At 64.2% G+C, this 57,093-nt stretch carries 45 protein-coding genes and 1 pseudogene (1 of these 46 running past the window's edge); 29 read left to right on the plus strand and 17 right to left on the minus strand.

Annotated elements, in window-relative coordinates; all coding sequences use genetic code 11:
- On the minus strand, nucleotides 1-114 hold the 5' portion of the coding sequence (coaD, locus tag MSG32_RS15485) for a pantetheine-phosphate adenylyltransferase (protein ID WP_043334599.1). 396 nt of this gene lie to the left of the window's left edge; the window shows 114 of its 510 coding nt (coding positions 1-114); the start codon lies at nucleotides 112-114; its stop codon lies beyond the left edge, outside the window.
- Between the two features lie 227 nt (nucleotides 115-341).
- Entirely contained in the window at nucleotides 342-2,216 is a 1,875-nt protein-coding gene (locus MSG32_RS15490; RefSeq protein ID WP_248380605.1) for a beta-ketoacyl synthase, read from the minus strand.
- Between the two features lie 478 nt (nucleotides 2,217-2,694).
- On the opposite strand from MSG32_RS15490, the gene MSG32_RS15495 reads away from it, so the two are divergent.
- Nucleotides 2,695-3,384, plus strand: coding sequence for an SAM-dependent methyltransferase (locus MSG32_RS15495; RefSeq protein WP_107335950.1), 690 nt, complete (start codon nucleotides 2,695-2,697; stop codon nucleotides 3,382-3,384).
- A 6-nt stretch (nucleotides 3,385-3,390) separates the two neighbouring features.
- Here the strand turns inward: MSG32_RS15495 and MSG32_RS15500 are convergent, their stop codons facing one another.
- Nucleotides 3,391-4,317 carry a LysR family transcriptional regulator gene (locus MSG32_RS15500; RefSeq protein ID WP_153636574.1) on the minus strand — a complete coding sequence of 309 codons (927 nt, stop codon included), beginning with the start codon at nucleotides 4,315-4,317 and terminating at the stop codon, nucleotides 3,391-3,393.
- 140 nt (nucleotides 4,318-4,457) lie between these two features.
- Between MSG32_RS15500 and MSG32_RS15505 the strand changes: the two genes are divergently transcribed.
- From MSG32_RS15505 to dacB, 3 genes are all read left to right on the plus strand, one after another.
- Nucleotides 4,458-4,907 carry a PACE efflux transporter gene (locus tag MSG32_RS15505; RefSeq protein ID WP_248380571.1) on the plus strand — a complete coding sequence of 150 codons (450 nt, stop codon included), beginning with the start codon at nucleotides 4,458-4,460 and terminating at the stop codon, nucleotides 4,905-4,907.
- A 4-nt stretch (nucleotides 4,908-4,911) separates the two neighbouring features.
- Nucleotides 4,912-5,241, plus strand: coding sequence for a multidrug efflux SMR transporter (locus tag MSG32_RS15510; protein WP_043334608.1), 330 nt, complete (start codon nucleotides 4,912-4,914; stop codon nucleotides 5,239-5,241).
- Between the two features lie 67 nt (nucleotides 5,242-5,308).
- The gene (gene dacB, locus MSG32_RS15515) at nucleotides 5,309-6,859 is read left to right on the plus strand and encodes a D-alanyl-D-alanine carboxypeptidase/D-alanyl-D-alanine-endopeptidase (RefSeq protein WP_248380572.1); all 1,551 of its coding nucleotides are present in this window, start codon (nucleotides 5,309-5,311) and stop codon (nucleotides 6,857-6,859) included.
- 304 nt (nucleotides 6,860-7,163) lie between these two features.
- On the opposite strand, the gene MSG32_RS15520 is transcribed toward dacB, so the two are convergent.
- Both MSG32_RS15520 and nhaB read right to left on the minus strand, forming a co-directional pair.
- Nucleotides 7,164-8,141, minus strand: a complete 978-nt coding sequence (locus MSG32_RS15520) for an MDR family oxidoreductase (RefSeq protein WP_248380573.1) — start codon at nucleotides 8,139-8,141, stop codon at nucleotides 7,164-7,166.
- Between the two features lie 197 nt (nucleotides 8,142-8,338).
- Complete coding sequence (nhaB, locus tag MSG32_RS15525) at nucleotides 8,339-9,871, minus strand: sodium/proton antiporter NhaB (protein WP_043334613.1); 1,533 nt, start codon at nucleotides 9,869-9,871, stop codon at nucleotides 8,339-8,341.
- A 284-nt stretch (nucleotides 9,872-10,155) separates the two neighbouring features.
- On the opposite strand from nhaB, the gene MSG32_RS15530 reads away from it, so the two are divergent.
- The 4 genes from MSG32_RS15530 (at nucleotide 10,156) to MSG32_RS18030 (ending at nucleotide 15,592) form a co-directional block, all read left to right on the plus strand.
- The gene (locus MSG32_RS15530; protein ID WP_043334615.1) at nucleotides 10,156-10,527 is read left to right on the plus strand and encodes a diacylglycerol kinase; all 372 of its coding nucleotides are present in this window, start codon (nucleotides 10,156-10,158) and stop codon (nucleotides 10,525-10,527) included.
- 102 nt (nucleotides 10,528-10,629) lie between these two features.
- Entirely contained in the window at nucleotides 10,630-13,719 is a 3,090-nt protein-coding gene (gene glnE / locus MSG32_RS15535; protein ID WP_248380574.1) for a bifunctional [glutamate--ammonia ligase]-adenylyl-L-tyrosine phosphorylase/[glutamate--ammonia-ligase] adenylyltransferase, read from the plus strand.
- A 79-nt stretch (nucleotides 13,720-13,798) separates the two neighbouring features.
- Complete coding sequence (locus MSG32_RS15540) at nucleotides 13,799-14,566, plus strand: hypothetical protein (RefSeq protein WP_054557234.1); 768 nt, start codon at nucleotides 13,799-13,801, stop codon at nucleotides 14,564-14,566.
- A 141-nt stretch (nucleotides 14,567-14,707) separates the two neighbouring features.
- Nucleotides 14,708-15,592 (plus strand): ion transporter, encoded by an 885-nt coding sequence (locus tag MSG32_RS18030; protein ID WP_215823493.1) that lies wholly within the window; start codon nucleotides 14,708-14,710, stop codon nucleotides 15,590-15,592.
- Between the two features lie 121 nt (nucleotides 15,593-15,713).
- Here MSG32_RS18030 and speD read toward each other — a convergent pair whose 3' ends face one another.
- The 4 genes from speD to MSG32_RS15565 form a co-directional block, all read right to left on the minus strand.
- Complete coding sequence (speD, locus tag MSG32_RS15550) at nucleotides 15,714-16,508, minus strand: adenosylmethionine decarboxylase (RefSeq protein ID WP_043334620.1); 795 nt, start codon at nucleotides 16,506-16,508, stop codon at nucleotides 15,714-15,716.
- Nucleotides 16,509-16,821: 313 nt separating this feature from the next.
- The gene (locus MSG32_RS15555) at nucleotides 16,822-17,247 is read right to left on the minus strand and encodes an OsmC family protein (RefSeq protein ID WP_054557233.1); all 426 of its coding nucleotides are present in this window, start codon (nucleotides 17,245-17,247) and stop codon (nucleotides 16,822-16,824) included.
- Nucleotides 17,248-17,425: 178 nt separating this feature from the next.
- Nucleotides 17,426-18,286 (minus strand): nucleotidyltransferase family protein, encoded by an 861-nt coding sequence (locus tag MSG32_RS15560; RefSeq protein WP_248380575.1) that lies wholly within the window; start codon nucleotides 18,284-18,286, stop codon nucleotides 17,426-17,428.
- Nucleotides 18,286-19,536 carry a phosphotransferase gene (locus tag MSG32_RS15565; RefSeq protein ID WP_248380576.1) on the minus strand — a complete coding sequence of 417 codons (1,251 nt, stop codon included), beginning with the start codon at nucleotides 19,534-19,536 and terminating at the stop codon, nucleotides 18,286-18,288. Before MSG32_RS15565 ends, MSG32_RS15560 begins: the two co-directional genes overlap by 1 nt.
- A 171-nt stretch (nucleotides 19,537-19,707) precedes the next feature.
- Between MSG32_RS15565 and MSG32_RS15570 the strand changes: the two genes are divergently transcribed.
- The 8 genes and pseudogenes from MSG32_RS15570 (at nucleotide 19,708) to MSG32_RS15605 (ending at nucleotide 28,913) form a co-directional block, all read left to right on the plus strand.
- Nucleotides 19,708-22,302 carry an LPS-assembly protein LptD gene (locus MSG32_RS15570; protein ID WP_225996626.1) on the plus strand — a complete coding sequence of 865 codons (2,595 nt, stop codon included), beginning with the start codon at nucleotides 19,708-19,710 and terminating at the stop codon, nucleotides 22,300-22,302.
- A gap of 82 nt (nucleotides 22,303-22,384) precedes the next feature.
- A complete protein-coding gene (locus tag MSG32_RS15575) occupies nucleotides 22,385-23,668 on the plus strand; it encodes a peptidylprolyl isomerase (protein ID WP_043334629.1) in 1,284 nt (427 codons plus the stop codon).
- 27 nt (nucleotides 23,669-23,695) lie between these two features.
- Entirely contained in the window at nucleotides 23,696-24,712 is a 1,017-nt protein-coding gene (gene pdxA, locus MSG32_RS15580) for a 4-hydroxythreonine-4-phosphate dehydrogenase PdxA (protein ID WP_043334631.1), read from the plus strand.
- A 194-nt stretch (nucleotides 24,713-24,906) separates the two neighbouring features.
- A pseudogene (gene rsmA / locus MSG32_RS15585) lies at nucleotides 24,907-25,695 on the plus strand (16S rRNA (adenine(1518)-N(6)/adenine(1519)-N(6))-dimethyltransferase RsmA); the annotation flags it as partial.
- A gap of 185 nt (nucleotides 25,696-25,880) precedes the next feature.
- A complete protein-coding gene (gene apaG / locus MSG32_RS15590) occupies nucleotides 25,881-26,261 on the plus strand; it encodes a Co2+/Mg2+ efflux protein ApaG (RefSeq protein WP_248380577.1) in 381 nt (126 codons plus the stop codon).
- Between the two features lie 71 nt (nucleotides 26,262-26,332).
- Nucleotides 26,333-27,172, plus strand: coding sequence for a symmetrical bis(5'-nucleosyl)-tetraphosphatase (locus MSG32_RS15595; protein WP_043334635.1), 840 nt, complete (start codon nucleotides 26,333-26,335; stop codon nucleotides 27,170-27,172).
- Nucleotides 27,173-27,250: 78 nt separating this feature from the next.
- Entirely contained in the window at nucleotides 27,251-27,577 is a 327-nt protein-coding gene (gene glpE / locus MSG32_RS15600) for a thiosulfate sulfurtransferase GlpE (protein ID WP_054557228.1), read from the plus strand.
- 91 nt (nucleotides 27,578-27,668) lie between these two features.
- A complete protein-coding gene (locus tag MSG32_RS15605; protein WP_248380578.1) occupies nucleotides 27,669-28,913 on the plus strand; it encodes a polynucleotide adenylyltransferase in 1,245 nt (414 codons plus the stop codon).
- A 196-nt stretch (nucleotides 28,914-29,109) separates the two neighbouring features.
- On the opposite strand, the gene MSG32_RS15610 is transcribed toward MSG32_RS15605, so the two are convergent.
- The gene (locus MSG32_RS15610; RefSeq protein ID WP_248380579.1) at nucleotides 29,110-29,730 is read right to left on the minus strand and encodes a glycerol-3-phosphate acyltransferase; all 621 of its coding nucleotides are present in this window, start codon (nucleotides 29,728-29,730) and stop codon (nucleotides 29,110-29,112) included.
- Between the two features lie 161 nt (nucleotides 29,731-29,891).
- On the opposite strand from MSG32_RS15610, the gene folB reads away from it, so the two are divergent.
- Both folB and folK read left to right on the plus strand, forming a co-directional pair.
- Nucleotides 29,892-30,269, plus strand: coding sequence for a dihydroneopterin aldolase (gene folB, locus MSG32_RS15615; RefSeq protein ID WP_248380581.1), 378 nt, complete (start codon nucleotides 29,892-29,894; stop codon nucleotides 30,267-30,269).
- A complete protein-coding gene (gene folK, locus MSG32_RS15620) occupies nucleotides 30,266-30,805 on the plus strand; it encodes a 2-amino-4-hydroxy-6-hydroxymethyldihydropteridine diphosphokinase (protein ID WP_054557226.1) in 540 nt (179 codons plus the stop codon). Before folB ends, folK begins: the two co-directional genes overlap by 4 nt.
- A 137-nt stretch (nucleotides 30,806-30,942) precedes the next feature.
- Here the strand turns inward: folK and tsaD are convergent, their stop codons facing one another.
- Nucleotides 30,943-31,983, minus strand: coding sequence for a tRNA (adenosine(37)-N6)-threonylcarbamoyltransferase complex transferase subunit TsaD (gene tsaD / locus MSG32_RS15625; protein ID WP_043334645.1), 1,041 nt, complete (start codon nucleotides 31,981-31,983; stop codon nucleotides 30,943-30,945).
- A gap of 424 nt (nucleotides 31,984-32,407) precedes the next feature.
- On the opposite strand from tsaD, the gene rpsU reads away from it, so the two are divergent.
- From rpsU to rpoD, 3 genes are all read left to right on the plus strand, one after another.
- Complete coding sequence (rpsU, locus tag MSG32_RS15630) at nucleotides 32,408-32,623, plus strand: 30S ribosomal protein S21 (RefSeq protein WP_024951433.1); 216 nt, start codon at nucleotides 32,408-32,410, stop codon at nucleotides 32,621-32,623.
- Between the two features lie 228 nt (nucleotides 32,624-32,851).
- Nucleotides 32,852-34,948 (plus strand): DNA primase, encoded by a 2,097-nt coding sequence (gene dnaG, locus MSG32_RS15635; protein ID WP_248380583.1) that lies wholly within the window; start codon nucleotides 32,852-32,854, stop codon nucleotides 34,946-34,948.
- A gap of 326 nt (nucleotides 34,949-35,274) precedes the next feature.
- Nucleotides 35,275-37,113 carry an RNA polymerase sigma factor RpoD gene (gene rpoD / locus MSG32_RS15640; RefSeq protein WP_043334650.1) on the plus strand — a complete coding sequence of 613 codons (1,839 nt, stop codon included), beginning with the start codon at nucleotides 35,275-35,277 and terminating at the stop codon, nucleotides 37,111-37,113.
- Between the two features lie 141 nt (nucleotides 37,114-37,254).
- On the opposite strand, the gene MSG32_RS15645 is transcribed toward rpoD, so the two are convergent.
- From MSG32_RS15645 to MSG32_RS15655, 3 genes are all read right to left on the minus strand, one after another.
- On the minus strand, nucleotides 37,255-37,581 hold the full coding sequence (locus MSG32_RS15645) for a hypothetical protein (RefSeq protein ID WP_248380584.1): 327 nt from the start codon (nucleotides 37,579-37,581) through the stop codon (nucleotides 37,255-37,257).
- Between the two features lie 428 nt (nucleotides 37,582-38,009).
- On the minus strand, nucleotides 38,010-38,744 hold the full coding sequence (locus MSG32_RS15650) for a hypothetical protein (protein WP_107335965.1): 735 nt from the start codon (nucleotides 38,742-38,744) through the stop codon (nucleotides 38,010-38,012).
- Nucleotides 38,745-38,897: 153 nt separating this feature from the next.
- Nucleotides 38,898-39,908, minus strand: coding sequence for a LysR substrate-binding domain-containing protein (locus tag MSG32_RS15655; RefSeq protein WP_248380586.1), 1,011 nt, complete (start codon nucleotides 39,906-39,908; stop codon nucleotides 38,898-38,900).
- Nucleotides 39,909-40,172: 264 nt separating this feature from the next.
- Here MSG32_RS15655 and MSG32_RS15660 point away from each other — a divergent pair, with 264 nt between their 5' ends.
- The 6 genes from MSG32_RS15660 to MSG32_RS15685 all read left to right on the plus strand — a co-directional run bounded on the left by MSG32_RS15660 (nucleotide 40,173) and on the right by MSG32_RS15685 (nucleotide 47,277).
- Complete coding sequence (locus MSG32_RS15660) at nucleotides 40,173-41,555, plus strand: L-serine ammonia-lyase (RefSeq protein ID WP_043334655.1); 1,383 nt, start codon at nucleotides 40,173-40,175, stop codon at nucleotides 41,553-41,555.
- A 632-nt stretch (nucleotides 41,556-42,187) separates the two neighbouring features.
- The gene (locus tag MSG32_RS15665; RefSeq protein WP_052384708.1) at nucleotides 42,188-43,021 is read left to right on the plus strand and encodes an ABC transporter ATP-binding protein; all 834 of its coding nucleotides are present in this window, start codon (nucleotides 42,188-42,190) and stop codon (nucleotides 43,019-43,021) included.
- Nucleotides 43,018-43,833, plus strand: a complete 816-nt coding sequence (locus tag MSG32_RS15670) for an ABC transporter ATP-binding protein (RefSeq protein ID WP_248380588.1) — start codon at nucleotides 43,018-43,020, stop codon at nucleotides 43,831-43,833. Before MSG32_RS15665 ends, MSG32_RS15670 begins: the two co-directional genes overlap by 4 nt.
- A 264-nt stretch (nucleotides 43,834-44,097) precedes the next feature.
- Nucleotides 44,098-45,279, plus strand: a complete 1,182-nt coding sequence (locus MSG32_RS15675; protein WP_052384712.1) for an ABC transporter substrate-binding protein — start codon at nucleotides 44,098-44,100, stop codon at nucleotides 45,277-45,279.
- Nucleotides 45,280-45,386: 107 nt separating this feature from the next.
- A complete protein-coding gene (locus MSG32_RS15680) occupies nucleotides 45,387-46,274 on the plus strand; it encodes a branched-chain amino acid ABC transporter permease (protein WP_043334657.1) in 888 nt (295 codons plus the stop codon).
- Nucleotide 46,275: 1 nt separating this feature from the next.
- A complete protein-coding gene (locus tag MSG32_RS15685) occupies nucleotides 46,276-47,277 on the plus strand; it encodes a branched-chain amino acid ABC transporter permease (RefSeq protein ID WP_225347306.1) in 1,002 nt (333 codons plus the stop codon).
- Between the two features lie 497 nt (nucleotides 47,278-47,774).
- On the opposite strand, the gene nirD is transcribed toward MSG32_RS15685, so the two are convergent.
- From nirD to MSG32_RS15700, 3 genes are read right to left on the minus strand one after another with little or no spacing between them, the layout of a single operon-like run.
- Nucleotides 47,775-48,239 (minus strand): nitrite reductase small subunit NirD, encoded by a 465-nt coding sequence (gene nirD / locus MSG32_RS15690; protein ID WP_248380590.1) that lies wholly within the window; start codon nucleotides 48,237-48,239, stop codon nucleotides 47,775-47,777.
- Entirely contained in the window at nucleotides 48,236-50,893 is a 2,658-nt protein-coding gene (gene nirB / locus MSG32_RS15695) for a nitrite reductase large subunit NirB (protein WP_282460389.1), read from the minus strand. Before nirB ends, nirD begins: the two co-directional genes overlap by 4 nt.
- A complete protein-coding gene (locus MSG32_RS15700; RefSeq protein WP_248380592.1) occupies nucleotides 50,890-52,332 on the minus strand; it encodes an FAD-dependent oxidoreductase in 1,443 nt (480 codons plus the stop codon). The genes nirB and MSG32_RS15700 overlap by 4 nt, the downstream gene beginning before the upstream one ends.
- Nucleotides 52,333-53,173: 841 nt before the next feature.
- Here MSG32_RS15700 and MSG32_RS15705 point away from each other — a divergent pair.
- Together MSG32_RS15705 and cobA are read left to right on the plus strand one after the other, a co-directional pair.
- Complete coding sequence (locus tag MSG32_RS15705) at nucleotides 53,174-56,038, plus strand: nitrate reductase (protein ID WP_248380594.1); 2,865 nt, start codon at nucleotides 53,174-53,176, stop codon at nucleotides 56,036-56,038.
- Entirely contained in the window at nucleotides 56,007-56,981 is a 975-nt protein-coding gene (cobA, locus tag MSG32_RS15710) for a uroporphyrinogen-III C-methyltransferase (protein WP_248380596.1), read from the plus strand. Before MSG32_RS15705 ends, cobA begins: the two co-directional genes overlap by 32 nt.
- Nucleotides 56,982-57,093 lie beyond the last annotated feature (112 nt).

Consider the following 57,093-nt stretch of genomic DNA (forward strand, 5'->3'; position numbering starts at 1 on the left):
AGCCACCGCGACCACCACCTTGTCGAACAGGCGGGCGCCGCGCTCGATCAGGTCGGTATGGCCATTGGTGATCGGGTCGAAGGTGCCGGGATAGACGGCAATGTTCTTGGGCATGACGAACTCGAGCTCTGTCGGCAGCGGGTCAGCCTGGTGACCGGCTGCAGTGGACGACGAAGGATGAGGAGCCGCAGAAGGCCGGGGCGCAGTGGCTGTCGCGCCGCCGGCTCCCCCGGTACGCCGAGTGTAGAACCCCTCGCGCGGCTTGCCAGTCGCGGGAGGGGATTCGTCAGCGAGTGCGCAACCCGGGAGGGGTAGCCAGCCGGTCTTGCAGCGAGCCTGGCTTACAGCGAACCGAAGGGGTTGTCGACCTTGAGCGAGACGGGCTTCGCATAGCCGGGGATACGGATCTCGCGATCCGTGATCTCCAGCTCCGGACCTTCGAGCACGCCTTCACCGAAGCGATAGGTCGGCGTGAATTCGCCGCGCTGTGCCTTGTCCAGATAGTCGGCGCGACGCTGCTCGCAGAGACCGCTGCGTTCACGCCAGGCGGCCAGTGCCTCCTCACCATGTCGCGCCGCCAGCAACTTCAGCGTGACGTCTGCCGACAGCACCACGCCACTGGCGTTGTTGCCACCGAAGCCCTTGGCATTGATGAAGGCGACGTCTGCGGTGAACTCGCGCGCCTCGCGGCGGATGTCGAGGTGGCTGTGATGCACGTCATCGGCGATGGCATCCAGCGTCGGGATACCCGGCAGGATGCCGGTCGCCATGCTGCCGAGCGCCGACACCGCCTGGTCGCCCGCGGCGCTGCCCTGGCTGTGGCCGACGAAGGATTTTACCGCCACCACAGGCCAGGCCTGAATGTCGTTGGCGCGAGCCACTTCATTGAGCACGTGGGACTCGGTGGTGCGGTTCTTCGGCGTGGAGGTGGCATGGGCGTGCACGAAGCTGCGCTGGCGCACGCCTTCATCGCCGACGATATCGCGCGCCAGCGCCACCGCCTTGCTCAGGGTGATGTAGTTGCCGACGCCGGGCGCCGAGATGGAACGCTTCCAGCCGTCGGCATTGACGAACACGTCCGGCACGCTGCCGATGATGCGAGCGCCGGTGTCCAGCGCCAGATCATCCGCCATCAGGATCACGAACTGGGTCGCTTCCGCGATGGTGAAGCCACAGTTGCGCGCGAACGGGCGACAGGCCTTCTGGTAATCGCTGTCGGTAAGCACTTCCAGCGCGTCGAGGGCCTTGAGGCTCTCGTCATCGGCCAGGGCGCCCATGCTGCGGAAGCCCTCGATGACCTCCGGCGTGATCGGCGCATCGGCGGTGCCGACCATCACCACACGGCGACGGCCGCTGCGGATGTCGTTCAGGCCCAGCTTCAGGTTGTAGAGGAAGCTTGCGCAGGCGCCCATCGCGGCACCGGCGCCACCGACATTGCCCAGCACATAGGCATTGAGGAAGTCGGCGGGCATCTGGGCATAGCCCAGCGGCATCTGTTTGGAGGTGGCGCGCTCACCGGCCACGAAGGACTTCATCAGTCCGCCCCAGCCTTCGGCGTCCATCTGGCCGATGGAATTGCCGGCGTAGACGGCAATATCGTCCGGATCGAGGCTATCGCGCAGCGCATCCCAGTCCAGGCCGCTGTCGCCGAGGCAATCGCTGGCACCGAAGATGGTCATCGACAGGCCGCGCGGGTGATGCACGCTGCGATAGAGCTGCTCCGGCGCGAAGCCGCTGGGCAGCTGACCCGCGGCACGCACCAGCGCCTGACGATGATCGGGCAGCAGGACATCGAATTCGCCGGCCGGTACCGTGACCTCGACATGACGGTTGTCCAGCTCGCGGATCTGCCAGTCAGCGGGCGGCTGTTCCGGCAGCTGGCGGCTGCGCAGCGTGAAGGTCAAGTCCTGGCCCAGCGTCAGCTTTGACTGACGATTGGCAGGAATGCCTGTCGCGTTGAAGCGCTCGTCTTCAATGCGACGAATCAGGGTGTGGGTCAGCACCTGGTCTGCCAGACGCTCCGCAAGCGCCTGAGCCTCGGCGGGCTGGCCTTCGGCATCGAACCACTGGCCCTGATCATCGCAGCGGGCGAGGTTCATGAGCGACGCGAGCCCCAGCAGGGTCTCTTGACGGTCTGTCTCCGGCAGGGAGTCGAGCACCGTGCGTCGGAACGCCTGATGGCCCGAAGTTCTGCCGGCGGCATTGACGCCGCCCATGCCGACGATCACCGGTAAGTGTGACAAGCCGCTTTCCTCGTAAAAATACTGTGAGTCGTTGGTCTGGGCGATACCTCTGCGGATATTCGTCCAAATGATGGGCGGATGATAACACCCCCTCAATACAGGCGTCATGCACCCCCGCCTCTACGCGGGCGCGCCAGCGAGCGCTTGCTGCGAACACTGTGCGATATCTCTGCGTTCAGTGCGAGTCCCACTGGCCTGTTTTTGTACTCGTCATGGCACGGGATGATCGTGATTAAACGTTTGTTTGATTTTCGAATCGCAAGCTGCCATTCTGTCGTGGCTGTTTGAGTTGGTGTAGGCGCGTGCCGCGAGGCAGGCGTCTTTTTTTGTGCCCAGGCCTTCCTGCGCCGCCGGCCCCGGATGGGCTGTACGCCATATGGCGCAGCCCGATGCAGGCGCATCTGCTAGACTCCGCGCGTGATTTTCCTGCCCGTTGCTATCGGAACTGCTGATGTACGCCAACTCCCGCCAGATCGATTCTCCCCAGACCGGCCCCCACGAGGATATCGAGCGTCGCGTGCGCCGTGCGATGGCGCATCCGCTGCGCAAACCCGTGGCGGAGCATACCCGCGAAGCGTTCCTGCAAGCGCAACAGTGGTTGTCGGCTCAGGCGAAGCCCCTGTGGCTGGACAGCGGCTGCGGCGTCGGGCGATCGACTCGCCAGCTGGCACTGGCGCATCCGGACCATGCCGTCATCGGCGTGGACCGCAGCGAAGACCGTCTCAGCCGCAAGCATGGCGAGCTGCCGGACAACGCCTTGCTGGTGCGCGCAGACCTCGTCGACTTCTGGCGCCTGGCGCTCGCCGCGGGCTGGGCACCTGCGCATCACACCCTGCTGTACCCCAATCCTTATCCCAAGGCGCGCCATCTCAAGATGCGCTGGCAGGGCCACCCGGTATTTCCGATCATCATGGCGCTGGGCGGTCAGCTGGAGCTGCGCACCAACTGGGAGATCTACGCTCGGGAGTTCGCCCAGGCCATCGGGTATGCCACCGGTGTCGAGGTGACAGCGCACGCCTTCGAGCCGCAGGGCGATTATCTGACGCACTTCGAGCGCAAGTATCACGAGTCTGGCCAGGCGCTGTGGCGACTCGAATGCCAGCTTGAACACACGCCCGAGCGCTACCCGCTGCAGGTCTGACGCGACTCACGTCGGTGGCAGGTTCTGGTTGGCGATAGCGGCGTGGCTGTTGTGGAAGGTGTCGCGCAGTGACTGGCGCAGCCAGCTGGCCGCGGGGCCACGAGGGCTGTCGCGGCGCGAGATCAGTTCGATATCGATGTCGGCGGTGGCGCCCAGCGCGCTCAAGTCCAGAATCTTCAGGCGCTGCTGAAAGGGGGGGTAGTGGGCGATATGGCGCGGAACCTGTGCCCAACCCAGCCCGCGCGTCGTAAGCTCTGCCATCGCATAGAAGCTGTTGAGCTGCCAGAAGCGCTGTGAGCGTGGCCCCTCGTGGCCGGGTTCCAGTTGCTGACGTTGGCCGATCATCAGCTGGCGGTGATCGGCCAGATCACTGTGGGTCGGGCTCTCGAGCTGCGCCAGCGGGTGATCGCGTGCCACGATCAGCACCTGCTCCAGTCGCCCCAGCGCCTCGCGCTCCAGCGCCATGACACCCAGCGGCTGATAGAACAGGATGCCGAGATTGGCCTGGTGCTGCTCCACCCAGCGGGCCACCTCATCCTGCGCGCCATTGAGCAGATTCAGCGTCAGCGTCGGGTATTGCACCGCCATCTTTTCCAGTACCGCCATCACCGGCGGCATCTCTACCAGCGCCTCATCGATCGCCAGCGTCAGGCTGGCTTCCAGCCCCTGGCTGAGGGTGCGGGCGCGTGCTTCCAGGCGCTGGCATTGCATCAGCACGCTGTTGGCTTCATGCAGCATGGCCTCGCCCGCGGGCGTCAGCACCGGCGTACGAGGGCCGCGATCGAACAGCTCGCAGCCCAGGTCCAGCTCCAGATTGGCGATGGCGGTGCTGACCGCGGATTGCGCGCGACCCAGACGCCGCGCCGCCGCCGAGAACGAGCCCGTCTCCGCCACGCAGCGCAATGTCTGCAGTTGCTCCAGTGTCCAGTTCATTGCCTCGCCTCGTGCCTTGATCTATCTGAATAGTAGATGGATACCAACTTTAAACCATCTTGTATCTCTCTAGAATGCCTCCTCCATCGCGTCGTTCAGCCCATCCGGTATCACGCGCGGTGATCGAGAGGAGGTATGACATGCGTTCCAAGAAAGAACGTCTGGCCCAGGCAGGATTGCTGGAATTGGGCGGTATCCTGATCGTGGCGCCGCTGTCGGCGCTGGTCACGGGGCATGACCTGACGAGCATGGGCAGCCTGGCGGTGGTGATGTCCACACTGGCGGTGATCTGGAGCACGGTCTGGAACTGGATGTTCGATCGCTGGGTGCCGACCCGCCAGCGCAGCGCGACCCAGCGTATCGCTCAGGCACTCGGCTTCGAGCTCGGCCTGGTACTGGTGACCGTCTTCATCGTGGCCGCCTGGCTCGACCTGGGGCTGTGGCAGGCATTGCTGCTGGATCTGGGCTTCGTTGCCTTCTTCCTGGTCTGGGCCATGATCTTCAATCCGCTGTTCGATGCCGTGATGAGTCGTCTGCTGGCGCGCAAGGCCGCGCGTGAGCAGCAGCTGGCCCCCCACAATACGAGGTGATTCGATGAGTTATGTCTTCCTGGCAGTGGCAATACTGGCGGAGGTCATCGCGACCAGCGCGCTCAAGGCCTCCGAGTCCTTTTCGCGACTCGGTCCCAGCGTGATCGTGGTGGTGGGCTACGGCATCGCCTTCTATTTCCTGACGCTGGTACTGCGTGATCTGCCGCTGGGCGTGACCTATGCGGTGTGGTCCGGGCTCGGCATCGTGCTGGTCACCGTGTTCGGTGCGGTGGTCTATCGCGAGATGCCGGACTTGCCGGCCATCCTGGGGTTGGCGATGATCGTGGGCGGTGTCGCCGTCCTGCATCTGTTTTCCAGCGCCAGTCCTCATTAAGCTAGGGGCATCACGGCGCCTCCCGGCTGTGACATGGATGCTCACCGACGACGTCACTGGATGCCTCATGCCCCAATTTCGCACTGCACCGACCTCTGCGCGACCCTCCCGGCTGTCTCCCCTGTTGCCCTTGCTGAAGGCAGCGCGCCCCGCAGCAGCGGGCAAGTCGCTGCGTTTCACGCGCTCGCTGCGCCGACTGGCCATGGCGGCTGGTGCGACGCTTGTCGTGGCGGGCCCGGCGCAGGCGGCGGGCTTTGACAACCTGACGCGACTGACTGACAAGGGCTTCATCGTCAGTGCCCAGGCGCGCATGCTCGATACCGGCGAGACGCTGGCCTCGGTCAATCCCGACCAGCAACTGACGCCGGCCTCGCTGTCCAAGCTCTATATCGCCGGTGCGGCGCTGGACCGTTTCGGCCCGCAGTACCGTTTCTCCACGCGTCTGCGCAGCACTGGCACGATCAGCGGCGGCGTCTTGACCGGTGACCTGGTGCTCGAGGGCAGCGGCGACCCGGCGCTGACCAGTGAAGAGCTGTGGCGGCTGACCGAGGAGCTGCGCTTTCGGGGCATCCGCCGCGTCGAAGGGCGCCTGCTGATCAGCCAGTGGCGTTTCGGGCCGGTGCCCTGCATCAGTACCGATCGCTGCAATGCCTCGCGGCGTTCCAGCAATGCCTATGATGCGCTGCTGTCGTCCGCGGCCAGCAACTATGCCAGCTGGTGCGTGAAGGTGATGCCGGGTGCGGGCAGTCAGGCGCCGGCGCGACTGGCCAGCTGCGACACCACCCAGCCCACCGAGATCTTCGACAACCAGGTCACCACGGTCGGCGCGGGGGGCAAGAGCGCCATCAATGCCCGGCGCACCACCAGCAACGGTCGCGATACGCTGGTCGTCACCGGCACCATCGCCGCCGACAGCCAGCCGCGCAGCATCTACCGCGCCGTCTCCAATCCTGCGCTGTACACCGGTGAGTTGATGCGCGACATCCTGGCGCGCGCCGGGATCACGGTGACCGGCGGGGTGGACATCACCTCGACGGCGCCGCCCTCCAGCGCCGCGCAGCTCGGTAGCGTCGAAGGCAAGCCGATGCAGGAGTTGCTGACGCGCATGCTCAACTACTCCAACAACTTCATGGCGGACCAGCTGACGCTGGCGCTGGTCGGCGGCAGTCAGGCCACCTTGCGCCAGGGCGGCGCCAAGCTCGAGACCTTCGCCAGCGCGATTCCCGGGCATGGCCCGCTGACGATGTATTCCGGCAGCGGCCTGACCTCCCAGAACCGCACCAGCGTCAGTGGGCTGGTGGCGTTGCTCGACAGCATGTATCACCGCCCGGCGCTGTTCCCCACCTTCGTGGCGGGCCTGCAGGCACCGGTCAATGGCCCGATGCGCTTCATCCGCCGTGGCAGCGAGACCTTCCGCAATCACGTGATGGTCAAGACGGGCACGCTCAACAACCCGGTGCCGGTGCGCGCCATCTCGGGATACTTCCGCACGCAAAGTGGCCGCTGGGGCGCCTTCGCGGTGATGGTCAACGGCCGAGCGGCGGTGCCTTATCTGTCCTGGCCGCAGGTGCTGGATCCGGTCGCCGAGGACCTGACCGCGATGATCGAGCGCAACTGAGCTCCTGATTGCGAGCGCATGACACGAAAGCCCCGCCAATCGGCGGGGCTTTCGTGTTCATGGCCTGAGTGACAGACACAAAAAACCCCGCCCGAAGGCGGGGTGGTCCTCCACACGCCCGGCATGGCTGAGAGGAGGGCACTCGGGACGCTCGACAGGGCGCAACGAGATAACAAGAGCATAGCGTTGTGTGACGGCGTTGGCTAACGCCAAAATCGCTATTGCACCGCAACAATCAAGGACTTGAAGCGTTTTTGGCGCTGCGAGGGCAAATTTTCCGTCGCGGGTCGTGCGTCGAGTGTCTTCAGCGCGTCGGGTCGAGCAGCACACGACCGCTGACGCGTCCGTCGATCATCGCCTCGGCGCGTTCGGCGAGGCCATCCAGGCCGACCGTCTCGAGCTGCATTTGGGTGTGCATCTCGTCCGGCAGGTCGGCCAGACGCTGCCAGACCTTTTGACGGCGTTCGGCATTGATCATGACGCTATCGACGCCCAGCAACGAGACACCGCGCAGGATGAACGGCATCACGCTGGTGGGCAGGTCGGCGCCCGCCGCGAGGCCCACGGCCGCTACCTTGCCATCGTAATTCATCTGCGCCAGCAGATTGGCCAGCACCTGGCCACCGGCGGTATCCACGGCGCCCGCCCAGCGGCTCTTCTCCAGCGGACGGCCCTTGTCCTCGAAATCACTGCGCAGGTGGACTTCGCTCGCGCCCAGTGATTCGAGCCATTCGCGCTGCTCGGCCTTGCCGCTGACCGCGTGAACCTCGAAGCCTTGCCCAGCCAGCATCTGCACGGCCCAGCTGCCGACCCCACCGGTGGCGCCGGTGACGATCACCGGGCCCTGCTCGGGCGTCAGGCCGGCTTCCTCGAGGCGCATCACGCACAGCATGGCGGTCAGGCCGGCGGTGCCGAAGGCCATGGCCTGTTCGGCGCTCAGATTGGCGGGGCGTTTGACCAGCCACTCGGGCTTGACGCGCATGCGCTCGGCCAGGCCGCCCCAATGGCGCTCGCCCACGCCCCAGCCGGTCAGGAGGACCTCGTCGCCCGGCTGATAATCCGGCGAGTCGGAGGCCTCGACGCGTCCCGCGAAATCGATGCCCGGCACGAAGGGCAGCTCGCGAACGATCTTGCCACGGCCAGTGATGGCCAGCGCGTCCTTGTAGTTGAGTCCGGAACGCTCGATGGCCACCGTGACAGGCAGGTCAGGTAGCTGATCATCGGAGAGGTCGACGACTCGAGCGCGAGGTGTCTCTTCGTGCAGCATCAGTGCGCGGGACATGGCTGTCTCCTTGTGGATGGCGTGGGTGTTGGCGGTCTTCCTGCTTGAAGGTGTCACGGCGTCTGATCGAGACGCGTCATCTCACAGTGCCTGCAAGCGACGCTGTGGGGAAGTCTCGCGATATCGACATTGGGATGAGACTGACGCAACCAGGGCCAGCCGGAGGTGCGGCTGGCCCCGGTAACAGGAGGTGCTGACTAGATGAAGCTGCGCACGGTGGCCAGCCCGACCAGCGTCATCAGCACCGTGTAGGGCAGCGCCATCCACACCATGCGCCCGTAGGAAAGCCTGACCAGCGGCGCGATGGCGGAGGTGAGCAGAAACAGGAACGCCGCCTGGCCATTGGGAGTCGCAACGCTGGGCAGGTTGGTGCCGGTGTTCACCGCGACCGCCAGCGCATGGAAGTGCTCGCGGCTGATATTGCCGGCCACGAACTCGTTCTTGACCTGGGTGATGTACACCGTGGCCACGAAGACATTGTCCGAGATGGCCGAGAGCAGCCCGTTGGCCAGAAACAGCGCGCCGGCCTGTTCCTCGATGGGCAGACTCAGTACCCACTGGATGAACGGCTGGAACAGATGCTGCTCGTGGATGACCGCGACGATGGTGAAGAACACCACCAGCAGCGAGGTGAAGGGCAGCGATTCCTGGAAGGCGCGGCCGATCTGGTGCTCATCGGTGATGCCGTTGCCGGCGGTCAGCAGGATGATCACCGCCAGCCCGATCAGCCCGACCTCTGCCATATGCAGTGCCAGCGCCAGTACCAGAAGTACGGCCACCACGGCCTGCACGATCAGCGCGGCGCGTTCCCGCGGCGTGCGCCGTGAATCCTGATGATGATCATAATCCTCGAGAATGCGTCGCACGCTGGCGGGCAGGCGCTGGCCGTAGCCGAACCAGCGGCCACGCTCCAGCAGCACGCACAGGGCGAGGCCGGCGAAGAAGGTCGGCACGGTGACCGGCGCCATGGCGAGGAAGAAGTCGATGAAGTCCCATTCGGCGGCCTTGGCGATCACCAGATTCTGCGGCTCGCCGATCATGGTGCTGACGCCTCCCAGCGCGGTTCCCACCGCGCCATGCATCAACAGCGAGCGCAGAAAGCCGCGGAAATCCTCGAGGTCTTCACTGTGCACGGCCTCGACGCTGACATCGTTGGCATGGTCATGCTGGGTGTCGAAATGCTTGCCCGAGGCCACCTTGTGATAGACGGAGTAGAAGCCCACCGCGATGCCGATGATCACCGCCGTCACCGTCAAGGCATCGAGAAAGGCGGACAGCAGGGCGCTGGAGAGACAGAACATCAGCGACAGCCAGGTCTTGGAGCGCACGCCGAGGATGATCTTGGTGAAGGCATACAGCAGCAGCGGCTTCATGAAGTAGATGCCGGCCACCATGAACATCAGCAGCAGGATCACCGGCAGGTTGCGCTCCATCTCCTGCATGATGGCCTCCGGCGAGGCCATGCCGATGACGACGGCCTCCAGCGCCAGCAGACCGCCCGGCTGGAGGGGATAGCACTTGAGTGCCATCGCCAGCGTGAAGATGAATTCCCCCAGCAGCAGCCAGCCGACGATCACGCCACCTTGCGGACCGCTGAACCACAGCAGCAGCGGATTGGTGATCAGAAACAGGCACATCAGCTGCTTGTACCAGCGTGGCGACTGGCCGAGGAAGTTGCGCGCCAGTCCGCGGCTGAGCGTCTGGCGTGTGTCGTGTGATAGCGAAGGCATGGGCAGTTCCCGGCGTTGATTTGTTGTTGGAGGACGGGATCGGCAATGCCGCTTCAGCGCGTGCTTTGCTATCATCGCCGCCGTCATCGAGCGCCTGGCGGTATTAGAGCACGCCCGTCGATGAGGTCTCGGGTAGCCTTTGGTCGTGAAAATCGCGCAGGCAGCGCTGCGCTGTCGCTGGCCGGTGTGCTGCGAGCTCTCCCGAGGCGTGTTGCTGGCAGACGTCGTCCGATTGAAAGATCGGCCTTTGCAGCCTCCGTGCTGCTTCTGTACGAGACCCGAAGATGAAATCACGGCATACCGGCTTGACCCACCTCAAGCATTCCGCGCGTTACTCGCTCAAGGGCCTCAAGGCCGCCTGGAGCAACGAAGAGGCCTTCCGCCAGGAGATCGTGCTGTGCGCCTTGCTGCTGCCGTTTGCCTGGTGGATCGGCGACTCGCATGTCGAGTGGCTGCTGCTGGTCGGCTCCACGCTGATCGTGCTGATGGTCGAACTGCTCAACTCGGCGGTGGAATCCGCGATTGACCGCATCGGCCCGGAATTCCATGAACTGTCCGGGCGCGCCAAGGACATGGGCTCGGCGGCGGTGATGATCAGCCTGATCTTCGCTGGCCTGACCTGGGGCACCTTGCTCTACGACAAGCTGTTCGGCTGAGCGACTTCGCTCCGGTCTCATCGATGGAAGGGTCGGCGGGCAGGGCCGTGTCATGTGCCTGCGGCCTCCGTTATGCTGAGGGCTGGATCGAAGGAGACGACCATGCCCCAGCCATCCCCCGCGCAGTCCCGCCCACTGTTGCCCGCTGATTACCTTGCGCCGTCATCGCTGCTGGCCGAGCAGTCGGCTGACAGCCGTGCCACGCTCGAGAGCGCCTTGTGCGCCGCCCAGGAGCGCCTCGAAGAGAGCCTGACTCAGGCTGAGAATCTCAGCGAGATGCGTGGCGATGACAGCTCTCCGCTGGCGACCTTTCTGGCCCTCGATGAGCGTCAGCGCAGCCAGCTTGGGCGTCTGATCACGCTGTCCGACTTCGCGCTGGAGACGCTGTGCCGTCGCCCTGAATTGCTGTCCGAGCTGCTCGAGAGCGGCGAGCTGGAGCGCGCCTTGCCGGTCGCCCAGCTCACTGAGCGCCTCGCCACCGGCCTCGCCAGTGCCGATGATGAGAAGGCGATGCAGCAGGTGCTGCGGCGTTTCCGCCAGCTGCGCATGCTGGGCATCGTGTGGCGCGACCTCAACGGCGCCGACATGTGGCAGACCGCAGCGGCGGTCTCGCACCTCGCCGAAGTCACCCTCGAGGGCGCGCTTGGCTGGTTGGAAGCCTCGCTTGAGCCGCGTTATGGCCGCCCCGCGCCGGACCGCTTCGGTGAGCCGCAGCGGCTGGTGGTGCTCGGCATGGGCAAGCTGGGCGCCGGCGAGCTTAACCTCTCCTCCGATATCGATCTGATCTTCGCCTTCCCCGACAAGGGCGAGACATCGGGCGGTCGCAAGTCATTGGATCATCAGGAATATTTCACGCGCCTCGGCCAGAAGCTGATTGCCGCGCTGGACGCGATGACCGCCGATGGCTTCGTGTTCCGTGTCGACATGCGGCTGCGTCCGCTGGGGGACGGCGGGCCACTGGTCGGCAGTTTCTCGATGCTGGCCAGCTACTATCAGGATCAGGGTCGCGAATGGGAGCGTTACGCGATGCTCAAGGCGCGCCCGGTGGCGGGCAGCGTCGCTGCCGGCGAGCGCCTGATCGCGCACCTGCGGCCCTTCGTCTATCGCAAGTATCTGGATTTCGGCGCCATCGAGTCGCTGCGCGAGATGAAGGCGATGATCAATCGCGAGGTCAAGCGGCGCGGGCTGTCCGACAACATCAAGCTCGGCTCCGGCGGCATTCGCGAGGTGGAGTTCGTCGCCCAGGCCTTCCAGCTGATTCGGGGCGGACGTGAGTCGGAATTGCAGGTCACCTCGCTCAAGCAGGCCTTTGCGCGCCTGCCAGCCCTGGGCTTGCTGCCGCAGGCGGTCGTGGATGAGCTGGTGCCGGACTACGTCTTCCTGCGCGATCTCGAACACGCCCTGCAGGCGCAGGCCGACCGCCAGACCCAGACACTGCCGCTGGACCCGCTGGGCCGCGAGCGTCTCGCGCTGGCCATGAAACTGCCCGACTGGGAGGCGCTCACCGCGCGTCTGGAAGAGGTGCGCACACGCATCCGCCATCATTTCGACAACGTGATCGCCGCGCCGGAAGACGACGAGGCCGAGCAGGGTGAAGGCCAGCAGGCGCTGGATGAGTGGCGAGCACTGTGGCGTGGCGAGCTGACGGCCGAGGAGGGCGAGGCACTGCTCGCCGAGAGCGGCTTCGAGAGTGCGGCCGAGAGCTTCCGGCGTCTCGACAGCTTGCGGCGGTCACGTGCGGTGCAGGGCATGCAGCGCATCGGCTTTGATCGTCTCGATGCGCTGATGCCGCCATTGCTGCAGGCGCTGGGCTCGGCGGCGGGCGACCCCGAGAAGCCCGGCGAGCACGATGCCAGCCGAGTGCTGGAGCGCGTCTTGCCGCTGATCGAGGCGGTATTGCGGCGGACGGCCTATCTGGCGCTGCTGCGCGAGAACCCGGATGCGCTGGCGCAGTTGATGCGCCTGTGTGCGGCCAGCCCGTGGATCGCCGAGCAGCTGGCGCGCTATCCGGTGCTGCTCGATGAATTGCTGCACCCGCATAACCTGTACTCACCCGCCGACAAGACGCGCCTTGCCGATGAGCTGCGCACTGCGCTGTCGCGCATTCCCGAAGATGATGAAGAGGCGCTGCTCGAGGCCTTGCGGGTGTTCCGCCACGCCCAGGTGTTGCACGTGGCGGCCTCCGATATCGCCGGTGCCCGCCCGCTGATGAAGGTCAGTGACTATCTGACCTTCATCGCCGAGGTGGTGCTGGAACAGGTGCTGGCGATGGCGTGGAAGACCCTGACCCGCAAGCATGGCTTCCCCATCGGGCGCGATGGCCAGCCGATCACCGGCGACAGCCTGAGTGGCAGCTTCGTGATCGTCGGCTACGGCAAGCTGGGTGGCATCGAGCTGGGCTATGGCTCGGATCTGGATCTCGTCTTCCTGCATGATGCGGCCAGCAAGGGCCAGACGGATGGCCCGCGGCCGCTGGACAATCCACTGTTCTTCACGCGACTGGGGCAGCGCATCATCCACCTGCTGACGGCGGTGACGCCGGCCGGTGCGCTCTACGAGGTCGACATGCGCCTGCGTCCGTCGGGCAATTCGGGGCTGCTGGTCTCGAGTCTGGCGGCCTTCCGGGACTATCAGCTCACGCAAGCCTGGACCTGGGAGCATCAGGCGCTGGTACGCGCGCGGGCCGTGGCGGGAGACCCGGCGCTGGCGCTGGCCTTCGAGGAGGTACGCCGTGAGGTGCTCGGTCAGCAGCGGGACGAGAAGACGCTGCGCCAGGAGGTGATCGCCATGCGCCACAAGATGCGTGATCACCTGGGCAGCAGCGCCAAGGACCGCGAGGCCGGCCAGTTCCACCTCAAGCAGGATGCCGGCGGCATCGTCGACATCGAGTTTCTCGCCCAGTACTGCGTGCTGGCGCTGAGTCATCAGGTGCCTGCTCTGCTCGAGTGGAGCGACAACATGCGACTGCTGGAAACCCTCGAGTCCTGCGGACGGCTGCCGGGCGAGCAGGCCGGTGAGCTGCGCGAGGCCTATCTGGCCTATCGCGATGTCAGCCATCGCCTGGCACTGGAGAAGCACGGCAGCCTGATGCGGCTGGAGCAGCACCCGGTGATTGCCGCCCATCGTGAGCGGGTCATCACCCTCTGGCAGGCACTGCTGGGCGAGGATCAGGTCAGCCGCGAGGGAGTTTAACGCCAAATCAATGCTCGCAATCCCCTGTCGCTGTCCCCAAGAAAGGGTGCACCAGACAACGTTGACAGGGGAGGTCAGCATGATGGAGTGGATTGCGAATCACTCGAAAACCATCTCGGCGATAGCCAGTATCGGCTCGTTCTTCATCTGGCTGGTCTATGCGCAGCTGCTGTATCACAACTTCCGTCGCCAGCGTCGCCCGCGCGTGCTGATCAATCGCGGCAAGTCCAAGGGTATCGACAGTCTGTGCATCGTCAGCAACATGAGTGCCGAATCGATCTTCATCGAGCACATCATTGCCAGGCTGGATACCAGTCATGGCAGCCTGCTGATGGATGTCACCGAGTTCGAACGCAGCTATCAGGAAGGTGACGAGCAGGGTAACAATCAGCAGGACGGCGACAGCGAGCAGTCCGCGCAGGAGGCTTCCAGCAGCAGTGAATGGCGTATCTCCGATACCACGCGTCAGGGGCCGCTGGGCTCGGGCGACTTTCTGCATATCGGGACTTTCTCTGAAGTCATCGAGCGCATGGCGCGCCGCAATGGCATCTCGCTCGATGGTCACTGGCCCAGCAATGAGCAACTGGAATTCCAGCGCCTGACGCTGAGCATCATCGGCATCTATGGCAGTGAGGACCACCCGATCGGCGTCGAGCGTGCCTTCCGCCTGCACGATGCTAATGGAGAATGTGCGCTGGTACCGGAGCGCTGGGATTCCAATCGCCTGTCATCACGCAGGCAGCGTCACAAGTTGCGCAAGCTTTTGAATCGCATCAGTGGGGAGGACATCAGCGAGCAGTCCACCTTCCAGCCCCCGAGTGACGAGGAGTCGCGCAACAAGGCTTGATGAGCGCGGGCGCCTGAGCCCAGGGATGCATGAACCATCGGACAGATGAGTGCCCGGGCGCTCGCCAGCGGTGGCTGCACACTGTCAGGGCGACGAGGATGGGGTAGGCTTTCCAGAGCCCCATTCACGGAGAGTCTTCGGATGCAGGAACGCGTCACGCCCTTTCAGCTGTTCATCCTGGTGCTGTCGATCTATGTGATCGGCGCCATGGTGGTGGACCTTGTCTTTGTGCTGTCACCCCAGGTCCAGCGGCTGCTGGAATACATGGACTATGTGGTCTGTCTGTTCTTCTTCATCGATTTCTGCAAGCGCTTCGCCAGTGCCAAGAGCAAGCGTGAGTACATGAAGTGGGGCTGGATCGACCTGCTGGCCTGTATCCCGGCGGGACTCTTCCAGGGCGCGAGGCTGTTTCGCGTGGTGCAGGTGCTGCGGGTGCTGCGCGCCATCAAGTCGATGGAAATGATCTGGAAGCTGCTGTTCCGCAACCGGGCCGAGGGGGTCTTCGCCTCGGCGGCCACCGCCACGGTGCTGCTGGTGGTGTTCGGCGCCCTGACCATGCTGATGGTGGAGACACCCAATCCCGACAGCCCCATCAATACCGCCGAGGAGGCGCTGTGGTGGGCGGTGGTGACGGTGACCACCGTCGGTTATGGCGACTATTATCCCATCACGACGCTCGGTCGAGTGGTGGCGGTGCTGTTGATGGTTGGGGGCGTGGGACTGTTCGGGAGTTTCGCCGCCTATATCAGCTCGATCTTCATCGAGGATGACAGCGAGCAGGAGGCCCGGGCGGCGCGTGCCCAGCGCGACATGACGCGGGCGCTCTATCATCAGATCAGCGAGCTGACGACGGAAGTGCGCGAGCTGCGTGAGCGGCTGGATCAGGTAGCGCAGGAGCGGGGCGAGTCGCTGGCTGAGCGCGAACGCCACCGCGAGGCGCTGCATCGCCAGGTGAATGAGGAGATGGAACAGCGCCTGGGGGATGCCGCTCCGCCAGACAGGGAGGACCCCGCCGGCGATCGTTGAGCTGGCAGGCAACAAAAAGCCCCTGACACCGTGAGGTGTCAGGGGCTTTTTTCGAACTGTCATCAGGCCTCAGGCAAGCAGACACATGCGCTGCGACTGCCGTGCATGACGCAGGCGATGATCAGTCGAAGTTGCGCGAGTAGAAGATCTCGAGCATTTCACGACGCAGACGGCCTTCGATGTTGGTGGCTTCCTCGAAGGTCAGCTCGCGACGCGAGGTGCCGAAGAGGTAGTTGTCCAGTTCGAAGTCCTTGAGCAGCATCTTGGTGTGGAACATGTTCTCTTGATACACGTTCACATCGACCATCTGGTAGGCACGCTTGGTGTCTTCCGCCAGGTAATCCTGGATGGAGGTGATGTCGTGATCGATGAACAGCTTCTTGCCATCCACGTCGCGCGTGAAGCCACGCACGCGGTAGTCCATGGTCACGATATCGGAATCGAAGCTGTGGATCAGATAGTTCAGCGCCTTCAGCGGGCTGATCATGCCACAGGTCGAGACATCGATATCGAGACGGAAGGTGCTGATGCCGTTGTCCGGGTGGGACTCGGGGTAGGTGTGCACCGTGACGTGAGACTTGTCCAGATGGCCGACGACCGTTTCCGGCAGCGGGCCCGGGCCCGGCGCGGTCTGGGACACGTCCTGCTCTTCCAGCTCGTGCTCGGCGATCAGGATGGTCACGCTGGCGCCGTGCGGCTCATAGTCCTGGCGTGCGATGTTCAGCACGTGGGCACCGATGATGTTGGTGACATCCTTGAGGATCTGGGTAAGACGCTCGGCATTGTAGAGCTCATCGATATAATCGATATACGCCGTGCGCTGCTCTTCGGTCTGCGCGTAGCAGATGTCGTAGATATTGAAGCTCAACGAACTGGTGAGGTTGTTGAACCCGTGAAGGCGGAGTTGATCGCTCACGTCCAGGCCTCCTTGAAATGGGAGGGTGGTATGACATCCGATGCGCCATTGCAATGGGGCAGAGGCAGGCATCGGGCCGAAGAGGACATCTCGAAAGGCCCGTCCCGAGCGCTGGCAGCATGACTCACAGGGAGCATTGCGTACCATCTTTGCCACGAGACGACCGGTGAGACGACCGGTTTGAGGGGCGTATTATGCACAGGCAGGCCTGACACGCCAGCGACAATTCCCGCCGATCCTGGCGAGACGTCGTCAGTGGTGCGCTCCCTCCCGCCGTCGGCGGGGCCTTGAGCGGCGGGAGGGCGAGGCGTGGTCAGGCCGCGATGTCGATGACTTCGTAGGAGTGAGTGATCTCGACACCCCCGGCGCTCAGCATCAGGGAGGCGCTGCAGTACTTCTCGGCGGACAGCTCGACGGCACGCTTGACCTGGGATTCCTTGAGATTGCGACCGGTGACCACGAACTTGACGTGAATCTTCGTGAACACGCTCGGCACGCTATCGGCGCGCTCGGCGCTCAGTTCGGCGTGACAGTCGGTGACCTGCTGGCGGGCCTTTTCCAGAATCTGGATGACATCGAAGCTGGTGCAGCCGCCCAGACCCATCAACAGCATTTCCATCGGACGCGGACCGGTGTTGCGACCGCCGTTGTCCGGATTGCCGTCCATGACCACGCTGTGGCCGCTGCCGGATTCGGCGAGGAACTGGCGACCATCGGTCCATTTGATGCTGGCGTTCATTGCCATGTCGGAACTTCTCCTTCTGATAAGTCGTTGATGCGCCACCGGCCCGGAGCTAGTGGCTATAAAGGCCAGGGGCTACAGGAATAAGGGCGCGGTGAGCACGATGGCGCACAGGGTAGCATTGTCATCGGCGTGCCCGGAGGAACGTCCAGCGCTGAGCTTATATCGCGCTGGCTCAGGCCCTGGCGTGGCTCAGCAGCTCATCCAGCTCGGCCAGACGCTGTGGGGTGCCGACATCGATCCAGGCGCCGCGATGATGCAGGCCGCGCACCTCGCCATGCTGCATGGCGTCACGTAGCAGCGGCGCCAGCTTGAAGACGCTGTCGGGGTCCTGGTAGGCAGGCGTCTCGGCAATGGCGCGGCGGATCAGGCGTGGTGACAGCCACGACACGCCGGAGAAGGTCAGCCGGCTGCCGGCCTGCTCGTCTTTCTCTTCCTTCTCGTCCTTCTCGTCCTGTTCGTCGCTCTCGGCGCCGGCTTCATCCTTCACTATCCCCGTCGGGGTGAGCAGGAAGTCTCCCTCGGGATGATGTGGCGGGTTATCCACCAGCACCAGCCCCGCCAGCGCCTGCGGCTGGTCGGCGAGCGGGGCCAGTGAATGGCTCGCCAGCGCCTGGATAGTCAGCAGCGTGAGGTCGACGTCACACCAGACATCGCCATTGATCAGCAGGAAGGGTGTGTCATCGCCTGCGTCCTGCGTCAGCGCATCGGAGAGTGACAGGGCGCGAGCGATGCCGCCGCCGGTTTCCAGCGGCGTCTCCTCGCGCGAGAAGATCAGCGTCAGGGAGCGCTTGCGGCCCTGCCAGCAAGCCTCGAGCTGGCCCTTGGCATTCGGCTTCGCGGCGAAGTGGCTCAGAATCCTGTCGGCCAGGTGGCCGACATTGATGACGACCTTGTCCACATCGATCGCTTCCAGACGCAGCAGATGGTGCTCCAGCAACGGCAGCCCGGCGACTTCCAGCAACGGCTTGGGGGTGTGGTCGGTCAGCGGGCGCATGCGCGTGCCGAAACCGGCCGCCAGAATCATCGCGCGCATCAGTGGCTCCCTGACTCGTTGTCGGCATTTGCTGCGCTTTCCTTGCTTTCCCCACTTGCCGCAGCGCTCTTCGCGATGTCAGCGGCGGCTGCATTGCGCTGCAGGCGGGCTGCGCGATCGGCGAGTGCCGCCAGCTCATCGTAATCATCGAGGTTGATCTCGGGGCGCTCGCCATTGGCGAGACGCAGATCGCGCGCCTCGCATTCCTCGGCCAGCCGCAGCGACAGCGCCGGCGTCAGCACCTCATCCAGCCAGTGGGTGAAGGAGATCAGTTCCGGACAGAAGGCCAGACCTTCGCGCAGATGACCGAGGAAGCGCGGCATCAGCGTCAGGTAACGGGGCTTGGCGTCCCGCAGCGTCAGGCGCGCGAAGATGCCGAGAATCTTGAGATTGCGCTGCACGCCCATGCGCTCGACGCTCTGGCGGTATTCCAGCGGGCTCGGTGCCGGCAGGCCGGCCGCGGCGTAGCGTGGCAAGGCGGCCAGACGCGCCTGCTCGATCCAGCGCGCCATGGCGGGTTCCGGCCAGCGCCAGTGACGGTCGCGCAGCAGCGAGATCAGGTCGTAGTTCTCGGGGCCGCTGACGGCGTCCTGAAAATCGATGATCCACAGCCGGGGCTGGTGCTGGGATGCCGACTGATGCAGGAACAGGTTCTGGGCATGGAAGTCGCGATGCACGCTCACCACCGGTTGCGCGCTGGCGGCCGCGAGCAATTGCCCCGTCAGCTTGTTCCAGGCGGCGTAGCGGCGGTCATGCGGCATGTCGAGCAGCTGGCCGAGACACCACTCCGGAAACAGCTCCAGTTCGGCGGACAGGCGGGCGTCGTCATAGGCAGGCAGGTTGCCGGGCGGCAGCTGATGCAGCTGCTCGAGCAGCCCGATGGCTTCGCCATAGTAGTGGTCGGCATGCTCGGTGCTGGTCAGGGCGGTCATCAGCGGGGTGTCGCCGAGGTCTTCCAGCTCCAGAAAGCCGAGTGTCTCGTCGAAGGCGAAGACCTCGGGCAGCGGCAGGCCGGCGTCGCGCCATTGGCGGGCAATGGCGACGAAGCCATGGCTGTCTTCCTTCTCGGGCGGGGCGTCCATCAGGATGCGCGCCGGCGTGGTCGGGTCGAGTTCCTCGAGATGCAGGCGGAAATAGCGGCGGAAGCTGGCGTCGTCAGCCACGGCGCTCATGCGCACGGCCTCTGGCGTGAGGTCGTGGCGGGCGGCGGCCCAGGCGTGCAGCGCCTGGCGGCGGGCGTCGGATGTCATGGGGCTTGGGCTCCTGTCGGCGTGTGCGGGGCCGGCTGTCAGTTGACGCCTGTGCCGCGGCCCCGCATGCTGTCGTGTGGTGACGAGAAGGCAGGCGGAACCGGCAAGCAGGAAGGCCGGTTGCTGGGCCTGTATAATACCGATTCCCCCAGCCAAGGACACAGAGCAGCCATGGCCCAGCGCAGCCATTCATCCCATCCGGGCAAGCCGACGACCGCTCCCGGGCGACGTCAGCGTCGCTTCGCGACTCCCTCTCTGTCTGCTCATTCCCGGCAGGCACCGATAGCCCGATTGGGCGATGACCGCCCGGTCTGGCAGCTCAAGCCACTGGTTTTCCGTCTGTTGTGGACCCTGGCGCCTCTGGCCGCCGGCGCCCCTCTGATGGCACAGGCCGCTCCGCCCGAGCCTCTGTCAGCCAGTCAGCTCGACTGGCAGCCCTATGATGAGGTGCCGCAGGGCAAGCTGTGCTCCGGGCGCTATGTCACGCCGGCCTACCGTATCGAGGCGGGCGACACGCCGGAGCAGGTCACGACCTCGGCCGACAAGGCCAACTACGGCAACGATGGCGTCGCCACCCTGATGGGGGAGGTGGTGCTGCGCCGCGGCGATTCCCAGCTGGAATCGCCCGAGGTCAGCGTCAACGAGGCGCGTGACACCGCCACCGCCAAGGGGCCTGTCACCTATCGCCAGCCCGGGGTCCTGCTGCGCGGCGACGACGCGCGGGTCTCGCTCAACAGCGATGCGGCCAGCGTCGACAACGGCCACTACGTCTTTCACGAGCAGCATGTGCGCGGCGACGCGGTGCAGCTGGCGCGTCTCGAGGATGGTCGCTACCGCCTGAAGGATGCCAGCTTCACCTCCTGTGAGCCGGGCAACAGCCTGTGGCGCCTGGTCGGCAGCGACATCACCATCGATCAGGATTCCGGCTGGGGAACGGCCAAGCATGCGCGCATGGAAATGGGCGGCGTGCCGGTCTTCTACTGGCCCTACGTGCGTTTCCCGGTCGATGACCGTCGCCACACGGGCCTGCTGTGGCCGCAGTTCAGCTACACCAGCTCCAGCGGCTTCGATTACGCCCAGCCGATCTACCTGAACCTGGCCCCCAATTACGATGCCACCCTCACGCCGCGTTACATCTCCGAGCGTGGCGAGATGCTGGAAGGCGAATTCCGCTATCTATTGCCGCGTGGCGATGAAGGCAGCATCGAGGGCGCCTGGCTCGCCGATGACGATGGCGGCAGTGACCCCGACGATGACGAGGAAGACCTGATCGGCGAGGATCGCTGGTACATCAACTACCAGCATGCTGGTCGCTATGATGCCCGTACCGACTACCAGTTGAAGTACGGCGCCGCCTCCGATGGCAATTATTTCGACGACTTCGGGCGCAACTTCGGGGAAACGGAAACCGATAGCCTCGAGCGTCTGGCTCAGCTCGATTATCACGGCGATGTCTGGGACCTGCAGTTCAAGGCGCAGGGCTACCAGCGCATGGACTACCCGCTGGATAACGATGACAAGCCGTTCTACCGTCTGCCGAGTCTGACCGCGGATGGTCGCTGGAGTCAGTCCAACGGCTTCTACGAAGAGTGGAATTCCAACGCGACCTACTTCTGGCGTGATGTCGATGAGACGGATACCGACATCGACGAAGACCAGGCCGCCAATGGTTCGCGCCTGCGTCTGGCGCCGGCGCTGGGCTGGCGCAGCGATCAGAGCTGGAGCTTCATCGAGCCGCGCGCGCAGCTGGTCAGCCTGTCATACAGCCTGGACTACGGTGATCGCGAGACCGATCGCAGCACCAGTCCATCCGCCACCATCCCGGTGCTGTCACTGGACAGCGGCCTGATCTTCGATCGCGAGACCGAATGGTTCGGCGACGGCTATACCCAGACGCTGGAACCGCGCCTCTATTACGCCTACGTGCCGGAGGTCGACCAGTCCGATCTGCCCGACTTCGACACCTCGGAAGATGCCTTCAGCTGGAATCAGCTGTGGTCGCCGTACCGCTTCAGCGGCGGTGACCGCGTCGGTGATACCAACAAGGTCTCCTACGGCGTGTCGTCACGCTTCATCAGCGATGAAAGCGGCCGTGAGCGCCTCAAGCTGGGCGTCGGCCAGTCGAGCTACCTGTCGGACCGCAACATCGACATGGACGGTGATCCGGACAAGACCTCACGCTCCGACTTCGACAGCTACTCCGACTACTATCGTGCGACGCGTGACCGCTCGCCGGTGGTCTTCCAGGCCGATGTGGTGCTCAACGACCAGTGGACCGCCTCCCAGGCCGTATTCCAGGATTTCGATCGTGGCGTGACCGAAAGTGCCCAGACCTCGCTGCGTTATCGTGCGGAACAGGGCACGGTACTGAACTTTGGCTTCAATCGTGAGATCGAAGGCTTCGTGCCTTACGACGATGAGGACGAGGATGACGTGCTGGGCTATACCCGCAACGAGTGGGATTTCTCCTTCGCGACGCCGATGAGCGAGAGCTGGTCGCTGCTGGGCCGCTACATGTATGACAGCACCAATTCCCGTTCACTGGAGAAGGTGTTGGGCGTGCAGTACAACGATTGCTGCTACGGCGTGCAGGTCACCTGGCGTGAATGGCAGGATGACAACGACACCGCCAACACCATCTCGGATGACGAAGAGAAGAATGGCATCTTCCTGACCTTTGAATTCAAGGGCTTGGGAGGCGTTGGCCAGAGTGCTGACAGCTACCTGGAACAGGCCGTACCGGGCTATCGCAACGCGGGCTTCTGAGTCGCCGCGCCAGGCCGTGAATGACGCCAGGGCGCCGCCGCAGGGCGGCGCCATCAACATTTTTACGCCGAGAGAACATGTGATGCGCAAGACCCTGATTGCCCCGCTGGGGCTGGCATTTGTGCTGGCGAGTCTGCCGGCCGGTGCCGCCGAGTTGCTCGACCGCGTGGTTGCCGTGGTCAACAAGGACGCCATCATGCAAAGCGACATGGAGCAGCGCGTCACCCAGGCGAGTCAGCAGTTGCAGAGCCGTGGCATCAACCTGCCGCCGCGCGACGTGCTGGAGCGTCAGGTTCTTGATCGTATGGTCAACGAGCAGATTCAGCTGCAGCTGGCGGAACAGGCCAACCTCAGCATCGACGATACCCAGCTCAACGCCACCCTGCGCGGCATCGCCAAGGACAACGGCATGAGCCTGGAAGCCTTCGCGGACAAGCTCGAGCAGGACGGCATGTCACTGGCCCAGGTGCGCGATCAGGTGCGTCGTGAGCTGCTGGTGCAGCAGATCCAGCAGCGCAGCGTCGCCAGCCGGGTGCGGATCTCCGATCGTGAGATAGACCGCTATCTCAATCAGCAGAATGTCGGCAGCGACGTCCAGTACCATCTGGCGCACCTGCTGGTGGCGCTGCCCCAGGAGCCGACGCCGGACCAGGTCAAGGCCGCGCGCGCCAAGGCCGACAGCCTGCGCCAGCAGATCGAGCAGGGCACCGATTTCGCCCAGCTGGCTGCCGCCGAATCCGCCGGCAGTCAGGCACTGAGCGGCGGCGATCTCGGCTGGCGTTCCGGCGGTGAGCTGCCGACGGTGTTCGCCGATGTCATCCCGAACATGCAGGCCGGTCAGGTCTCCGAGCCGCTGCGCAGTGCCAGCGGCTATCACCTCGTCAAGCTGATCGAGAAGCGTGGCGCGGGCAAGGCGTTGATTTCCCAGACGCGCGCACGCCACATCCTGATTCAGCCCAACCCGAACCTCAGCGATCAGCAGGCGCTTGAGCGTGCCGAGTCCATTCGCCGCCGTCTGCTGGGAGGCGAGGACTTCGCCGCGCTGGCTCAGGAATTCAGCGACGACAAGGGCAGCTCTCTCAAGGGCGGCGAGCTGGGTTGGGTCAGCCCGGGCCAGACGGTCTCCTCCTTCGAGACGGCCATGAATGGCCTGGACGTGGGCGAGATCAGCCAGCCGGTCAAGAGCCGCTTCGGCTATCACATCATCGAAGTCGAGGAGCGTCGCCAGCAGGATGTGACCAACTCCAGCCAGCGTGACAAGGTGCGCAAGACCCTGTTCCAGCGCAAGCTCAATGATGAGCTCGAAGCCTGGCAGCAGCAGGTGCGTGCCGAGGCCTATGTCGACAACCGTCTCGATGAGCAGTAAGTCCGAGTGGAGCAGCGAGACACCGTCATGAATCGTCGCGAAGAGACTGCGCCCGACATCATCGCCCTGACCGCCGGTGAGCCGGCGGGTATCGGCCCGGAACTTCTGGTCATGCTGGCCGGTCAGGCGGAAGCGTTCCCCGCACAGCTGGTCGCCGTGGCAGACCCCGCCTTGCTGGTCAGTCGTGCCCGCCTGCTGGGTCTGCCGCTGGTGGTGCATGAGCTGGCGCCGGGTGACCCGCTGCCGCCGGCCCGCAATGGTGAGCTGGCCGTGTGGCCGGTGCCTCTGGCAGTGCCCAGCGAGCCGGGCGTGATCGATGCGCGCAATGGCGATCATGTGCTGGCGATGCTGGATGTCGCCATCGCCGCCTGCCAGGCGGGTCATGCCAGTGCGATGGTGACGGCGCCGTTGTCCAAGGCCGCCGTGATCGAGGCCGGGCATGCGGGCTTCACCGGCCACACCGAATACCTGCGCGATGTCTGCGGGGTCGAGGAAGTGGTCATGATGCTGGCGTGCCCCGGGCTGCGGGTGGCGCTGGCCACCACGCACCTGCCGCTGCGCGAGGTGGCCGATGCCATCACGCCCGAGGGCCTGACGCGGGTGATGAAGATCCTCGCGAAGGATCTGACGCGCTACTTCGGCTGTGCCGCACCGCGCATCGCGGTATGCGGGCTCAACCCGCATGCCGGCGAGGGCGGGCACCTGGGGCATGAGGAGATCGAGGTGATCTCCCCGACGCTCGACGCCCTGCGCGCGACCGGCATGCAGCTGGATGGCCCGCTGCCGGCCGATACCCTGTTCACGCCGCGGCATCTGGAGGGCGTGGATGCGGTACTGGCGATGTACCACGACCAGGGCCTGCCGGTGCTCAAGTATGCCGGCTTCGGTGAAGCCGCCAACATCACGCTGGGCCTGCCGATCGTGCGTACCTCCGTGGATCACGGCACGGCGCTGGACCTTGCCGGCAGCGGACGTGCCGACGTCGGCAGCCTGTTGCAGGCCGTGCGTGTCGCCATCGAGATGGCAGCCGCCGCGCGAGCCTGAGATAATCCCCGCATCACTCGGGCGTGACCGCATGGCGGCACGTCAGGCGTGCGCCACAGCGTGGCGTCTCGCTACCCCAGTCATTCGACCATCGAGGATGGTCTCGCCGCCCCGGTCTGCCTGTGTCCCTGCAGGCCATGGCGGCGTCTTGTTGTCGGGAATCCCGACGGATTCCCAGGAGGAAGGTCAGTCCCATGTCCCAACATTTCCCCGCGCATCGCGCTCGCAAGCGTTTCGGTCAGAACTTTCTGCAGGACCTTGGCGTCATCTCTCGCATCGTGAATGCCATTCGTCCCGCGGAAGGCGAGCGCCTGGTCGAGATCGGCCCGGGGCAGGGTGCCTTGACCGGCCCGCTGCTGGAAGCGGCAGGCAAGCTGGAAGTCATCGAGCTGGACCGTGACCTCATCCCGGGTCTGCGCGTGCAGTTCTTCAACTACCCGGACTTCGTGATCCACGAAGGCGATGCCCTGCGCTTCGATTTCCCGGAGCTGGTCGGTGACGGCCCGGCACTGCGCGTGGTCGGCAACCTGCCGTACAACATCTCCACTCCGCTGATCTTCCACCTGCTGGAAGCACGCGGTGCGATCTCCGACATGCACTTCATGCTGCAGAAGGAAGTCGTCGAGCGTCTGGCCGCCGAGCCGGGTGGCACCGACTGGGGCCGCCTGTCGGTGATGACCCAGTATTACTGCGCGGTGGAAAATCTGTTCCTGGTGCCGCCGAGCGCCTTCTTCCCGGCGCCGAAGGTGGATTCCGCCATCGTGCGTCTGGTGCCGCACCGTGAATTGCCGCATCCGGCCAAGGACGAGAAGCTGCTCGCCGTCATCGTGCGCGAAGCCTTCTCCCAGCGCCGCAAGACGCTGCGCAACAACTTCAAGGGCCGCATCGATGCCGACCAGCTGACCGCGCTGGGCATCGACCCCTCGCGTCGTCCGCAGACACTGACCGTCGCTGAGCTGGTGATGATCAGCAACCACCTCAGTGAGCAGGGCATGACGGTGGACAAGGCCGACAAGGCACCGAAGAAGCGTCCACGCAGCAATGTCGGTCACGGTGCGCCGGCAGCCGACAGTGCCAGTGGTAGTGATGGGAATAGTGACAGTGGCGAGCGCCTCGATGCCGAGAGCGATGCCAGGGGCGATGCCCGCAACGCCAGCGACCACGACGCATGAGTAACGTGGCGGACATCCGTATCGACGCCGTACCCGAGTACTGCGCCGACGAGAGTCGTCCGAGCGAGAACCGACACGTGTTCCGCTACACCATCACCGTGCACAACGGGACGGATGAAACCGTGCAGCTGCTGGCGCGTTACTGGAAGATCACCCAGGGCAGCGGCGATGAGCAGGAAGTGCGTGGCAAGGGCGTGGTCGGCAAGCAGCCGCTGATCGCGCCCGGCGAGAGCTTTCGCTATACCTCGCGCGCCGTGCTCGACATGCCGGTCGGCGTGATGCAGGGGGCCTATACCTTCTGTGACGCGACCCATGCGCGCACCTTCGAGGTCGCCATCGCACCGTTCCGTCTCGCCGGTCCGCATCAGGTTCACTAGGGTGGCCGCGTGACGCAGCGTTTCGTATTCAAGACAGCAAGTCAGGCCGCCACGGCGGTCAGGGAGTGGGCATGACGCAGTGGGCGATTGGCGATTTGCAGGGCTGCCATCAAGAGTTCGAACTTCTGTTGCAGCGCCTCGATTTCACGCCGGGGCGCGATGTGCTGTGGCTGGCGGGAGACCTGGTCAATCGCGGGCCGGGCTCGCTGGAGTGCCTGCGTCTGGTCAAGTCGCTGGGCGATGATGCGCGGGTGGTGCTGGGCAACCATGACCTCCACCTGCTGGCGGTGGCCGAAGGTTTCAGCCGCCACAAGCGCTCCGATACGCTGACGCCGATTCTCGAGGCGCCGGACCGTGAGGAGCTGCTGGACTGGCTGCGTCGTCAGCCGCTGATGGTGGATGCGCTGGTCGGCAATCGCCGCACGGTGATGAGCCATGCCGGCGTGTTGCCGAGCTGGACGCTGGACCAGGCGGCCGGTTATGCCCGCGAAGCGCACGCCGTGCTGGCGGGCGACGACTATCGAGGCTTTCTCGGCGAGATGTACGGCAATACGCCGGACCGCTGGCAGGAGGATCTTGAAGGCACGCCGCGCCTGCGCTGCATCGTCAATGTCTTCACGCGCATGCGCTTTCTGCACAGTGATGGCCGACTGGATTTCGCGGCCAAGGAAGGACTGGACAGCGCGCCGGAGGGGTGTCGTCCCTGGTTCCAGTACCCGCGTCCCGAAGGGGCCTGGGATGATTCGCCGCGCCTGCTGTTCGGTCACTGGGCTGCTCTGGAAGGCGAGACACCGGCGGCGCGTCAGGATGTCGAGGCGCTGGACACCGGCTGCGTGTGGGGCGGTGGCCTGACGGCGCTCAATCTCGAGACGGAAGAGCGCGTCTTCGAGCCGGCGCTGACCTCGCGCTGAGCGCCCTCCCGTCGCCAGTGACAGCAGGTCTGCCGTCGCTGGCGAATGCCTTTCCCTTACTCAACAAGCGGAGTCCGCATGAGTTTCGAACATCTTGATCTCGCAACCCTCAGTGACTGGCGTCAACGCGACCCGTCGCTCGTGGTACTCGATATCCGCGATCCGCTCAGCTTCACGCAGGGGCGTATCCCGGGCAGCCGTCATCTGGACAACGCCAGTGCTGGTGCCATTCTGGAAGACACCCCGCGCGACAAGCCGTTGGTGGTGGTCTGCTATCACGGCCATTCCAGTCAGCAGGCCGCCGCCTGGCTGGCGGGGCAGGGCTTCGAGAAGGTCTATTCCCTCGATGGTGGCTTTACCCAGTACCAATTGACGCATGGCGATGACGTCGAGAGCGGTAGCTGACGCCGTCTGCACGTGACTGCCATCACTGGCCGTACTTCCTCGTTTTCCTCATTCAGCTTTGTATCTCGTGCCGCAGGGCAAGGACATTCGCATGACTCAGACGACGCCTTCTTCACTGACCGATTCGCGTGACCGCCTGTTGAGCGGGCTTGAGGTCTATCGCGTGGGCGGCGCGGTGCGTGATGCGCGCCTGGGTTGGCCGTGGCACGAGTGCGACTTCGTGGTGGTGGGCGCGACGGTGGAAGGCATGCAGGCGCGTGGCTTCCGGCCGGTCGGGCGGGACTTCCCGGTTTTCCTGCATCCGCAGACCCAGGAGGAGTACGCGCTGGCGCGTACCGAGCGCAAGTCCGGCCACGGGTATGTCGGCTTCAGCGTGCATGCCAGCCCCGATGTGACGCTGGAAGAGGACCTCATTCGTCGCGACCTGACCATCAATGCCATGGCCGAGCCGCTCGACAGCACGCCGGGGCAGGGCGAGGTGATCGACCCTTACGGTGGCCTGGCGGATCTCGAGGCGCGCGTGTTGCGTCATGTCTCGAGCGCCTTCAGTGAAGACCCGCTGCGCGTATTGCGCGTGGCACGCTTTCTGGCGCGCTATCAGGGGCTCGGCTTCACGGTCGCGGAGGAGACACGGCAGATGATGGTTGCCATGGTCGAGAGCGGCGAGGTCTCGCATCTGGTGGCCGAGCGGGTCTGGAAGGAGACCGAGAAGGCGCTGGGCGAGGCCAGTCCCGAAGCCTACTTCCAGCTGCTCGATGAGCTGGGGGCGCTGGCGGTGCTGATGCCGCCGCTGACCCGCGATGCCGAGCAGCTCACAGCGGCACTGGCGCGTCTGGACCGCCTGCCGCGTCAGCTGGTCGATGAGGCGGAGATGGTCTGCTGGCGCATGGCGCGCCTGGTGGAGCACCTGTCACGCGACGAGATCGATGCCCTGGCGCAGGACTTGCGCCTGCCCAGCGCCGTGCGTGACGCCGCCCAGCAGGCACGTCTGTGCCGGGAATTGAACGAGGCCTCGCGGCGGGAAGGTGGCGTGAGCGCAGCCGATCTCAAGGCCTGGCTGGATGGTGTCGATGCCTGGCGGCGTGGCGAGCGCCAGTCGGTGCTGGTAGCCCTGCTGGCGGTCGAGGACAAGGGCCTGGCGCGGCTGGGCAATGCCGTCTGGCAAGCCGCGACGGCGGTGTCGCCGCAGTCTCTGGTCGAACAGGGCCTGAAAGGGGCGGAGATCGGGCGTGCGCTCAGTGAGCAGCGCCAGCAGGCCATCGAGCAGGCGCTGAGCGAATGGCAGGCCATGCCGGAAGTGCACGCGCCTCATTGCGGCTGCGGCCACAGTCACTGATCACCTGTCCGCTGCTGAGCACCTGATCTGTGCACCTGACCTGAGCAAATGATCCGAGTATATGACCCCAAAAGCCCCGGCCTAGCGCCGGGGCTTTTGCGTCGTGGCATCAGGAAGGGTTTTGTGAGGCGGAGCGTGCTGTTTATGGGCAGAGCGTGTTTCCATGAGCGGAGCGCAGCGTGTGAGCAAAACATGCTTACAGGCGCGGCTCGCTGCCATCGCTCAGGCGGCGCAGATTCAGCGCATGACGAATCACGATCAGGCTGGCGAAGACCAGAATCACGCCGCTCATCTGCGGCGCCAGCCACAGGCTGAACAGGGGCGCCGCCAGTCCGGCCACCAGCGAGGCGATGGCCGCCGTACGCAGTCGCCAGGCCAACCCGACCCACAGCGCGGCGCAGCTCAAGGCGACGCCCGGCGCCAGCATCAGCAGCACGCCAAAGGCAGCGGCCACGGCCTTGCCACCGCGATGGCCACGGTGCCACAGCGGCAGGCTGTGGCCGATCAGCACGGCCAGCCCGATCAATCCCAGTGCCCAGGGCGGCAGCGAGAGCGCCAGCCCCAGCCAGAGTGCCGGCATGCCCTTGGCGGCATCGAAGACCAGCACCAGGGCGGCGGGCAGCGCGCCATGCAATCGCAGCACATTGGAGAAGCCCGGATTGAAGGACCCCGCCAGGCGTGGGTCGGGCAGCCCCAGTCGCTGACAGATCCACACCGCGCCCAGCACCGAACCGCTGGCATAGGCCACGGCCATCAGCAGGCTCAACTGTTTCCAGCTGGCCAGTTGCGCGGCCCACTCGATCAGGCCCGTCAGCATGATGTCGACTCGCTGCGTGCCCGAGGTGTCGCACACAGGCAGGGAGAGAGGGGCAGGCAGCTTGGCCAAGCAGGGGCCGGGTGCAGTAGAATCAGTCGCATGATGGCGGGGCCTTGGGCGTCGTTTTTATTCGTTCATTCGACAAGCATAGAGGTAACGCCGTGGATCGTGTGCTGATCGAGGCTCTGGCCGTGGAAACCGTGATTGGGGTCTATGACTGGGAGCGTACCATTCGCCAGCGTCTGGTGATGGATCTGGAAATGGCCACGGATATTCGTGCCGCAGCTGCCGACGATGACCTGACGCACACCCTGGACTACGCCGCCATCAGCGCGCGCATCCAGACCTTCGCCGAAGAGAGCCAGTTCGAGCTGGTGGAAACCTTCGCCGAGCGCCTGGCAGCGCTGCTGCGTGAAGAGTTCGGCATTCCCTGGCTGACCATGACGGTGCGCAAGCCGGGCGCCGTGCCGGAAGCCGCCGCCGTTGGCGTGCGCATCGTGCGCGGTAGCCTCGAGACCACCTCGGATGCGCCGGCATGAGTCTGGTACTGATCTCCATCGGTAGCAATATCGAGCGCGAGCATCATGTGCGGGTCTGCCTGGATGCGCTGGAGGCGACCTTCGGCAACCTGACGCTGTCCTCCGTCTACGAGAGCGAGCCGGTGGGCTTCGTCGACGGGCGCAACTTCCTCAACCTGGTCGCAGGTTTCGAGAGTGACTGGAGCGTCGGCGAGTTGCAGGCCTGGTGCAAGCAGCTCGAGCTGGCCAACGGTCGCCTCAAGAACAGCGCCAAGTTCAGTCCGCGTACCCTGGATCTGGACCTGCTGACCGTCGGTACCCTGACCGGGGAGATCGATGGCGTGATGCTGCCGCGCGATGAGGTCGATCGCAATGCCTTCGTGCTGCTGCCGCTGGCCGAATCGTTCGGCGAAGAGCGCCACCCCGTCACTGGCGAGGATTACGCCTCGCTGTGGAAGGCGTTCGTGGCCGCCGGGCGCGCCGAACAGCAGCCGCTATGGCCGGTGGACTTCAGCTGGCGTTGCCGCATGATCTCTCGCGCCGATGCCACGGTCTGACACTGCTCTTGATGCCCCGGCCTGACGCTATCAGGCGCCATATTGCTGGTGTCAGTGTCCGGCGGTGAGTGTGACCGGCCCCTCAATGACAACGCCCTGCCGATTCTCATCGGCAGGGCGCTGGCGTCTGGCAGGGCTCAGTCCTGCGCTGTGCTCGGGGCCGCGAGGCTGTCCAGCGGCCAGCGCGGCACGGCCTTCATCGGGCCGGTGTCCTGCTCGCCAGCATTCAGGCGCTGCGCGCCCACGTAGGCGATCATCGCGCCGTTGTCGGTGCAGAAGCGGCCACGCGGGTAGTAGGCGCGGGCATTGCGCTTGGTCAGCTCATGGCTCAGGCGCTCACGCAGACGGGTGTTGGCACTCACGCCACCGGCGACGACCAGGCGCTTGAGGCCGGTCTGGTCCAGTGCGCGACGACACTTGATGACCAGGGTGTCGACCACGGCTTCCTCGAAGGCGCGTGCGATATCGGCGCAGTGCTGCTCATCCAGGTCATCCGCGGCCTTGGCCTTCTTGAGCGTGACCATGGTGTGGGTCTTGAGGCCGGAGAAGCTGAAGTCGAGGCCCGGGCGGTCTGTCATCGGGCGCGGGAAGCGATAGCGCCTGGGGTCGCCCTGTTCGGCCAGCTTCGCGACCTGCGGGCCACCGGGGTAGGGCAGTTCCAGCATCTTGGCGGCCTTGTCGAAGGCTTCGCCGGCGGCGTCATCCACGGACTCGCCGAGCAGCTCGTATTCGCCCAGTCCACGCACCGCGACCAGCTGGGTGTGTCCGCCGGAGACCAGCAGCGCCACGAAGGGGAATTCCGGTGCATCGTCTTCCAGCATCGGCGCCAGCAGGTGGCCTTCCATGTGGTGGACGCCGAGCACCGGCACTCCCCATGCCTTGGCGAGGCCATGTGCGGTGGACGCGCCGACCATCAGCGCGCCGACCAGGCCCGGGCCTGCGGTATAGGTGATGGCATCGATGTCAGCGGCCTTCAGCTGCGCTTCGTCCATCACCTGCTGGATCAGCGGCAGCAGCTTGCGAGTGTGATCACGCGACGCCAGTTCCGGCACCACGCCGCCGAACTCGGCGTGCATGGCGATCTGGCTGTAGAGGGCATCTGCAAGCAGGCCCTGGTCCGTGTCGTAGATGGCGACGCCGGTCTCGTCGCAGGAAGTCTCGATGCCGAGCACACGCATGGCTGACTCTCAGGAAATATCAGAAGTAGAGGGCGGCACGGCCAGCGAGGCTGCCTGAGCGAGCCCGAGAGGCGTGTGTGCCGTGAATGCGCGACATTCTACTGGCTGTGAGCACGGGTGTCGCGCCAGCTGGCGTTGAGGCAGAGAGGATTTCCGGTTTCCGCGTTTGCAAAGCCGGGGGCGGGTGTCTAGAATATGGCACTCTGCAAGACTGGGTCGTGCATCCGACCACCCCGCAAAAGCTCCCCGAATCATGATTCCAGCCAGCGACGGCTACCCTCACCGGTGGTGTCGCAGGCGACTGATTGATGCTGGATCGACCTGCAGGTGGCGGTTACCGTCGCTGGCTGGTGGCTCCTGAGGAGTGGCTGCACCGGATGTGCGTTCAAACCGAACTCATGATCTCAAGGTAGGTGAGTGTTTAATGCCTTCAGTTAAAGTACGTGACAACGAGCCGTTCGACGTCGCCCTGCGCCGTTTCAAGCGCTCCTGCGAAAAAGCCGGTGTTCTTTCCGAAGTGCGTCGTCGTGAGCACTACGAGAAGCCGACAGCTGTTCGCAAGCGTCAGCAGGCGGCCGCTGTAAAGCGCCACGCCAAGAAGGTTCAGCGTGAGCGCAAGCGTTTCGAGCGTCTCTACTGATCCGTACTTTTGGAGAGTGATAGTCTGCTCTCTGGAAGGACACCAAGCGGCTGCCTCACGGTGGCCGCTTGTTTTTGTCTCTAGTGGTCCGTTTGTTCTCGAGCCGTGTGCCGTTGCCTGGCGCATGTCGCTAACTCGAGGAATGGCCTGACCCGAAGGTAGCCGCTCACTTTGCTGAGCCGACACTATCTTGCGGTCAGTCCGTTTTTCCACGACTTCTGGCGAATCATGGCTGGTCTCATCCCTCAAGGCTTCATTGACGATCTGCTGGCCCGCACCGACGTGGTCGAGGTGGTGGGTGAGCGCGTCCAGCTGAAGAAGGCCGGCAAGAGCTATGTCGGCCTCTGCCCGTTCCATCAGGAAAACTCTCCCTCGTTCAACGTCATCCCGGACAAGCAGTTCTATCACTGCTTCGGGTGCGGGGCGAGCGGCAGTGCCCTCAAGTTCCTGATGGAGTTCGATCGCCTGCCGTTCCCCGAGGCCGTGGAGCAGTTGGCCTCGCGGCTGGCGCTTGAAGTGCCGCGCGAAGGCGGCAACCAGAGTCCGCACGAGCGCCGTGAGCGCCAGCGTCGCGAGCAGGCCCGCGAAGAGGGCGTCAATCTGCTCGAGGCGGCCGCGGACTTCTATCGTCAGCGCCTGACGGAACCGGCCGCGCAGCCGGCACGTGAGTATCTGGAAGGCCGTGGTCTGTCGCGTGAGGTCATGCGTGATTTCGGCATCGGCTTCGCGCCGGAAGGCTGGGAGCACCTCAAGCATCACCTGAGCAAGCTGGGTGTCAGCGAGGATGTGCAGATCGAATACGGTCTGCTGATCCATCACGAGGAAAGCGGTCGCCGTTATGACCGCTTCCGCGATCGCGTGATGTTCCCGATCCGTGACTGGAAAGGCCGCACCATCGCCTTCGGCGGTCGCGTGATGGGCGACGCCAAGCCCAAATACCTGAATTCTCCCGAGACTCCCGTCTTCCACAAGGGACGCGAGCTCTACGGTCTGTTTGAAGCCCGTGAGGCGAATCGCAAGCTGGAACGCATGCTGATCGTCGAAGGCTACATGGACGTGGTGGCACTGGCGCAGTACGGCATTCGCAATGCCTGCGCGACCCTGGGCACCGCGACCAGTGAGGAGCACCTCAAGCGCCTCTATCGCCTGGTCGATGAGGTGGTGTTCTGCTTCGACGGCGACAAGGCCGGTCGGCAGGCGGCGCGCCGCGCGCTGGAGACCGTGCTTGAGGTCATGATCGATGGGCGTCAGGCGCGCTTTCTGTTCCTGCCGGAGGGCGAGGACCCGGATTCCCTGGTGCGCAGCGAGGGTCAGGAGGCATTCGAGAAGCGTGTCACCTGCGCCTCCGGGCTCTCCGAGTTCCTGTTCGAGCAGGCCGCGGAAGGACGCGACCTCAAGCGCATGGAGCAGCTCGAGCGGTTCGTGACCCAGGCGCTGGAGTGGATCTCGCGCGTGCCCGAAGGGGTGCTGCGCTCGCTGCTGCTCAAGGAGCTTGAGCGGCGCAGTGGTCTGGAGCGTGAGCGGCTGGATGCCATGCTGGTGGAGCGCGCCGCGGCGCGTGAAGCCCAGCAGGCACGGCTGCGTCAGCACCAGCAGCTACGACAGCACCCTCAGCAACAGCAGCGTTCGCAACCGCAACAACGTCAGCCCGGCGCGACACACTCGGCACCGCGCTCAGCGCCTGCTGCCAGTCCTCAGGACGGCGCGACGCTGAGTGACGCGCAGGACGAGTGGTCGTCGCTGGAGGCGATGGCAGATGCCGGTTTCGGCGACAGCGAGCCCGATGGCTGGCAGCCGGATGACTGGCAGTCGCATGGCGAGATGCCTGCGGGCCAGGGGGCTCAAGCCGCGCGTGCGACGCCGGCCAGGCCTCAGAAGCGCACCTCGGTCAGCATGTTGACGCGCCTGTTGCATCTTCTGGTGCACGAGCCGCAGCTGGTCGCCGAGCTGCCTGACTCCAATGAGTGGATCGAAGGAGCGGGCGAGCCGGTCGACAGTGAGGATGCGCAGCTGTTGAACGACGTGGTGCGTCTCTTGAAGGCGGGGCAGTATCGTTCGCCTCAGGTGCTGTTGGCGCACTTCCTCGGTACCGCACAGGGGCCGAGACTTGAGCAGCTGGCAGCCCGCGAATTGCTGATTCCGCGTGACGTGCGCAGCGAAGAGCTGAAGGGGCTGGTGGAGCATTGCCAGCATCAGCAGGCGCGCACCACGCCGGAAGCGGAATATCAGGCCTTGCTGGCCAAGGAAAAGCGTGGCGAGAAGTTGTCGGCAGAAGAGAAGCAGCGGCTGATGGCCCTGCTGATGGAGCTGGCAACACGGCGCTGACGCAGTCTCGGTGCCAGGAAGGCCGACAATGGTGGAAATGCCGTGAGGGCTGAGGCGATGGCGCAGGAAAATACGCCCCATGGCCTTGAAAGACGCACTCATGCCCACTATTTAATGAGGTAGCTCCCGATGCGGACTGCCGCAACGTAACCGATAACGCTAACACACCTGGATGGTCCGGCAAATACGCCGCTGGCAGCATCTCCTGATGGCACGCTATACTGGTGCGCTTGATGCTCTCTTCGTCCCTATACCGGCGCCATGCTCACTCGCTGAGCCGCGTCGCGTCCAGGTGCTTCATTCTTCTTCGTCGAGATAGGGGTTCTATGGCTGGTAATGCGCAGCAGCAGTCGCGTCTCAAGGAGTTGATCGCGCGCGGCAAGGAACAGGGTTACCTGACCTATGCCGAGGTCAACGATCACCTGCCCGAGGATATCGCTGATCCCGAACAGGTGGAAGACATCATCAGCATGATCAACGATATGGGCATCAAGGTCGCGGAAGAAGCGCCCGATGCCGATACCTTGATGATGTCTGATTCCTCCACTGACGAGTCTGCCGCCGAAGAGGCCGTTGCCGCCCTCGCCGCGGTGGAAAGCGATGTGGGACGCACCACCGACCCCGTCCGCATGTACATGCGTGAGATGGGCACCGTGGAACTCCTGACCCGCGAAGGCGAAATCAAGATCGCCAAGCGGATCGAGGAGGGCACGCGTGAGGTGATGTCGTCGCTGGCATTCTTGCCGGGGGCAGTCGACTCCATCCTGGAAGCCTACGACGGCACTCTGGGCGAAGACGGTGGACGTCTGTCCGATCTCTTCTCCGGTTTCATCGACCCTGACGAAGGCGTGCCGGGTGTCGCTGAAGTCGAAGTCGAGGAAGTCGAAGAGATTCCCGAGGGCGAAGAGTCCGAAGGCGACGAAGACGAAGACGACGATTCCGCCTCTGAAGGTGGCCCGGACCCCGAGCTGGCCCGCGTCCGCTTCGAGCAGATCCGTGAGCAGAACGAGGCGACCAAGGCCGCCATCGAGAAGTACGGTTCCGGCTCTGCCGAGGCGAAAGCCGAGCAGGACCGTCTTGCCGAGCTGTTCTCGCCGATCAAGCTGGTGCCCAAGCACTTCGAGCGTCTGGTCGGTCAGGTTCGCGTGTCCGTCGAGCAGGTGCGCGAGCAGGAAAAGGTCATCCTGCAGATCTTCGTCAAGCGCGGCAAGGTGCCTCGCAAGAGCTTCATCAAGGCCTTCCCGGGCCACGAGTCCGACATGGACTGGTTCGACAGCTTCATCGGTGGCAGCAAGAAGTACGCCGACAAGCTCGAGCCGTTCCGTGCCGACGTGCTCCGTGCCCAGCGCAAGATCGCCTTCGAGCAGGACATGGTCCAGCTGCCGGTCAGCGAGCTGAAGGAAGTGAACCGTCGCCTGTCGATCGGTGAAGCCAAGGCGCGTCGTGCCAAGAAGGAAATGGTCGAGGCCAACCTGCGTCTGGTCATCTCCATCGCCAAGAAGTACACCAACCGTGGTCTGCAGTTCCTGGATCTCATCCAGGAAGGCAACATCGGTCTGATGAAGGCCGTGGACAAGTTCGAGTACCGTCGTGGTTACAAGTTCTCGACCTACGCCACCTGGTGGATCCGTCAGGCGATCACTCGCTCCATCGCGGACCAGGCGCGCACCATCCGTATTCCGGTGCACATGATCGAGACCATCAACAAGCTGAACCGTGTCTCGCGTCAGATGCTGCAGGAAATGGGTCGCGAGCCGACGCCGGAAGAGCTGGGCGAACGTCTCGAGATGCCGGAAGACAAGGTGCGTCGCGTACTCAAGATCGCCAAGGAGCCCATCTCCATGGAGACGCCGATCGGTGACGATGATGATTCGCACCTGGGTGACTTCATCGAGGACGGCACCATGGTCTCGCCGATCGACTCCGCCACCGGCGAAGGTCTGATCGAAGCGACCCGCGGTATCCTGTCCGGCCTGACCGCACGTGAAGCCAAGGTGCTGCGCATGCGCTTCGGTATCGACATGAACACCGACCATACCCTCGAGGAAGTCGGCAAGCAGTTCGATGTCACCCGTGAGCGTATCCGTCAGATCGAAGCGAAAGCGCTGCGCAAGCTGCGTCACCCGTCACGCTCCGAGTCACTGCGTTCCTTCATGGAAGAGTGATCTGAAGCGCTCGGGGCCACACCTCGACTGCTGGCCCCGCTGACAAGACAACGCCCGCCCCCATGCGAATGGGGGCGGGCGTTGTCGTTTGTGGGCTTTACGTTACGGGTCTTTCTCTACGGGATGTGCCCTGTGGGGCTATCAGACGCCGTGGCGCAGCTGGTGAGACGAAGGCGTTGCCGCCACGCTGAAGACGACACGGCCCTTGATGCACTGACGGGAGACCGGCCCCATCTGCTCGCTGCTCAAGCCGTCGGGGTGCTCGCCGCGTAGCCACAGGCGGCCGTTGTCGTCGATGCGATGCAGGCGCTTGACCAGCTGGCCGAGCCTGGGATGTTCCACCACGACGGTGGCGCCGGGCGTCAATCGCCAGCGACTGGGCCAGCGCATGCTGATGATGAGGCTGTGCTGCGGGAGACTGGGGGCAAGACTATGACCGTGCAAGCGGTAGCTACTGAACCAGCGCATGTGAGGCTCCTTGAGAATGAGGGCATGACACGGTCAAGATCCTGTCGGTGCTTTCCTGTGGCAGTGGCGATAGTTGAATTGTATCCACTGCTTAGTAAAATATAATCATTCTCATTTGATGTCCAGCCGTTTCCTGTCAGCGCCTCGCGCAATGGCTATCGAGAGACGGCTGTCTAGCGCAGCCTGTCGAGAGAAGGCTGTCGAGCAGAGACTGTCTCGCGAAGCCTGTTGAGAGTAGAAACGAAAAAAAGCCGCGGCTCTGGTGAGCAGCGGCTTTTGGGAGAGTCACGGGTCTGTCTGTCTCTTGCGCTTCGTGCTGTGCTTCATGTCTTGTCACGTCACTTCGCGTTGTTTCATGGGGCAGGGCGAAGTGACGGTCGTGCGACAGGTCATGCGCGCAGCTCGGAAAGAGGGTTTTGCTGCCGGGCTCAGTCGTTGGCGTTGAGCTCACGCAGCAGGGCGCGGCGCTGGCGGCCCATGCGGATCGCCAGCAGCACGATCTCGATCACGGCGATGGCCATCAGGGTGTAGCCGAACAGTTCGGTGACTTCCTCGGCGGCATTCTTGACCGAACGCAGGTAGGAGTCCCCCATAAGGGTTTCCCAGAATTCCGAGCGACCGTAGAGGCGTGAGAAGACGTAGGTCGCCAGGAAGCCGGCGCCGAACAGGCCGAACGCGAAGCTGCGTCCGAAGTGCTCGAACTCGGCAATGAAGCGGCTGCGGTTGCGCCATACGCCGATGATGACCGGAATCGCGACCACGCTGACCAGGAACTGCCAGCTGCCATCGCCGATCATGCCGTCGAGCAGGGCGTCCTGTTCACGGATCAGGGACGCCGCGAACAGACCGAACAGCAGCAGGCTGATGGTGCGCAGGTCCGGCAGGCGTGAATGCACCAGCCACATGGTGGCTGCGCTCAACGCCAGCAGAGTGCTCTGCATGTGTTCTGTCCAGCTGGCTTCGCTGAAGCCGACATCACCGAAGTGGTGGGCATCATGCATGACCAGCGACATCATCGCGGCCACCAGCGGCGCATAGATGGCCAGGCGCAGGCAGGCTTGCATGAAGAGCGAAGTGGGCTTGCGCCCATACAGTGGCTGTTCGGCGCTGATGGGGAGCGGAACAGCGTTATGGTGCTGGGTATGCGAAGTCAGGCGAGACAAGGGACTCTCCGGACAGTCCATGGACTGCCTGTCAGGGTGAGGGTGTTGTTTGCCTGCTCATTATAACGATGCAAAGGTGCTCAGTTAATATTCTGGTAAGAAAACTGTGAGATTCCATTTCAGCATCGATGTTGCGCCGAGCGGAAATGTTCGTCAGCTCTGACGTAACCGATCCCGCTCGGCTTCCTCGACGATCCAGTCATGCACGGCCTGGATGCGGCCATCATCCAGGGTGCCGTGGGGATGGACGATGACGTAGCGCTTGCCGGTCAGTACCCGCTGCGCGAAGGGCGCGATCAGCGTGCCGCGCGACAGCTCGTCGGTGATCAGCGTGCGCCTTGCCATCGCGACTCCCATGCCGGCGATGGCAGCCTCCATCGACAGGTGGTTGCGGTTGAAGGTATAGCCACGCTGAACGTTGATCTCGGGCGCGCCGATGCTGGCCAGATAGAATTCCCACTCGGCGTGGTCGTGACTGCCGCGCCAGGCGGTGATGTCGTGCAGCAGCGGATACCAGGCGAGGTCCTCTGCGCTGCGCAGCGGCGGGCGGCCGCGCATCAGGCCGGGATGGCAGACGGGGAAGATCTCCTCTTCCATCAGGTCGGTGACCTGCATGCCCGGGTAGTGGCCGTCGTTGAGGTCGACCGCCAGCTCGAAATCGCCCTCGCGAAGCGGCGAGTCACTGTCCTCGGCGCGCACGTGCAGCTCGATATCCGGAAAGCGTGCCTGCAGGCGTGGCAGTCTGGGCGCCAGCCATTTGGAGAGGAATGACGGCACCGAACGCAACCTGAGTACACCGCTCATCAAGCCGCTGCGCAGCCGTTTGACCTCCAGTCCCACCGCGCTATAGGACTGCTCCACGACACGCGCCAGTCGAGCGCCTTCTCCTGTCAGCTCGAGTCCGCGTGAACGACGCAGAAACAGCTTGAAGCCCAGCCGCTCCTCCAGCTGCTTGATCTGCTGACTCACCGCGCCCGTGGTGACGTGCAGTTCTTCCGCCGCACGCGTGAAGGAGCCATGACGTGCGGCGCAGGCGAATACCTGCAGCCAGGCATGGGTCTGACCATTCAGGTGGCGCAGGCTCGGTGTGGTGGCGGGCGCGCCGGTCGCCGTCGGCGGCACGGCGGGGCCAGTACCAGGCGTGTTGTCGAGGGAAGACGTCATGGGCGGGTCTCATGCAAGCGCTGGAGGCAGATAGTGAGGGAGAAGCCGCGATGGCCAGACGCAGATGGCGGTGATAGCTAAAGGCATCAGGACACAAGGTGGCGCGAAGAGCATAGTTTACGCCGTTTTTGATGCATAGGGTTTAGTCAGACTAAACCCACGACCAATTTTTATGGTTTGTCGCATCCCGCCCCCATCCATCATCATTGCCTCATCCACTGGCAGGCGCTCAGGCGCGGCGAGTTTCCGAGATGAGGTGTTGTCATGTCCATCAGTGTATTTGATCTCTTCAAGGTCGGTGTCGGCCCCTCCAGCTCGCACACCGTCGGCCCGATGCGTGCTGCCGCGCAGTTCGTCGAGACCCTGCGCTCGCGTGACCAGCTGGAGCGCGTGGCGCGCATCGAGGTGCAATTGCATGGTTCGCTGTCTGCCACCGGCGTAGGCCATGGCACCGACAAGGCGACCATCCTCGGCCTGATGGGCGAGCTGCCGGAAACGATCGACCCTGCGATCATCGACCCCTGCATCGAAGAGCTGCTGGAGTCCCAGACACTGCTGCTCGACAACCGCATCGCGGTGCCCTTCGTGTGGGTACGTGACATGCAGTGGCACGATGCGCCGCTGCCGTATCACCCCAATGCCATGCGTCTGATCGCCTACGGCCATCGCGATGAGCTGTATCGCAATGTCTATTACTCGGTGGGCGGCGGTTTCGTGGTCGACGAAGTCGAGGCCGCGCGTGACCCGCTGCTGGAAGACGAAAGCCTGCGTCTGCCGTATGAATTCAACACCGCCAATGAGCTGCTGGCGCTGTGTCGCATGCACAAGATGCGCATCAGCGAGCTGATGATGGCCAACGAATGTGCGCTGCGCAGTGAGACCCAGGTGCGTCGCGGGCTATGGCGCATCTGGGAAGTGATGAACGAGTGCATCGACAACGGCCTGACACACGAAGGCGTGCTGCCCGGCGGACTCAACGTCAAGCGCCGTGCCAAGCGTCTGCATGCGCGTCTGCTGGATGTGGAATCCAGCAAGTCGATCATCACCTCGACCTTCTCGGCGATGGACTGGGTCAACCTGTTCGCGCTGGCGGTCAATGAAGAGAACGCGGCCGGCGGCCGCATGGTGACGGCGCCGACCAATGGCGCGGCCGGCATCATTCCGGCGGTGCTCAGCTATTACATGAAATTCCAGGAAGATGCTCGCGAGGAGGACGTGGTCGATTTCCTGCTCACGGCAGCCTCGGTGGGCATCCTGTGCAAGAAGAACGCCTCCATCTCCGGCGCGGAAGTCGGCTGTCAGGGCGAGGTGGGTTCCGCCTGCGCCATGGCGGCCGCCGGGCTTGCCGAGCTGATGGGCGCGACGCCGGAGCAGGTCGAGAACGCGGCGGAAATCGGTCTCGAGCACAACCTGGGGCTGACCTGTGACCCGATCGGCGGCCTGGTGCAGATTCCCTGCATCGAGCGCAATGCGATTGCCTCGGTCAAGGCGATCAATGCCGCCCAGATGGCGATGTGTGGCGATGGCGATCACTTCGTCTCGCTGGACAAGGCGATCCGCACCATGCGCGACACCGGTCGCGACATGCAGGACAAGTACAAGGAGACCTCCAAGGGCGGTCTCGCGGTCAACGCCATCGAATGCTGATACGACCGCTAGCCACTGGCAGGTTCCGTGACCTGGACTGGATTGAGTCTGACTGAATTGAGTCTGCGTGATTTTAACCCGCGCTATGTGAACCTGTGTGATGTGAGCCTGAGTCGAACTGCCATGACTTTCCGCCGGAGGCCTGCCGCCTCCGGCCAAACCCGTTGTCTCTTGTCAGGTACATGATCTCCGGCCAGAGGTCATGATCTCGGCAACCCTCGTTGACGCCTCTTCGGCGCGGTATTCCGCGACGGACAGGCGTCTTTTTTTATGGCGGAAATAGCGCTCATCTCGACGGTTCGGCTCGGGCTGGTGAGGGAATCTGCCGGCCTCGAGATGTCTCGGGAGGGCTGCGTTGTAAAGAAGTCGCTGATATATCGGCTATTGGTCGAGTGAGCGCGCTTGCCGCTGGCAGCGCGCCTCTCGCTATTCTAGTTTACGTAAACGTCAGTTGCGCCGTTCGCAACGATGGAGCGCAACGATGGAGCGTATCGAGGGCCTGTCGATGGCGCCTGTTGATGCTGCGTGTCGATGACGAGCCGCGATGTTGCGGGCATCCGCGCTGACGAACAGCCCTCATGTCTCTTGGGAGACACAGACCACCGGCTTGCCGGTCAGGACGGAGTACTGACATGCCATCACCGCCCATTCAGGGGCCGCGTGCCAGCGGGGGCGCATCAGCGACAGCCCCGATTCTCGAGACGCGTGGCTTGAGCAAGGACTTTCGGGGTTTCACGGCCGTCGATGACGTCAATCTCCAGGTGCAGGAAGGGCATATCCATGCCCTCATCGGCCCCAATGGCGCCGGCAAGACGACAGTCTTCAATCTGCTGACGCGCTTTCTGCCGGCCACCCGCGGCGAGATTCTCTATCGCGGCAAATCCATCACTCGCATGAAGTCGCATGAGATCGCGCGCCTTGGGTTGGTGCGCTCCTTCCAGATATCGGCGGTGTTTTCCCAGATGACGGTGCTCGAGAACGTGCGGGTCGCCCTGCAACGCCCCCAGGGCACCTCGTTTCATTTCTGGAAGCCGGAACGCAGCCTCGACAGCCTGAACGAGCAGGCATTGCATCTGCTGGAGCAGGTAGGGCTGCGCGATGACGCTCACCGTGTGACCGCCAGTCTGCCTTACGGCCGCAAGCGCGCGCTGGAGCTGGCGACCACGCTGGCGCTTGAGCCCACGCTGATGCTGCTGGACGAGCCGACCCAGGGCATGGGCGCCGAGGATGTGGACCGCGTGGTCGAGCTGATTCGTGTCGCGGCGCGGGGCCGTACGGTGCTGATGGTCGAGCACAACCTGAGCGTGGTCAGCCGTCTGTGCGATCGCATCAGCGTGCTGGCGCGCGGCCGGGTGTTGGCGGAAGGCGACTACGCCAGTGTGTCGGCCAACCCCGAGGTGCGTGAAGCGTATCTGGGCAGTGAAGCGCCCGAGTCCACGGCGGATGAGCACAAGGAGGTTTCATGACGGTGGTTATGGAGCAGGCGACGGACAGGCAAGCCTCGGCGGCCGACTCGCCGCTGGGGGAAGAGCAGCTCTGCCTGCGCGAGCTGAACGCCTGGTATGGCGAGTCCCATGTGCTGCATGGCGTCAACATGACGGTGCGGCGCGGCGAGCTGGTGACCTTGCTGGGTCGCAACGGGGCCGGTCGCAGCAGCACGCTGCGCGCGATCATGAACATGGTCGGCCGGCGCAGCGGCGACATCCTCATCAAGGGGCAGGACAGCATGGGGCTGGCGCCGCATCGCATCGCCCATCTCGGTGTCGGCTTCTGCCCCGAGGAGCGTGGCATCTTCGCCAGCCTGAGCGTCGAGGAGAATCTGCTGCTGCCACCGCTGGTCAAGAGCACAGGACATGACCAGGGCCGGAGCCAGGGCCAGGGCCAGGGCCAGGGCCAGGGCCAGGGAATGTCGCTGGATGAGCTCTATGCGCTGTTCCCCAATCTGCATGAGCGGCGCACCAGTCAGGGCACGCGCCTCTCCGGTGGCGAGCAGCAGATGCTGGCGTTGGCGCGCATCCTGCGCACCGGGGCGGACCTGCTGCTGCTGGATGAGATCACCGAGGGGCTGGCGCCGGTCATCAATCAGAAGCTGGCCGAAGTGCTGATGATGCTGAAGGCGCGCGGCATGACCATCGTGCTGGTGGAGCAGAACTTCCGCTTTGCCGCACCGCTGGCCGACCGTCATTACCTGATGGAGCACGGCACCATTCTGGAAGAGATCAGCGCGGCCGAGTTGCCGGCCCGCCACGAATATCTGCACAAGGTACTGGGGGTCTGAGCTCCCGCTCGAGCTGAGCTGCACAGGGCTGGCCGCCATGCACGGCCTTTGCACTCGTCCATCTGAAGTCCGCACGTCTCGCCACAACAATCACAATATTGCCGGGTAATCCGGTCTGGAGATGTCATGCACGCCACCGCTTCATCCAACGCCACTGCTACATCCAACGCCACCGTTTCATCCAACGCCACTCCTGTCGCATCACCGTTGTCACGCTGCATCACGGCGGCCACTCGCCGCCGCCTGTTGCCGCTGTCCGCGCTCATGATGGGGTCACTGCTGTCGGCGGGAATCGCGCAGGCCGATATCAGCGACGGCGTGATCAAGATCGGCTATCTGGCCGACATGTCGGGCACCTATCGTGACCTGGCAGGCCCAGGCGGTCTCGACGCGCTCAAGATGGCCGTCGAGGACTTCGGCGGCAGCGTCAACGGCATGCCGATCGAGGTATTGAGTGCCGATGACCGCAACAGCGCCGATGTCGGCGCCAATACGGTACGCGGCTGGATCGATCAGCAGAATGTCGACATGGTCGCCGGGCTGGTGGCCTCATCGGTGAGCATCGCGGTGACGCGGATTCTCGCCGAACAGGACACGCTGGGTATCGTTTCCGGCTCGGCGGCTTCCAGCATCACCAATGAGCATTGCACGCCCAATCATGTCCACTGGGTGTACGACACCTATCCGCTGGCGCACGGCACGGCCAAGGCGATCGTTGATGAAGGCGGCGACAGCTGGTTCCTTTTGACCGCGGATTACGCCTTCGGTCATGCCCTGGAAGGCGATGTGGAAAAGGTGGTGAACGAGAACGGCGGCACCATCGTCGGCAAGGTACGTCATCCGTTCCCGACCAGTGATTTCTCCTCCTACATCCTGCAGGCGCAGGGTTCCGGGGCCAAGATCGTCGGGCTGGCCAATGCCGGGTCGGACACCGTCAATGCGCTGACCACGGCGAGCCAGTTCGGCGTGGTGCAGGCCGGGCAGTCGCTGGCGGGGCTGCTGATCTTCCTCAACGACGTGCATGCCCTGGGGCTTGAGGTGGCGCAGGGGCTGCAGCTCACCACCGGCTGGTACTGGGACCTCAATGACGAGACACGCGCCTGGTCCCAGCGCTATCACGAACGCAATGAGCGCATGCCGACCATGGTGCAGGCCGGTATCTACTCCAGCACCCTGCATTACCTGAATGCGGTCGCGGCCACCGGCAGCGATGACACCGCCACCGTGCGCGCCAGAATGGGCGAGACGCCGGTCAACGACATGTTCGCCAACAACGGCACCATCCGTGCCGATGGGCGCATGGTGCACGACATGTATCTGGTCAAGGTCAAGGCGCCCTCCGAATCCCAAGGCGAGTGGGATGTCTATGACGTGATCCGCACCATTCCCGGCGCTGAGGCCTACCGACCGCTGGCGGACAGCCAGTGCGAGCTGGTCAAGGGCTGAAGCTGAACGTCAGTCGAGTCGCTGAGGTGTATGGAATGGCGCTGCCGGTCGGATGATCGGCAGCGCCGAGCGGCTGACGCGAATGGGCGCTGAAAAGGAATGTGCGGATGACCATGATTTTTGGAATACCCCTGATGGTGCTGTTCGGTCAGCTGATGCTGGGGCTGATCAACGGTGCCTTCTATGCATTGCTGAGCCTTGGGCTAGCGGTGATCTTCGGTCTGTTGCGCATCATCAACTTCGCGCATGGTGCCCAGTACATGCTGGGCGCCTTCGCGGCGCTGCTGGGAGCGCAATATCTGGGGCTCAACTACTGGACGGCGCTGATCGTGGTGCCGCTGGTGGTAGGGGCCCTGGGCATCGTGGTCGAGCGTCTGCTGCTGCGGCGCATCCAGCATCTTGATCACCTCTATGGCCTGTTGCTGACCTTCGGGCTGGCGCTGATCTTCGAGGGCACGCTGGTGAATCTGTTCGGTGTCTCGGGGTCGAGCTATCCGATCCCCGAGGCGCTGAGTGGCGGCTTCAAGCTGAGCTTCATGTTCCTGCCCACCTATCGCGCCTGGGTGCTGGTGGCGGCGTTGGTGGTCTGCTTCGGAGTCTGGTTCCTGATCGAGCGCACGCGCCTCGGTGCCTATCTGCGCGCGGGAACCGAGAACCCCGAGCTGGTGCAGGCCTTCGGCATCAATGTGCCCTTGATGGTGTCGCTGACCTACGGACTCGGTGTGGCGCTTGCCGCCTTCGCCGGCGTGCTGGCCGCGCCCCTGTATCCCGTCTCGCCGACCATGGGCTCGAGCCTGCTGATCGTGGTGTTCGCGGTGGTGGTCATCGGCGGGATGGGCTCGATTCTCGGCGCCATCCTCACCGGGCTCGCGATGGGGCTGATCGAGGGGCTGACCAAGGTGTTCTATCCCGAGGCCGCCAATACCGTGATCTTCGTCGTGATGGTGATGGTGTTGATGCTTCGCCCTGCCGGGCTGTTCGGAAAGGAGGCCTGACATGGCCGTACTGCAACAGGATCACCAGGCCGCGCGTGCAGGCAGCGCGCCGCGCAGAATCACCCCGCTGGGCGTGCTGTATCTCGTGCTGTTCCTGCTTGGGTTGCTGGCACCCTGGGTCGCCTATCCCGTCTTTCTGATGAAGATTCTGTGCTTTGCGCTGTTCGCCAGCGCCTTCAATCTGCTGCTCGGCTTCGTGGGGCTGCTGTCCTTCGGGCACGCCGCCTTTTTGGCCACGGGCGCCTATATCACCGGCTTCTTGCTCGCGGAATACCCGGGCCTGAGTCCGGCACTGGGCATCGTGGCCGGTACGCTCGGCGCGGTAGTGCTGGGGACGCTGTTCGGGGCGCTGGCCATCCGACGGCAGGGCATCTACTTCGCGATGATCACGCTGGCCCTGGCCCAGATGATGTTCTTCTTCTTCATCCAGGCGCCGTTCACCCACGGGGAAGATGGCCTGCATGGCGTGCCGCGCGGTGAGCTGTTCGGCGTGTTCGATCTGGCGAACAACCACACCCTCTATTACTTCGTGTTCGCGATCTTCGTGGCGGCCTTTGCCCTGATCCGGCGCGTGGTGCATTCCCCCTTCGGTCAGGTGCTGAAGGCCATTCGCGAGAATGAACCGCGCGCCATCTCGCTGGGCTATCACACCGATGCCTACAAGCTGGTGGCCTTCGTGCTGTCGGCGGGGCTGGCGGGGCTGGCGGGAGCGACCAAGACGCTGGTGTTCCAGCTCGCCTCGCTGGGTGATGCCAGCTGGCACATGTCGGGGGAGGTGATCCTGATGACATTGCTGGGCGGCGTAGGCACGCTGCTCGGGCCACTGGTGGGCTCCGGGCTGGTCATCGGGCTGCAGCATCAGTTGGCGCAATCCGCGCTGGGGGATTGGGTCAGCGTGATTCTAGGCGCCATCTTCGTGGTCTGCGTGCTCAGCTTCCGCAGCGGCATCATCGGGGAATGTCAGCGCTGGATCGCGCGTCGTCAGCAGCGGGAAGATAAATGAGTGGCGAGGCGGCGAGAAGGAAAAGCGAGAAGCACGAAGGGATATCAGCAAGACAGAGTGAGCGGCCCATCCTGTTCTGAAGCAAAGAAAATCAATGGCTTGCCGATGACTTCAGACATAAAAAAAGTCCACCCCAAGTAGGGTGGACTTAAATGCCATTGTATATCGAGGGGGATACGCCGGTCCCGGATCCTCGACTCAGCAATGAGCACGCCATGCGAGATAGCCGCCATTTGCCATCTCGCTGTATAGATTGCATGCCCGATGCCAGCTTTTTGGTATTACCAATAAAAACAATGGCTTGAGATGTTGATGCCTGTTTGTGGGCTGCCAGGTGGCGGTCAGATGGCTCGAGGTGTGCGCGCTGTTGGGCGATTCATGGTGCGTTGCAGCATGGTTGTGCACCAAATGCGTGCCGTTTTTCGAGCATATCCGTACGTCATCAATAACTTATGTGGATAGCGGGTGTGGATAGCGGGTGTGGATAGCGGGTGTGGCTAGCAGGCATCGTCTGCCTGCTGGCACTGTACCTGTACCTCGCCGCTTGCCAGACGCACAGGCCACACCGTCAATGCGAGTGTGGCGTCGTCCAGGCATTGGCCATCACTGAGTCGATAGCGCTGCTTGTAGAGTGGCGAGATCACCAGTGGCTCTCCGGCGTGATCACCCAGCAGGCCGCGGGCAATCACGTTGGCGCCTGACACCGGATCATGATGGTCAATGGCGAACAGCGTGAGGTCATCGCTGTCGGCTGTGGCCGGCAGCGTGAACAGGGCGATCTGGCAGGCCTGGCCGTCCGCCTCAAGCCAGGCGGCCACGCCGGAGCCCGGCACCAGGTCCTCGCGCTGGCAGAGTGTCACCCAGCGTAGCGGCGACTGTGTCGCGGCAGAGGTGTCCTGTGTTGCAGAGGACGGGCTGGAGAGCGGAGTGGAAGATGTCGTGGCGAGTGCGGGCGATGTCATGAGCGTACCTCCGTGGCCAGGTGGGTCGTTGACTGAGGTTGATGTTCTGCCACTGCTTCGCGGGCGCCACCGTCGCTGATGATCAGATTGCCACTGGCCAGTTCATCGCGGCTGGCGGGGCGAATCTGGTCGCGCTCGACGATATTGACCACGTCAGGGTCCGGGCGCTGGTCATTCACGTAGTTGCGGAAGCGCTTGAGCTTCTCGGGGCTCTTGAGCGCATTGGCCCATTCGCATTCGTAGCGGTCCACCACCTGCTGCATCTGCTCTTCGAGGGTCTCGCCGAGCCCCAGGCTGTCCTCGAGAATCACCTCTTTCAGATAGTCGAGGCCGCCCTCGAGGCCCTCGCGCCAGACGGAGGTGCGCTGCAGGCGGTCGGCGGTGCGGATGTAGAACATCAGGAAGCGGTCGATGGTGCGAATCAGGCTCTCGTCATCCAGGTCGGTCGCGAACAGCTCGGCATGACGCGGGCGCATGCCGCCGTTGCCGCAGACGTAGAGGTTCCAGCCGTTCTCGGTGGCGATCACGCCGACATCCTTGCTCTGGGCCTCGGCGCATTCACGGGTGCAGCCGGAGACGGCGAACTTGAGCTTGTGCGGGGAACGCAGGCCCTTGTAGCGGTCTTCCAGCGTCAGCGCCATCGCCATGCTGTCCTGCACGCCATAGCGACACCAGGTGCTGCCGATGCAGGATTTCACCGTGCGGGTGGACTTGCCGTAGGCGTGGCCGGTCTCGAAGCCGGCGGCGATCAGCTCGCTCCAGATATCCGGCAATTCATGCAGCTGGGCACCGAAGAGGTCGATGCGCTGACCGCCGGTGATCTTGGTATAGAGGTTGTAGCGCTTGCCGATCTCACCGATGGCGATCAGCTTGTCCGGCGTGATCTCGCCGCCGGGGATGCGCGGCACCACGGAATAGGTGCCGTTCTTCTGCATGTTGGCCATGAAGGTGTCATTGGTGTCCTGCAGCGGAATGTGCGAGGACTCGGTGATCGGCGCATTCCAGCACGAGGCCAGAATCGAGCCCACTGCCGGCTTGCAGATCTCGCAACCCAGGGCATCCGGATGGCGGCCGTGGCTGGCCATCAGCTCGGCGAAGGTCTCGATGCCTTCGACGCGCACCAGCGAGTAGAGCTCCTGACGCGTGTGCGCGAAGTGCTCGCACAGTGAGCGATCGACCTCGACGCCACGACTTTCCAGCTCGGCATCCACTACCTTCTTGAGCAGCGCCGCACAGCCTCCGCAGCCGGTGCTGGCCTTGGTGCAGGCCTTGATGGCGCCCAGATCACTGTTGCCGGCATCGATGGCACTGCAGACATCGCCCTTGGAGACGTTGTGGCAGGAGCACAGCGTGGCGCTGTCGGGCAGGGCGTCCGCGCCCAGCGTGATGGCTTCGCCACTGGCATCCGGCAGGATGAGTGCCGCCGGGTCCTTGGGCGCCGCGATGCCATTGGTGACGTACTGCAGCAGGGTGTCGTAGCGCGAGTTGTCGCCGATCAGCACCGCGCCCAGCACCTGCTTGCGGTCCTGCGAGACGATCAGGCGGCGATAGACGCCATCGGCCTCGTCACAGTAGCGATAGCTGATCGCGCCCTCGGTCTTGCCGTGGGCGTCACCGATGGAGCCGACATCCACGCCCAGCAGCTTGAGCTTGGTGGACATGTCGGCGCCCTGGAAGCGGAAGCTCTCCTGAGAGGCGCTTGCCGCATCGCCAGCGCTGGCGGCCAGCAGGGACGCCACGCCGCGGGCCATCTGATAGCCCGGCGCGACCAGCCCGAAGATGCGCGATTGCCACAGGGCGCACTCGCCGATGGCGAAGATTTCCGGGTCCGAGGTGCGGCATTCGTCATCGATGATGATGCCGCCGCGCTCGCCGATCTCGAGGCTGGCGCTGCGTGCCAGGGCGTCCTGAGGACGGATGCCGGCGGAGAACACGATCAGGTCGGTCTCCAGATATTCGCCATCGGAGAAGTTCATCCGCCACTGATGGTGCTCGCCGGGCACGATGTCGGTGGTGGCGCGATTGAGGTGCACCCCCACGCCCAGCGCAGTGATGTGTTGCTTGAGCGCAAGGCCGCCATCCTCATCCAGCTGCACCGGCATCAGGCGTGGCGCGAATTCGACGACATGCGCTTCCAGGCCGAGTGACTTGAGGGCATTGGCGGCTTCCAGCCCCAGCAGGCCACCGCCGACCACCACGCCATGTGTCTTGCCATCGGCGGCAGCGCGAATCTGATCAAGATCCTCCAGGGTGCGGTAGACCAGACGATTGCTGGCGGCGGCCTCGCTTCCCGGCTCACCGAGGCCCTGGATGGGCGGCACGAAGGGGGTCGAGCCGGTCGCCAGCACCAGGCTGTCGTAGGGGTAGCGCCCGCGCGTGGTGATGACATGGCCGCCATCGCGGTCGATGGCGGTGACGCACTCGTCGAGGTGCAGGGTGACGCCCGCCTTGCGGTAGTCGTCGGCGGTGCCGAGCGCGAGAGATTCGGCATCACGCCCGGTGAAATACTCCGAGAGATGCACGCGGTCGTAGGCGATGTGGCCTTCCTCGCCGAAGACATGAATCTGGTAGTGCGCGGTGGCGCCCAGTGCGATCAGCTGCTCGACGCAGTGATGGCCAACCATGCCATTGCCGATGATGATCAGATGTTTCATGCGGCCTCCTCGAAGGTGTCAGGGGTGTTGTCGGTCTTGTCGGTCTTGTCTGTGGTGTCGCGATCACGATGCTGGTCTGTCATGTCTTGAGTGCCCGGCTTGCCGCTGGGGTCATCGGGCGCCGTCGGCGGGCCGTCCTGGGTCAGTCCTGCCAGGGCTTCTGCCGGCATCAGCAGGAGGTCTTCGCGAATCCTGGTCAGTGGCGTGCCGGCCCTGAGCGCTTCGAACAGGGCGTTGCCGGCACTGACGTCGCCGTAGAGCACCACGCCGACCAGGCGCTCCTCGCGCAGCAGCAGTCGGCGGTAGTCGCCCAGGGCGTGGTCCTGATAGACCAGCACCTCGTCATTTGGCTGTGGGGTAAGCTCGCCGCAGCTATAGAGGTCGATGCCGCTGACCTTGAGGCGCGTCGCCAGTGGCGCATTGCGATAGGGCGGAGTCGGTTGCGCGAGAAGCTGGCGGGCGAGCACTTCGATCTGCGCCCAGATGGGCTCGATCAGGCCGAAGGTCTCGCCAGCCACCTCACAGCATTCGCCCAACGCGTGAATGTGCGGATCGCTCGTGAGCAGATGGCCATCGACCTGGATGGCGCGCTGACAGGCCAGCCCCGCAGCACGCGCAAGCTCGATTTCGGGGCGGATGCCGGTGGCGGCGATGGTCAGTCCGGCGCGCAGTTCGCGGCCATCCTTGAGGCGCACGCCGGTGATGCGGCCCGCCGGGGTCTCGAGCCACTCTTCGAGGTGCGCGCCAGTGATGATGTCGAGGCCACGCTCGCGAAGTTCCTGCTCCAGCAGTCCGGCCGCGACCTCATCCAGCTGACGGTTCATCAGGCGCTCGCTGCGCTGCAGCAGCGTCACCTCAAGGCCCCCCTTGCGCAGGCCCTCGGCGGCCTCGAGCCCGAGCAGCCCGCCACCGATGACCAGTGCGCCGGCGCCCTCCTGCCGTCCGGCAAGGCAGGCGGCCTGCATCTGCTCGACATCCTTCAGATCGCGAAAGCCCATCAGTCCCGGCGGCCAGTCATTGGCGGACGACGCCTTTGGCAGGTGAGCGGGCAGAAGCAGGGGCAGCGCCGGGCGTGAGCCGGTCGCGATCACCAGCCGCTGATAGGGGATGCGGCCGCCGCTGGCGGTCTCGACACAGCGGGCGGCGCGATCGATCTGGCTGACGGGGTCGCCGCTGATTCGTGTGATGCCGTGCCGCGAGAACCAGTCGGCCTGCTGGCTGATCAGGCCTTCGGTTTGTGTCTCGCCGGCCAATAGCGGCGAGAGCTGAATGCGGTTGTAGGGGAGGTGGGGCTCCTCGCCGATCACCGTGACCGGCCAGGGCAGCTGCTGATCAGGGCTAAGCGAGACCAGCTGCTCCAACAGCTTCTGCGCCGCCATGCCGTGGCCGATGATGACCAGTGCTGGCGTAGGCTCGCGAGTGGTAGATGACGGATGCATTCTGCCTCCTTGCGCTGACGTTCTGGACGCATAAAAAAAGCGCCTGCTTGCCGCCGTGATGATCACGACGTCAAGCAGGCGCCTTTGCCTGGAAGATGAGGGCTAAGCATTGGATAGCGAGTTGCAGTGTCAGGTGACGATGTCGCTGTCACCCACAACTGCGGCAGGTCTGGCGGACCGTTGGCTGCTGCATGTCACTCATCGGAGTGATGCGCTGCGAGACCTGCGATTCGGGGTCGTCATTGACCCAACCTGCCGATACTCAGGCGAATTCGGTGCCGCTTCAGAGAAAGCCGCTATTTTTCATTCACTTGCAGTTGCAGATACTCGAGGAGAGGTCCTGGCATGGTCGAGCCGGTCGCGGTTCAGGGAGGCATCAAGGCAGGGATTGGTGCAGTCGCATGCGCTGATGCACATGGCTGGTGCGTCAGCGGTGCCTGGCGCTGGCCGTCTCGCGCTGTCCGCCTCCTGCTTCGGTAGCTTATGACGGCCAAGTGATTGTTATTTCTGGTGATTGGTCAGGGTTGGTCTGTTAAGTGCGTCTATCAGGTCATTGGTGTGATACCTGATTGAGGGTTCGCGACTCCGCAAGCTTCACTGTTGCGAGACTCGCGAACCGGCCAACGGCGGCTCTTCAATCATGCACGCCATGTCGACGTCTCGAAGACGAGATTGCGCACCCATCGGCATGACGAGACCGTATCCACCATCAGTTTTCCTTGTCAGTCTGCAGGGCAGACCAGGACTGACAACGACAGGCAAAGGCGCCTGATGACCGCACATTACGTGGCGGGTCATCAGGCGCCTTTTTTCATGCTTACTGCACCAGGGAGTGATGTCTATGCAGGCCAGCAAGCCCCAGAGCACAAGTGAGTCTTCCTCCTGCAGCGCCTCGACGACCTGCCCGTATTGCGGTGTCGGGTGTGGCGTGTCACTTGAGCTGAAAAACCGGGTGCAGGAGGGTGGTGAGCTCAAGCGCAGGATCACCGCCGTCAGCGGCGACAACGACCATCCGGCCAATTACGGGCGTCTGTGCGTCAAGGGGTCTGCGCTTGCCGAGACACTGTCATCCAGCGGCCGTCTGACGCAGCCTCAGATACGCGATGCCGCAGGCGTGCTGCGAGAGGTGAGCTGGGATACGGCGCTGGATCTGATCGCCGCTCGCTTCGGTGAGCTGCGCAGCACCCATGGTGGGGACAGCATTGCCGCCTATCTGTCGGGGCAGCTGTTGACCGAGGACTATTACCTCGCCAACAAGCTGTTCAAGGGCTTCATCGGTACGCCGCACCTGGATACCAATTCGCGGCTGTGCATGGCCTCGGCGGTCGTGGCGCACAAGCGTGCCTTCGGGGCAGACGCCGTGCCTTGCAGCTATGAGGATCTCGAGCGTGCCGAGCTGGTGGTGCTGGTCGGCAGCAATCTGGCCTGGAATCACCCGGTGCTGTTCCAGCGCCTCAAGCAGGCGCGTATCGACAATCCCTTGCTGCGTATCGTGGTGATCGACCCGCGCCTGACCGACAGCTGCGAGATCGCGGACCTGTATCTGGGCATTCGCCCCGGTAGCGACGCGCGCCTCTTCAATGGCTTGCTGGCCTATATGGCCGAGCGCGGACGCATCGATCGCCTCTATCTGGAGGCCCACACCCAGGGTTTCGATGCGGCAATCAAGCAGGCGAAGCGTGACGATTGCTCGCTTTCCGCAATTGCGCGGGATTGCGATATCGATGTGGAGCGTCTCGAGACCTTCTATTACTGGTTTGCCACCCAGCTACACGTGGTCACGCTGTTCTCCCAGGGCGTGAATCAATCGACCAGTGGCACCGACAAGGGTAATGCGATCATCAATTGCCATCTGGCAGGCGGCAAGATCGGGCTGCCGGGAGCGGGGCCGTTCTCCATCACCGGGCAGCCCAATGCGATGGGCGGCCGCGAAGTCGGTGGCCTGGCGAACCAGCTGGCGGCACATATGGATTACGACACGCCGGGTGCGCGGGCGCTGGTCAGCGAGTTCTGGCAGGCACCGAACCTGCCCGAGGGGCCTGGTCACAAGGCGGTCGAGCTGTTCGCGGCGCTGGGGCGTGGCGAAATCAAGGCGCTGTGGATCATGGCGACCAACCCGGCGGTGAGCCTGCCGGATAGCGCACGAGTGCGTGCAGCGCTGGCGGCCTGCCCGCTGGTGATCGTCTCCGAGTGCATGGCCGACAGCGACACCCTGGCCTACGCGGATGTGGTGCTGCCGGCCAGCAGCTGGAGCGAGAAGGATGGCACCGTCACCAACTCCGAGCGCTGCATCTCGCGTCAGCGTGGCCTGCTCACTCCGCCGGGTGAGGCGCGTCATGACTGGTGGCAGCTGGCGGAGGTCGGCAAGCGCATGGGCTATCAGGAGGCTTTCGACTACTCGGGGCCCCACGCGATCTTCCGTGAGCACGCCCGCCTCTCGGGGTTTCGCAATTCTGCGCCGCGTCTCAAGGCCGGTCGCAAGCCATCGGCAACCTCCTCGGTCAAGCGGCTGTTCAACATCGCGCCGCTGGCGGAGCTGGATCGCGCGGGTTACGACGCGCTCAAGCCGATCCAGTGGCCGGTACGCCGCGGAGACAAGGGCGAGCTGATCGGCACGCCGCGCCTGTTCGAGGATGCCACCTTCAACACTCCCAATGGGCGCGCACGCCTGGTGCCCGTGGTACCGCAATTACCGCAACAGGCGCTGAGCGATGCGGCGCCGCTGCGCCTCAATACCGGGCGTATTCGTGATCAGTGGCACACCATGACGCGCACCGCGCGCAGTGCTCGCCTGATGAATCACCGGGCCGAGCCTTTCGTGGAGCTCCATCCGCAGGATGCGGCGGCTCGCGATTTGCAGGATGGCGGTCTCGCGCAGCTCAAGGGGCGTGATGAGCAGGGCGGGCTGCGTGGAGATTACCGGGCTCGCGTCCGCATCAGCAGTGGTCAGCGTCGCGGGGAGGTATTCATTCCGATGCACTGGAGCGACCACTTCGCGAGTCACGCTCGGGCCGGTGCGCTGCTGGCGGGGCTCGTCGATCCCTTCTCCGGTCAGCCGGAATCCAAGCATGGCGCGGTAGAGGTCGCGCCATTGCCATGCGAGTGGCAGGCCACTCTGTTGATTACCCCCTCCATCCTGGCCGGGCGTGAGGATCTGGTGGCTGCCGTGACCCAGCTCGACGGGCGCTACTGGGCGCGTATTCCGCAATCGGCATTGGTGCGCTACCAGCTGGCAGGTCAGGGCCAGCCGGATTGGCAGCATTGGTGCGAAAGCCATCTGGGTGTCCCGGCGGGGCTCTGGGCACAGGACGCCGCGCAAGGGGGCATCAGCGCAGCGGGCTTTCGTGATGGACGCCTTGTCTGGTGGCTGAAGGTGATGCCGGGTGACGCACACCTCGATCGCCAACCCAATATCGCCTGGCTGGGCGAATGCTTCGCATCAGAGCAGCTCTCCGCGCATGAGCGGCGCAGCCTGCTGGCCGGCCGTCTCTCCGGGCAGGCGGATGTCGGGGCGATGGTCTGTGCCTGCCATCAGGTCGGCGAACTGACCATTCGTCAGGCCATCCAGTCCGGTGACGGTTCCGTGGAAGCCCTGGGCGCGCGACTGGCCTGCGGCACTCGCTGCGGTTCCTGCCTGCCTGAACTCAAACGTCTTGTGGAAGAGGAGCGATCCGATGAGCGGATTGATTCGTTGGAAATGGCGTGACCTGATGTCGGTATCCAGCAGTGCAGAGTCTCTCGGGATTCTCATGGCACGGCTGACCGACGGCCTGATGTCGCGGCGCGAGTGGCGTGGCGAGAATCGGCATGTGCCAGCGCGCAGCGATGCCAACGGGATTTCTCCCGCCTGGGAGGCGTTTCTTCCGGGGCAGGTCGCGCTGGTGGGCGCGGGGCCGGGGGAACCGGACCTGATGACGCTCAAGGCTTGGCGAATGCTGAATGCTGCGGATGCGGTGGTCTATGACCGCCTGGTCGGCGATGAGATTCTCGCTCAGCTACCGGTGCACTGTGAGCGCTACTACGTCGGCAAGGCCTGCGGCAATCATAGTGTGCCGCAGGATGAGATCGGCGCGCTGATGGTGCGCCTGGCGGGGGAGGGCATGCGAGTCGTGCGCCTCAAGGGCGGTGATCCCGGTGTCTTCGGTCGCATGGGGGAAGAGCTCGCGGCCCTCGATGATGCCGCCATCACGCGGCATATCGTGCCTGGCATCACCGCGGCTTCCGGTGCGGCCGCTGCCCTGGGAATGCCATTGACGGACAGGGCGCATGCACAGCGTCTGCGTTTCGTGACCGCTCAGCTCTGCAGCAAGAGTGAGCAGCCTGAGTGGCAGCAGCTGGCACGTCGCGATGAAACGCTTCTCTTCTATATGGGGCTCAATCGTCTCGAGGTGATCTGTGATGAGTTGCAGCGTCATGGGCTGCCGGCGGACTGGCCGATGATGCTGGTCGCCAATGCCAGCCTTCCCGAGCAGCAGACCCTGCACGGCTCGCTCGGCAATATGGTGAGTCGTCTGGCCGAGCATCCATTGCCGACACCCTGCCTGATCATCGTCGGCAGTGTCTGCCAGATGGCGGCGGGGCGAGAGAGTGCGCTGGCCGATGCCGTCGCGCAGGCAGAGGCTCACATGTCTTGCAGGGAAGCATGTTGAGAAGCCTGCTTTGCACTCTTTTGGGCATTGCTGCCAAAAAGCCCTTGCCCTCACGGCGGTTCGTGCGTAAAGTACGCATCCGCTGCCGGGGACGCATGGCGTTACCAGCGGT

The organism is Cobetia sp. 1CM21F (assembly GCF_023161745.1).
GTDB lineage: Bacteria > Pseudomonadota > Gammaproteobacteria > Pseudomonadales > Halomonadaceae > Cobetia > Cobetia amphilecti.

Bases quoted from the DNA above. Each gene is read 5' to 3' on its own strand.
- MSG32_RS15490 (WP_248380605.1), bottom strand. From the start codon at position 2,216: ATGGGCGGCGTCAATGCCGCCGGCAGAACTTCGGGCCATCAGGCGTTC.
- MSG32_RS15495 (WP_107335950.1), top strand. From the start codon at position 2,695: ATGTACGCCAACTCCCGCCAGATCGATTCTCCCCAGACCGGCCCCCAC.
- MSG32_RS15500 (WP_153636574.1), bottom strand. From the start codon at position 4,317: ATGAACTGGACACTGGAGCAACTGCAGACATTGCGCTGCGTGGCGGAG.
- MSG32_RS15505 (WP_248380571.1), top strand. From the start codon at position 4,458: ATGCGTTCCAAGAAAGAACGTCTGGCCCAGGCAGGATTGCTGGAATTG.
- MSG32_RS15510 (WP_043334608.1), top strand. From the start codon at position 4,912: ATGAGTTATGTCTTCCTGGCAGTGGCAATACTGGCGGAGGTCATCGCG.
- dacB (WP_248380572.1), top strand. From the start codon at position 5,309: ATGCCCCAATTTCGCACTGCACCGACCTCTGCGCGACCCTCCCGGCTG.
- MSG32_RS15520 (WP_248380573.1), bottom strand. From the start codon at position 8,141: ATGTCCCGCGCACTGATGCTGCACGAAGAGACACCTCGCGCTCGAGTC.
- nhaB (WP_043334613.1), bottom strand. From the start codon at position 9,871: ATGCCTTCGCTATCACACGACACACGCCAGACGCTCAGCCGCGGACTG.
- MSG32_RS15530 (WP_043334615.1), top strand. From the start codon at position 10,156: ATGAAATCACGGCATACCGGCTTGACCCACCTCAAGCATTCCGCGCGT.
- glnE (WP_248380574.1), top strand. From the start codon at position 10,630: ATGCCCCAGCCATCCCCCGCGCAGTCCCGCCCACTGTTGCCCGCTGAT.
- MSG32_RS15540 (WP_054557234.1), top strand. From the start codon at position 13,799: ATGATGGAGTGGATTGCGAATCACTCGAAAACCATCTCGGCGATAGCC.
- MSG32_RS18030 (WP_215823493.1), top strand. From the start codon at position 14,708: ATGCAGGAACGCGTCACGCCCTTTCAGCTGTTCATCCTGGTGCTGTCG.
- MSG32_RS15555 (WP_054557233.1), bottom strand. From the start codon at position 17,247: ATGAACGCCAGCATCAAATGGACCGATGGTCGCCAGTTCCTCGCCGAA.
- MSG32_RS15560 (WP_248380575.1), bottom strand. From the start codon at position 18,286: ATGCGCGCGATGATTCTGGCGGCCGGTTTCGGCACGCGCATGCGCCCG.
- MSG32_RS15565 (WP_248380576.1), bottom strand. From the start codon at position 19,536: ATGACATCCGACGCCCGCCGCCAGGCGCTGCACGCCTGGGCCGCCGCC.
- MSG32_RS15570 (WP_225996626.1), top strand. From the start codon at position 19,708: ATGGCCCAGCGCAGCCATTCATCCCATCCGGGCAAGCCGACGACCGCT.
- MSG32_RS15575 (WP_043334629.1), top strand. From the start codon at position 22,385: ATGCGCAAGACCCTGATTGCCCCGCTGGGGCTGGCATTTGTGCTGGCG.
- pdxA (WP_043334631.1), top strand. From the start codon at position 23,696: ATGAATCGTCGCGAAGAGACTGCGCCCGACATCATCGCCCTGACCGCC.
- apaG (WP_248380577.1), top strand. From the start codon at position 25,881: ATGAGTAACGTGGCGGACATCCGTATCGACGCCGTACCCGAGTACTGC.
- MSG32_RS15595 (WP_043334635.1), top strand. From the start codon at position 26,333: ATGACGCAGTGGGCGATTGGCGATTTGCAGGGCTGCCATCAAGAGTTC.
- glpE (WP_054557228.1), top strand. From the start codon at position 27,251: ATGAGTTTCGAACATCTTGATCTCGCAACCCTCAGTGACTGGCGTCAA.
- MSG32_RS15605 (WP_248380578.1), top strand. From the start codon at position 27,669: ATGACTCAGACGACGCCTTCTTCACTGACCGATTCGCGTGACCGCCTG.
- MSG32_RS15610 (WP_248380579.1), bottom strand. From the start codon at position 29,730: ATGCTGACGGGCCTGATCGAGTGGGCCGCGCAACTGGCCAGCTGGAAA.
- folK (WP_054557226.1), top strand. From the start codon at position 30,266: ATGAGTCTGGTACTGATCTCCATCGGTAGCAATATCGAGCGCGAGCAT.
- tsaD (WP_043334645.1), bottom strand. From the start codon at position 31,983: ATGCGTGTGCTCGGCATCGAGACTTCCTGCGACGAGACCGGCGTCGCC.
- rpsU (WP_024951433.1), top strand. From the start codon at position 32,408: ATGCCTTCAGTTAAAGTACGTGACAACGAGCCGTTCGACGTCGCCCTG.
- dnaG (WP_248380583.1), top strand. From the start codon at position 32,852: ATGGCTGGTCTCATCCCTCAAGGCTTCATTGACGATCTGCTGGCCCGC.
- rpoD (WP_043334650.1), top strand. From the start codon at position 35,275: ATGGCTGGTAATGCGCAGCAGCAGTCGCGTCTCAAGGAGTTGATCGCG.
- MSG32_RS15645 (WP_248380584.1), bottom strand. From the start codon at position 37,581: ATGCGCTGGTTCAGTAGCTACCGCTTGCACGGTCATAGTCTTGCCCCC.
- MSG32_RS15655 (WP_248380586.1), bottom strand. From the start codon at position 39,908: ATGACGTCTTCCCTCGACAACACGCCTGGTACTGGCCCCGCCGTGCCG.
- MSG32_RS15660 (WP_043334655.1), top strand. From the start codon at position 40,173: ATGTCCATCAGTGTATTTGATCTCTTCAAGGTCGGTGTCGGCCCCTCC.
- MSG32_RS15665 (WP_052384708.1), top strand. From the start codon at position 42,188: ATGCCATCACCGCCCATTCAGGGGCCGCGTGCCAGCGGGGGCGCATCA.
- MSG32_RS15670 (WP_248380588.1), top strand. From the start codon at position 43,018: ATGACGGTGGTTATGGAGCAGGCGACGGACAGGCAAGCCTCGGCGGCC.
- MSG32_RS15675 (WP_052384712.1), top strand. From the start codon at position 44,098: ATGATGGGGTCACTGCTGTCGGCGGGAATCGCGCAGGCCGATATCAGC.
- MSG32_RS15680 (WP_043334657.1), top strand. From the start codon at position 45,387: ATGACCATGATTTTTGGAATACCCCTGATGGTGCTGTTCGGTCAGCTG.
- MSG32_RS15685 (WP_225347306.1), top strand. From the start codon at position 46,276: ATGGCCGTACTGCAACAGGATCACCAGGCCGCGCGTGCAGGCAGCGCG.
- nirD (WP_248380590.1), bottom strand. From the start codon at position 48,239: ATGACATCGCCCGCACTCGCCACGACATCTTCCACTCCGCTCTCCAGC.
- nirB (WP_282460389.1), bottom strand. From the start codon at position 50,893: ATGAAACATCTGATCATCATCGGCAATGGCATGGTTGGCCATCACTGC.
- MSG32_RS15700 (WP_248380592.1), bottom strand. From the start codon at position 52,332: ATGCATCCGTCATCTACCACTCGCGAGCCTACGCCAGCACTGGTCATC.
- MSG32_RS15705 (WP_248380594.1), top strand. From the start codon at position 53,174: ATGCAGGCCAGCAAGCCCCAGAGCACAAGTGAGTCTTCCTCCTGCAGC.
- cobA (WP_248380596.1), top strand. From the start codon at position 56,007: ATGAGCGGATTGATTCGTTGGAAATGGCGTGACCTGATGTCGGTATCC.